General features: G+C 57.5%; 70 protein-coding genes, 1 tRNA gene and 1 pseudogene (2 of these 72 only partly in view). 56 read left to right on the top strand and 16 right to left on the bottom strand.

The window, feature by feature from the left end:
* The 7 genes in view from KGB14_RS00885 to KGB14_RS00855 are tightly spaced (at most 56 nt apart) and all read left to right on the top strand, a layout consistent with a single transcriptional unit that may run on beyond the window.
* On the top strand, window positions 1-218 hold the final stretch of the coding sequence (locus tag KGB14_RS00885; protein ID WP_223483682.1) for a sugar ABC transporter substrate-binding protein. 739 nt of this gene lie to the left of the window's left edge; the window shows 218 of its 957 coding nt (coding positions 740-957); the start codon falls outside the window, past its left edge; it ends in the stop codon at window positions 216-218.
* 56 nt (window positions 219-274) lie between these two features.
* Window positions 275-1,828 (top strand): sugar ABC transporter ATP-binding protein, encoded by a 1,554-nt coding sequence (locus KGB14_RS00880; protein ID WP_223483681.1) that lies wholly within the window; start codon window positions 275-277, stop codon window positions 1,826-1,828.
* Window positions 1,825-2,802, top strand: a complete 978-nt coding sequence (locus KGB14_RS00875) for an ABC transporter permease (protein WP_223483680.1) — start codon at window positions 1,825-1,827, stop codon at window positions 2,800-2,802. The genes KGB14_RS00880 and KGB14_RS00875 overlap by 4 nt, the downstream gene beginning before the upstream one ends.
* A gap of 3 nt (window positions 2,803-2,805) precedes the next feature.
* On the top strand, window positions 2,806-3,825 hold the full coding sequence (locus tag KGB14_RS00870; RefSeq protein ID WP_223483679.1) for a LacI family DNA-binding transcriptional regulator: 1,020 nt from the start codon (window positions 2,806-2,808) through the stop codon (window positions 3,823-3,825).
* Window positions 3,826-3,880: 55 nt separating this feature from the next.
* Window positions 3,881-4,798 carry a ribokinase gene (rbsK, locus tag KGB14_RS00865; RefSeq protein WP_223483678.1) on the top strand — a complete coding sequence of 306 codons (918 nt, stop codon included), beginning with the start codon at window positions 3,881-3,883 and terminating at the stop codon, window positions 4,796-4,798.
* Window positions 4,795-5,199 (top strand): D-ribose pyranase, encoded by a 405-nt coding sequence (gene rbsD, locus KGB14_RS00860; protein WP_223483677.1) that lies wholly within the window; start codon window positions 4,795-4,797, stop codon window positions 5,197-5,199. Before rbsK ends, rbsD begins: the two co-directional genes overlap by 4 nt.
* A 32-nt stretch (window positions 5,200-5,231) precedes the next feature.
* On the top strand, window positions 5,232-6,260 hold the full coding sequence (locus KGB14_RS00855; RefSeq protein ID WP_223483676.1) for a nucleoside hydrolase: 1,029 nt from the start codon (window positions 5,232-5,234) through the stop codon (window positions 6,258-6,260).
* A gap of 39 nt (window positions 6,261-6,299) precedes the next feature.
* Here the strand turns inward: KGB14_RS00855 and KGB14_RS00850 are convergent, their stop codons facing one another.
* Window positions 6,300-6,506, bottom strand: a complete 207-nt coding sequence (locus KGB14_RS00850) for a hypothetical protein (RefSeq protein WP_007905889.1) — start codon at window positions 6,504-6,506, stop codon at window positions 6,300-6,302.
* Between the two features lie 132 nt (window positions 6,507-6,638).
* Between KGB14_RS00850 and KGB14_RS00845 the strand changes: the two genes are divergently transcribed.
* Window positions 6,639-6,944, top strand: coding sequence for a hypothetical protein (locus KGB14_RS00845; RefSeq protein ID WP_223483675.1), 306 nt, complete (start codon window positions 6,639-6,641; stop codon window positions 6,942-6,944).
* Window positions 6,945-7,110: 166 nt separating this feature from the next.
* A complete protein-coding gene (locus tag KGB14_RS00840; RefSeq protein WP_223483674.1) occupies window positions 7,111-7,428 on the top strand; it encodes an I78 family peptidase inhibitor in 318 nt (105 codons plus the stop codon).
* Window positions 7,429-7,500: 72 nt separating this feature from the next.
* Here KGB14_RS00840 and KGB14_RS00835 read toward each other — a convergent pair whose 3' ends face one another.
* Both KGB14_RS00835 and KGB14_RS00830 read right to left on the bottom strand, forming a co-directional pair.
* Window positions 7,501-7,713 (bottom strand): cold-shock protein, encoded by a 213-nt coding sequence (locus tag KGB14_RS00835; RefSeq protein WP_003179963.1) that lies wholly within the window; start codon window positions 7,711-7,713, stop codon window positions 7,501-7,503.
* 292 nt (window positions 7,714-8,005) lie between these two features.
* A complete protein-coding gene (locus KGB14_RS00830) occupies window positions 8,006-8,308 on the bottom strand; it encodes a hypothetical protein (protein ID WP_223483673.1) in 303 nt (100 codons plus the stop codon).
* Between the two features lie 374 nt (window positions 8,309-8,682).
* Here KGB14_RS00830 and thrS point away from each other — a divergent pair, with 374 nt between their 5' ends.
* The 9 genes from thrS to KGB14_RS00785 all read left to right on the top strand — a co-directional run bounded on the left by thrS (window position 8,683) and on the right by KGB14_RS00785 (window position 16,139).
* Window positions 8,683-10,605, top strand: a complete 1,923-nt coding sequence (thrS, locus tag KGB14_RS00825; protein ID WP_010455934.1) for a threonine--tRNA ligase — start codon at window positions 8,683-8,685, stop codon at window positions 10,603-10,605.
* Window positions 10,605-11,156 (top strand): translation initiation factor IF-3, encoded by a 552-nt coding sequence (gene infC, locus KGB14_RS00820; protein WP_172435341.1) that lies wholly within the window; start codon window positions 10,605-10,607, stop codon window positions 11,154-11,156. The genes thrS and infC overlap by 1 nt, the downstream gene beginning before the upstream one ends.
* A gap of 60 nt (window positions 11,157-11,216) precedes the next feature.
* Window positions 11,217-11,411, top strand: a complete 195-nt coding sequence (rpmI, locus tag KGB14_RS00815; protein ID WP_002553160.1) for a 50S ribosomal protein L35 — start codon at window positions 11,217-11,219, stop codon at window positions 11,409-11,411.
* Between the two features lie 28 nt (window positions 11,412-11,439).
* The gene (gene rplT / locus KGB14_RS00810; protein WP_007905879.1) at window positions 11,440-11,796 is read left to right on the top strand and encodes a 50S ribosomal protein L20; all 357 of its coding nucleotides are present in this window, start codon (window positions 11,440-11,442) and stop codon (window positions 11,794-11,796) included.
* A gap of 109 nt (window positions 11,797-11,905) precedes the next feature.
* Complete coding sequence (pheS, locus tag KGB14_RS00805) at window positions 11,906-12,922, top strand: phenylalanine--tRNA ligase subunit alpha (RefSeq protein WP_007905876.1); 1,017 nt, start codon at window positions 11,906-11,908, stop codon at window positions 12,920-12,922.
* Between the two features lie 26 nt (window positions 12,923-12,948).
* A complete protein-coding gene (gene pheT / locus KGB14_RS00800) occupies window positions 12,949-15,330 on the top strand; it encodes a phenylalanine--tRNA ligase subunit beta (protein WP_223483672.1) in 2,382 nt (793 codons plus the stop codon).
* 3 nt (window positions 15,331-15,333) lie between these two features.
* A complete protein-coding gene (gene ihfA, locus KGB14_RS00795) occupies window positions 15,334-15,636 on the top strand; it encodes an integration host factor subunit alpha (RefSeq protein WP_002553164.1) in 303 nt (100 codons plus the stop codon).
* A complete protein-coding gene (locus KGB14_RS00790) occupies window positions 15,617-15,973 on the top strand; it encodes a MerR family transcriptional regulator (RefSeq protein ID WP_003179985.1) in 357 nt (118 codons plus the stop codon). Before ihfA ends, KGB14_RS00790 begins: the two co-directional genes overlap by 20 nt.
* An 89-nt stretch (window positions 15,974-16,062) precedes the next feature.
* Window positions 16,063-16,139: transfer RNA gene (locus tag KGB14_RS00785), tRNA-Pro, on the top strand.
* Window positions 16,140-16,228: 89 nt separating this feature from the next.
* On the opposite strand, the gene KGB14_RS00780 is transcribed toward KGB14_RS00785, so the two are convergent.
* The 3 genes from KGB14_RS00780 to KGB14_RS00770 form a co-directional block, all read right to left on the bottom strand.
* Window positions 16,229-17,341 carry a phage integrase Arm DNA-binding domain-containing protein gene (locus tag KGB14_RS00780; protein ID WP_223483714.1) on the bottom strand — a complete coding sequence of 371 codons (1,113 nt, stop codon included), beginning with the start codon at window positions 17,339-17,341 and terminating at the stop codon, window positions 16,229-16,231.
* On the bottom strand, window positions 17,341-17,553 hold the full coding sequence (locus KGB14_RS00775) for a hypothetical protein (RefSeq protein ID WP_095943640.1): 213 nt from the start codon (window positions 17,551-17,553) through the stop codon (window positions 17,341-17,343). The genes KGB14_RS00780 and KGB14_RS00775 overlap by 1 nt, the downstream gene beginning before the upstream one ends.
* A 206-nt stretch (window positions 17,554-17,759) precedes the next feature.
* Window positions 17,760-17,993, bottom strand: a complete 234-nt coding sequence (locus KGB14_RS00770) for a hypothetical protein (RefSeq protein ID WP_223483671.1) — start codon at window positions 17,991-17,993, stop codon at window positions 17,760-17,762.
* 34 nt (window positions 17,994-18,027) lie between these two features.
* On the opposite strand from KGB14_RS00770, the gene KGB14_RS00765 reads away from it, so the two are divergent.
* The 4 genes from KGB14_RS00765 (at window position 18,028) to KGB14_RS00750 (ending at window position 20,706) form a co-directional block, all read left to right on the top strand.
* The gene (locus KGB14_RS00765; protein ID WP_223483670.1) at window positions 18,028-18,258 is read left to right on the top strand and encodes a hypothetical protein; all 231 of its coding nucleotides are present in this window, start codon (window positions 18,028-18,030) and stop codon (window positions 18,256-18,258) included.
* Window positions 18,259-18,296: 38 nt separating this feature from the next.
* Complete coding sequence (locus KGB14_RS00760) at window positions 18,297-19,052, top strand: hypothetical protein (protein ID WP_223483669.1); 756 nt, start codon at window positions 18,297-18,299, stop codon at window positions 19,050-19,052.
* Window positions 19,053-19,854: 802 nt separating this feature from the next.
* On the top strand, window positions 19,855-20,262 hold the full coding sequence (locus KGB14_RS00755) for a hypothetical protein (protein ID WP_223483668.1): 408 nt from the start codon (window positions 19,855-19,857) through the stop codon (window positions 20,260-20,262).
* 9 nt (window positions 20,263-20,271) lie between these two features.
* A complete protein-coding gene (locus tag KGB14_RS00750) occupies window positions 20,272-20,706 on the top strand; it encodes a hypothetical protein (protein WP_223483667.1) in 435 nt (144 codons plus the stop codon).
* Window positions 20,707-21,097: 391 nt separating this feature from the next.
* On the opposite strand, the gene KGB14_RS00745 is transcribed toward KGB14_RS00750, so the two are convergent.
* The 9 genes from KGB14_RS00745 to KGB14_RS00705 all read right to left on the bottom strand — a co-directional run bounded on the left by KGB14_RS00745 (window position 21,098) and on the right by KGB14_RS00705 (window position 26,193).
* Window positions 21,098-21,292: a hypothetical protein gene (locus tag KGB14_RS00745; protein WP_223483666.1), complete on the bottom strand. Its 195-nt coding sequence runs from the start codon at window positions 21,290-21,292 to the stop codon at window positions 21,098-21,100.
* A gap of 159 nt (window positions 21,293-21,451) precedes the next feature.
* The gene (locus KGB14_RS00740) at window positions 21,452-22,126 is read right to left on the bottom strand and encodes a polysaccharide lyase family 7 protein (protein ID WP_223483665.1); all 675 of its coding nucleotides are present in this window, start codon (window positions 22,124-22,126) and stop codon (window positions 21,452-21,454) included.
* Window positions 22,127-22,831: 705 nt separating this feature from the next.
* Window positions 22,832-23,050, bottom strand: a complete 219-nt coding sequence (locus tag KGB14_RS00735; protein WP_223483664.1) for a hypothetical protein — start codon at window positions 23,048-23,050, stop codon at window positions 22,832-22,834.
* Between the two features lie 87 nt (window positions 23,051-23,137).
* Window positions 23,138-23,359, bottom strand: coding sequence for a hypothetical protein (locus KGB14_RS00730; RefSeq protein WP_223483663.1), 222 nt, complete (start codon window positions 23,357-23,359; stop codon window positions 23,138-23,140).
* Window positions 23,360-23,623: 264 nt separating this feature from the next.
* A complete protein-coding gene (locus KGB14_RS00725) occupies window positions 23,624-24,061 on the bottom strand; it encodes a DUF6941 family protein (RefSeq protein WP_223483662.1) in 438 nt (145 codons plus the stop codon).
* Complete coding sequence (locus KGB14_RS00720) at window positions 24,058-24,501, bottom strand: helix-turn-helix domain-containing protein (RefSeq protein ID WP_223483661.1); 444 nt, start codon at window positions 24,499-24,501, stop codon at window positions 24,058-24,060. The genes KGB14_RS00725 and KGB14_RS00720 overlap by 4 nt, the downstream gene beginning before the upstream one ends.
* Window positions 24,485-24,931, bottom strand: coding sequence for a hypothetical protein (locus KGB14_RS00715; protein WP_223483660.1), 447 nt, complete (start codon window positions 24,929-24,931; stop codon window positions 24,485-24,487). Before KGB14_RS00715 ends, KGB14_RS00720 begins: the two co-directional genes overlap by 17 nt.
* Window positions 24,932-25,144: 213 nt before the next feature.
* Window positions 25,145-25,333 (bottom strand): hypothetical protein, encoded by a 189-nt coding sequence (locus KGB14_RS00710; protein WP_223483659.1) that lies wholly within the window; start codon window positions 25,331-25,333, stop codon window positions 25,145-25,147.
* Between the two features lie 125 nt (window positions 25,334-25,458).
* A complete protein-coding gene (locus KGB14_RS00705; RefSeq protein ID WP_223483658.1) occupies window positions 25,459-26,193 on the bottom strand; it encodes a helix-turn-helix transcriptional regulator in 735 nt (244 codons plus the stop codon).
* A gap of 114 nt (window positions 26,194-26,307) precedes the next feature.
* Here KGB14_RS00705 and KGB14_RS00700 point away from each other — a divergent pair, with 114 nt between their 5' ends.
* The 9 genes from KGB14_RS00700 (at window position 26,308) to KGB14_RS00660 (ending at window position 31,790) form a co-directional block, all read left to right on the top strand.
* Window positions 26,308-26,547, top strand: a complete 240-nt coding sequence (locus KGB14_RS00700) for a hypothetical protein (RefSeq protein WP_223483657.1) — start codon at window positions 26,308-26,310, stop codon at window positions 26,545-26,547.
* Window positions 26,548-26,600: 53 nt separating this feature from the next.
* Window positions 26,601-27,218, top strand: coding sequence for a hypothetical protein (locus KGB14_RS00695; protein WP_223483656.1), 618 nt, complete (start codon window positions 26,601-26,603; stop codon window positions 27,216-27,218).
* A 150-nt stretch (window positions 27,219-27,368) separates the two neighbouring features.
* The gene (locus tag KGB14_RS00690) at window positions 27,369-28,031 is read left to right on the top strand and encodes a Rha family transcriptional regulator (protein WP_223483713.1); all 663 of its coding nucleotides are present in this window, start codon (window positions 27,369-27,371) and stop codon (window positions 28,029-28,031) included.
* Between the two features lie 11 nt (window positions 28,032-28,042).
* Window positions 28,043-28,819, top strand: coding sequence for a helix-turn-helix domain-containing protein (locus tag KGB14_RS00685; protein WP_223483712.1), 777 nt, complete (start codon window positions 28,043-28,045; stop codon window positions 28,817-28,819).
* Window positions 28,819-29,580 carry a replication protein P gene (locus KGB14_RS00680; RefSeq protein WP_223483655.1) on the top strand — a complete coding sequence of 254 codons (762 nt, stop codon included), beginning with the start codon at window positions 28,819-28,821 and terminating at the stop codon, window positions 29,578-29,580. The genes KGB14_RS00685 and KGB14_RS00680 overlap by 1 nt, the downstream gene beginning before the upstream one ends.
* Window positions 29,573-29,779: a hypothetical protein gene (locus KGB14_RS00675; RefSeq protein ID WP_223483654.1), complete on the top strand. Its 207-nt coding sequence runs from the start codon at window positions 29,573-29,575 to the stop codon at window positions 29,777-29,779. Before KGB14_RS00680 ends, KGB14_RS00675 begins: the two co-directional genes overlap by 8 nt.
* The gene (locus tag KGB14_RS00670) at window positions 29,776-31,104 is read left to right on the top strand and encodes a tyrosine-type recombinase/integrase (RefSeq protein ID WP_223483653.1); all 1,329 of its coding nucleotides are present in this window, start codon (window positions 29,776-29,778) and stop codon (window positions 31,102-31,104) included. Before KGB14_RS00675 ends, KGB14_RS00670 begins: the two co-directional genes overlap by 4 nt.
* Window positions 31,076-31,396, top strand: a complete 321-nt coding sequence (locus KGB14_RS00665; protein ID WP_223483652.1) for a hypothetical protein — start codon at window positions 31,076-31,078, stop codon at window positions 31,394-31,396. The genes KGB14_RS00670 and KGB14_RS00665 overlap by 29 nt, the downstream gene beginning before the upstream one ends.
* Before the next feature lie 4 nt (window positions 31,397-31,400).
* The gene (locus tag KGB14_RS00660) at window positions 31,401-31,790 is read left to right on the top strand and encodes an antiterminator Q family protein (RefSeq protein WP_223483651.1); all 390 of its coding nucleotides are present in this window, start codon (window positions 31,401-31,403) and stop codon (window positions 31,788-31,790) included.
* 92 nt (window positions 31,791-31,882) lie between these two features.
* Here KGB14_RS00660 and KGB14_RS00655 read toward each other — a convergent pair whose 3' ends face one another.
* Complete coding sequence (locus KGB14_RS00655; RefSeq protein ID WP_223483650.1) at window positions 31,883-33,193, bottom strand: hypothetical protein; 1,311 nt, start codon at window positions 33,191-33,193, stop codon at window positions 31,883-31,885.
* 327 nt (window positions 33,194-33,520) lie between these two features.
* On the opposite strand from KGB14_RS00655, the gene KGB14_RS00650 reads away from it, so the two are divergent.
* From KGB14_RS00650 to KGB14_RS00535, 25 genes and pseudogenes are all read left to right on the top strand, one after another.
* The gene (locus KGB14_RS00650) at window positions 33,521-33,865 is read left to right on the top strand and encodes a phage holin family protein (protein ID WP_033061569.1); all 345 of its coding nucleotides are present in this window, start codon (window positions 33,521-33,523) and stop codon (window positions 33,863-33,865) included.
* Window positions 33,866-33,892: 27 nt separating this feature from the next.
* Window positions 33,893-34,624, top strand: a complete 732-nt coding sequence (locus KGB14_RS00645; RefSeq protein ID WP_223483649.1) for a hypothetical protein — start codon at window positions 33,893-33,895, stop codon at window positions 34,622-34,624.
* Window positions 34,625-34,804: 180 nt separating this feature from the next.
* Window positions 34,805-35,350, top strand: coding sequence for a terminase small subunit (locus tag KGB14_RS00640; RefSeq protein WP_223483648.1), 546 nt, complete (start codon window positions 34,805-34,807; stop codon window positions 35,348-35,350).
* Window positions 35,313-37,367 (top strand): phage terminase large subunit family protein, encoded by a 2,055-nt coding sequence (locus tag KGB14_RS00635; protein ID WP_223483647.1) that lies wholly within the window; start codon window positions 35,313-35,315, stop codon window positions 37,365-37,367. The genes KGB14_RS00640 and KGB14_RS00635 overlap by 38 nt, the downstream gene beginning before the upstream one ends.
* Window positions 37,355-37,564 carry a primosomal replication protein PriB/PriC domain protein gene (locus tag KGB14_RS00630; RefSeq protein WP_223483646.1) on the top strand — a complete coding sequence of 70 codons (210 nt, stop codon included), beginning with the start codon at window positions 37,355-37,357 and terminating at the stop codon, window positions 37,562-37,564. Before KGB14_RS00635 ends, KGB14_RS00630 begins: the two co-directional genes overlap by 13 nt.
* Window positions 37,561-39,096, top strand: coding sequence for a phage portal protein (locus KGB14_RS00625; RefSeq protein WP_223483645.1), 1,536 nt, complete (start codon window positions 37,561-37,563; stop codon window positions 39,094-39,096). Before KGB14_RS00630 ends, KGB14_RS00625 begins: the two co-directional genes overlap by 4 nt.
* Window positions 39,035-41,095: pseudogene (locus KGB14_RS00620) on the top strand (ClpP-like prohead protease/major capsid protein fusion protein). Before KGB14_RS00625 ends, KGB14_RS00620 begins: the two are co-directional and overlap by 62 nt.
* Before the next feature lie 66 nt (window positions 41,096-41,161).
* Window positions 41,162-41,476, top strand: coding sequence for a hypothetical protein (locus KGB14_RS00615; protein WP_223483644.1), 315 nt, complete (start codon window positions 41,162-41,164; stop codon window positions 41,474-41,476).
* A 23-nt stretch (window positions 41,477-41,499) separates the two neighbouring features.
* Window positions 41,500-41,859, top strand: a complete 360-nt coding sequence (locus KGB14_RS00610) for a hypothetical protein (protein WP_223483643.1) — start codon at window positions 41,500-41,502, stop codon at window positions 41,857-41,859.
* Window positions 41,834-42,346 carry a hypothetical protein gene (locus KGB14_RS00605; RefSeq protein WP_223483642.1) on the top strand — a complete coding sequence of 171 codons (513 nt, stop codon included), beginning with the start codon at window positions 41,834-41,836 and terminating at the stop codon, window positions 42,344-42,346. Before KGB14_RS00610 ends, KGB14_RS00605 begins: the two co-directional genes overlap by 26 nt.
* On the top strand, window positions 42,343-42,900 hold the full coding sequence (locus KGB14_RS00600) for a phage baseplate assembly protein V (RefSeq protein ID WP_223483641.1): 558 nt from the start codon (window positions 42,343-42,345) through the stop codon (window positions 42,898-42,900). The genes KGB14_RS00605 and KGB14_RS00600 overlap by 4 nt, the downstream gene beginning before the upstream one ends.
* A gap of 56 nt (window positions 42,901-42,956) precedes the next feature.
* Complete coding sequence (locus tag KGB14_RS00595; RefSeq protein ID WP_223483640.1) at window positions 42,957-43,172, top strand: hypothetical protein; 216 nt, start codon at window positions 42,957-42,959, stop codon at window positions 43,170-43,172.
* 5 nt (window positions 43,173-43,177) lie between these two features.
* Window positions 43,178-43,504 carry a GPW/gp25 family protein gene (locus KGB14_RS00590; protein WP_223483639.1) on the top strand — a complete coding sequence of 109 codons (327 nt, stop codon included), beginning with the start codon at window positions 43,178-43,180 and terminating at the stop codon, window positions 43,502-43,504.
* Window positions 43,501-44,388, top strand: a complete 888-nt coding sequence (locus tag KGB14_RS00585) for a baseplate J/gp47 family protein (protein WP_223483638.1) — start codon at window positions 43,501-43,503, stop codon at window positions 44,386-44,388. The genes KGB14_RS00590 and KGB14_RS00585 overlap by 4 nt, the downstream gene beginning before the upstream one ends.
* Entirely contained in the window at window positions 44,385-44,993 is a 609-nt protein-coding gene (locus KGB14_RS00580; RefSeq protein ID WP_223483637.1) for a phage tail protein I, read from the top strand. Before KGB14_RS00585 ends, KGB14_RS00580 begins: the two co-directional genes overlap by 4 nt.
* Entirely contained in the window at window positions 44,986-46,770 is a 1,785-nt protein-coding gene (locus KGB14_RS00575; RefSeq protein ID WP_223483636.1) for a phage tail protein, read from the top strand. The genes KGB14_RS00580 and KGB14_RS00575 overlap by 8 nt, the downstream gene beginning before the upstream one ends.
* Window positions 46,767-47,324, top strand: a complete 558-nt coding sequence (locus KGB14_RS00570; protein ID WP_223483635.1) for a DUF4376 domain-containing protein — start codon at window positions 46,767-46,769, stop codon at window positions 47,322-47,324. The genes KGB14_RS00575 and KGB14_RS00570 overlap by 4 nt, the downstream gene beginning before the upstream one ends.
* A 101-nt stretch (window positions 47,325-47,425) precedes the next feature.
* Window positions 47,426-48,589 (top strand): phage tail sheath family protein, encoded by a 1,164-nt coding sequence (locus tag KGB14_RS00565; protein ID WP_223483634.1) that lies wholly within the window; start codon window positions 47,426-47,428, stop codon window positions 48,587-48,589.
* A gap of 12 nt (window positions 48,590-48,601) precedes the next feature.
* Window positions 48,602-49,105 carry a phage major tail tube protein gene (locus KGB14_RS00560; RefSeq protein ID WP_223483633.1) on the top strand — a complete coding sequence of 168 codons (504 nt, stop codon included), beginning with the start codon at window positions 48,602-48,604 and terminating at the stop codon, window positions 49,103-49,105.
* A gap of 11 nt (window positions 49,106-49,116) precedes the next feature.
* Window positions 49,117-49,428 (top strand): phage tail assembly protein, encoded by a 312-nt coding sequence (locus tag KGB14_RS00555; RefSeq protein ID WP_223483632.1) that lies wholly within the window; start codon window positions 49,117-49,119, stop codon window positions 49,426-49,428.
* Window positions 49,418-49,540: a hypothetical protein gene (locus KGB14_RS28430; RefSeq protein ID WP_263294475.1), complete on the top strand. Its 123-nt coding sequence runs from the start codon at window positions 49,418-49,420 to the stop codon at window positions 49,538-49,540. The genes KGB14_RS00555 and KGB14_RS28430 overlap by 11 nt, the downstream gene beginning before the upstream one ends.
* Before the next feature lie 35 nt (window positions 49,541-49,575).
* Entirely contained in the window at window positions 49,576-52,071 is a 2,496-nt protein-coding gene (locus KGB14_RS00550) for a phage tail tape measure protein (RefSeq protein ID WP_223483631.1), read from the top strand.
* A gap of 12 nt (window positions 52,072-52,083) precedes the next feature.
* A complete protein-coding gene (locus KGB14_RS00545; protein ID WP_223483630.1) occupies window positions 52,084-52,929 on the top strand; it encodes a phage tail protein in 846 nt (281 codons plus the stop codon).
* Window positions 52,904-53,110, top strand: a complete 207-nt coding sequence (locus KGB14_RS00540) for a tail protein X (RefSeq protein WP_223483629.1) — start codon at window positions 52,904-52,906, stop codon at window positions 53,108-53,110. The genes KGB14_RS00545 and KGB14_RS00540 overlap by 26 nt, the downstream gene beginning before the upstream one ends.
* A 95-nt stretch (window positions 53,111-53,205) precedes the next feature.
* Window positions 53,206-53,292, top strand: partial view of a phage late control D family protein gene (locus KGB14_RS00535; protein ID WP_223483628.1) — the beginning only. It continues 963 nt past the right edge of the window; only the first 87 of its 1,050 coding nucleotides appear in the window; it begins with the start codon at window positions 53,206-53,208; the stop codon falls past the right edge of the window.

Below are 53,292 nucleotides of genomic sequence, written 5' to 3'. Positions count from 1 at the left end.
CGGGCAAGGCCGGCAAGGTGCAAGTGGTCGGCTACGACAACATCAACGCGATCAAGCCGATGCTCAAGGATGGCCGCGTCCTGGCAACCGCCGACCAGTTTGCTGCCCGGCAAGCGGTGTTCGGCATCGAGACTGCGCTGAAAATCATCAAAGGCGAGACCGTCGATAGCGGCGCCAACGGCGTCATCGAAACTCCGGTAGAGCTGGTTACCAAGTAGTCCTTCTGGCGACACAACGGTGCTCGCCCGTTCGGGCGAGCACATGGAGAGTTTTTATGTCCGTTTGCGCCCCGAACGCTGTCCTCTCGGTCAGCGGTATCGGTAAGACCTACGCCCAACCCGTCCTGACTGGCATCGACCTGACGCTGATGCGCGGCGAAGTGCTGGCGCTGACCGGCGAGAATGGCGCGGGTAAAAGCACGCTGTCGAAAATCATTGGCGGACTGGTCACGCCGACCACCGGCCAGATGCAGTTCCAGGGGCAGGATTATCGTCCCGGCAGCCGGAGCCAGGCCGAAGAGCTGGGCATCCGCATGGTCATGCAGGAGCTCAATCTGTTGCCGACGTTGTCGGTGGCGGAAAACCTGTTTCTCGATAACCTGCCCAGCCACGGTGGCTGGATCAGCCGCAAGCAGCTGCGCAAGGCGGCGATCGAGGCCATGGCCCAGGTCGGCCTTGACGCTATCGACCCGGACACTCTGGTCGGCGAGTTGGGTATCGGCCACCAGCAAATGGTGGAAATCGCCCGCAACCTGATCGGCGATTGCCACGTGCTGATCCTCGACGAGCCGACTGCAATGCTGACGGCCCGTGAAGTCGAAATGCTGTTCGAGCAGATCACTCGCCTGCAAGCTCGCGGCGTATCGATCATCTACATTTCCCACCGTCTTGAAGAATTGGCGCGGGTGGCCCAGCGCATTGCGGTATTGCGCGACGGCAACCTGGTCTGTGTCGAGCCGATGGCCAATTACAACAGCGAGCAACTGGTTACCCTGATGGTCGGCCGTGAATTGGGCGAGCACATCGACATGGGCCCGCGCAACATCGGTGCGCCGGCCTTGACGGTCAAAGGGCTGACTCGTTCCGATAAGGTTCGCGATGTGTCCTTTGAGGTGCGCGCCGGTGAGATTTTCGGGATTTCCGGTTTGATTGGGGCAGGGCGCACCGAATTGCTGCGCCTGATCTTCGGTGCCGATGCAGCCGACAGCGGCACCGTCGCGCTGGGGGCGTCGGCTCAGGTGGTGAGTATTCGTTCGCCGGCCGATGCAGTCGGTCACGGCATCGCCCTGATCACCGAAGATCGCAAGGGCGAAGGCCTTCTGCTGACGCAATCAATCAGCGCCAACATTGCCTTGGGCAATATGCCGGTGATTTCCAGCGGCGGCTTTGTTAATAACAGTGACGAGATGTCGCTGGCTCAGCGTCAGATCAACGCCATGCGCATTCGCAGTTCCAGCCCGACGCAATTGGTCTCGGAACTGTCCGGCGGCAATCAGCAGAAAGTCGTGATCGGCCGCTGGCTGGAGCGCGACTGCACGGTGATGCTGTTCGACGAGCCGACCCGTGGCATCGACGTCGGTGCCAAGTTCGATATCTACGCATTACTCGGTGAATTGACCCGTCAGGGCAAGGCGCTGGTAGTGGTGTCCAGCGACCTGCGCGAACTGATGCTGATCTGCGACCGCATTGGTGTGCTCTCGGCAGGGCGCCTGATCGACACCTTCGAGCGTGACAGCTGGACCCAGGATGATTTGCTTGCCGCCGCTTTCGCCGGCTACCAAAAACGTGATGCGTTGCTCAACGAAGCAGCGCCTAGGAATCTTCCATGAATACTGCATCTTTGGCCGGCAAACGTAGTGGCAATTTTTACGGCCTCGGCACCTACCTGGGTCTGGCCGGTGCCTTGCTGGCGATGGTCGCGCTGTTTTCGATCCTGAGCAGCCATTTCCTGTCTTACGACACCTTCAGCACCCTGGCCAACCAGATACCCGATTTGATGGTGCTGGCGGTTGGCATGACCTTCGTGTTGATCATCGGCGGTATCGACCTGTCGGTGGGGTCGGTGCTGGCGCTCGCGGCGTCGACGGTCAGCGTGGCGATTCTCGGCTGGGGCTGGAGCGTGCTGCCAGCGGCGCTATTGGGAATGGGCGCGGCGGCATTGGCCGGCACCATCACCGGCTCGATCACCGTGGCGTGGCGGATTCCGTCGTTCATCGTGTCCCTCGGCGTGCTGGAAATGGCGCGAGGCCTGGCGTATCAGATGACCGGTTCGCGCACCGCCTACATCGGTGATGCTTTCGCCTGGCTGTCCAACCCGATCGCGTTCGGTATCTCGCCGTCATTCATCATTGCCTTGCTGATTATCTTCATCGCCCAAGCCGTGCTGACGCGTACCGTGTTCGGTCGTTACCTGATCGGCATCGGCACCAACGAAGAAGCGGTGCGTCTGGCGGGGATCAATCCCAAGCCCTACAAGATCCTGGTCTTCAGTCTGATGGGGCTGCTGGCCGGTATCGCTGCGTTGTTTCAGATATCTCGCCTGGAAGCAGCGGACCCGAATGCCGGCTCCGGTCTGGAGCTGCAAGTGATCGCCGCGGTCGTGATCGGCGGCACCAGCCTGATGGGCGGGCGCGGCTCGGTCATCAGCACGTTCTTCGGCGTCCTGATCATTTCGGTACTGGCGGCCGGTCTGGCGCAGATCGGCGCGACCGAGCCCACCAAACGCATCATCACCGGTGCGGTTATCGTGGTGGCGGTGGTGCTCGATACTTATCGCAGTCAGCGCGCAAGCCGGCGGACCTGAGTCATGGCAACAATCAAGGATGTAGCGGCACTCGCGGGCATTTCCTACACCACGGTTTCCCACGTGGTGAACAAGACGCGGCCGGTCAGTGAGGAAGTACGGGTCAAGGTCGAGGCGGCGATCAAAAGTCTCGACTACGTGCCCAGTGCCGTGGCCCGGTCATTGAAAGCGAAAACCACCGCGACCATCGGCCTGCTGGTGCCCAACAGTCTCAACCCGTACTTCGCCGAGTTGGCCCGTGGCATCGAGGACTACTGCGAGCGCAACGGCTATTGCGTCATCCTCTGCAACTCCGACGACAACCCGGACAAGCAGCGAAGCTACCTTCGTGTGCTGCTGGAAAAACGCATCGACGGCTTGATCGTTGCATCGGCCGGTGGTGACAGTGGGCTGGCGGAAGGGCTGGCAGGCGTGCGCACGCCGATGGTGATTGTCGACCGCGGGCTAGAAGGCGTCGATGCCGATCTGGTACGCATCGATCATGAGTACGGCGCTTATCTGGCGACCCGGCATCTGCTGGAGTTGGGGCACCGGGACATCGCCACGATTGGCGGGCCGGCAAGCACCAGCGTGGCGCAGATGCGTCTGGCCGGTTATTGCCGCGCCTTGAAAGAGGCGGGCGTCGAAGTGCCACGCGAGCGCATGCTGGAAAGCGACTTTACCAGCACCGGCGGTTACAACGCCGCCGCGATCCTGCTGGAAAAGAACCCGCCCAGCGCGATCTTCGCCGGCAACGACATGATCGGTATCGGTGTGTTACGTGCCGCTGCCGAGCGCAATATTCGCGTACCCACCGAACTGTCGGTGATTGGATTCGACGATATCCAGATGAGCCGTTACGTCTATCCGGCGCTGACCACCGTGGGCCAGTCGATCCTGCAGCTTGGCGAGATGGCGGCCGAGGTGCTGTTGCGCAGGATTGCCGCACCGGATCTGGCGACCGATCAGCGAATCGTGACACCCAGTATTGTCCTGCGAGAATCGACTGCGCCGCTGGCCAGTGTGTTCGCTGAGTATCGCTGAACAAAAAGCACTGCTGAACCGAAAGCGCCGCAGAAACAGAATTGACGAGTGATGTATGCCAGCAAAAGTAGTGGTAATAGGCAGCCTTAACATGGACCTGGTAACCCGGGCGCCACGGCTGCCCCGTGGTGGTGAAACGCTGATCGGCAAATCGTTTACCACGGTCGCGGGTGGCAAGGGCGCCAACCAGGCCGTGGCCGCATCGAGGCTGGGCGCACAAGTGTCGATGGTCGGTTGTGTAGGCAGCGACGCCTATGGCGAAGTGCTGCGCGATGGGTTGTTGGCCGAGCAGATCGATTGCCAGGCAGTCAGCACTGTCGAAGATTCCAGCGGTGTGGCGTTGATCGTGGTCGATGACAGCAGTCAGAACGCCATCGTCATCGTGGCGGGTGCAAACGGTGCGCTGACGCCCGAGGTGATTGACCGTTTCGACGCGGTATTGCAGGCGGCGGATGTCATCATCTGTCAGCTGGAAGTGCCGGATGCCACGGTCGGCCATGCCCTGAAGCGTGGTCGTAAGCTGGGTAAAACCGTGATCCTCAATCCGGCACCGGCCAGTCACCCGCTGCCTGCGGATTGGTATGCGGCCATCGATTACCTGATCCCCAATGAAAGCGAAGCCTCGGCCCTGAGTGGTTTGCCGGTGGATTCCCTGAGCACCGCCGAAACTGCCGCGACCCGCTTGATCGGCATGGGGGCCGGCAAAGTGATCATCACCCTGGGTGCCCAAGGATCACTGTTCGCCGATGGCAAACGCTTCGAGCATTTCCCGGCGCCGAAAGTGAAGGCGGTCGATACCACGGCGGCCGGCGATACCTTCGTTGGCGGTTTCGCCGCGGCCCTGGCGGCAGGCAAAAGCGAGGCCGAAGCCATCCGTTTCGGCCAGGTCGCCGCGGCGCTGTCGGTTACCCGTGCTGGCGCGCAGCCTTCGATTCCCACCTTGTCTGACGTACAGGCCTTTAAAACACCATGAAAAAGACCCCTTTGCTTAATGTCGCACTGTCACGGCTGATCGCGTCCCTGGGCCACGGCGACACCGTCGTGATCGGCGATGCCGGCCTGCCGGTGCCGCCCGGTGTCGAACTGATCGACTTGGCCTTGACCCACGGTATTCCGGATTTCGTCAGTACCTTGAAGGTCGTACTCAGTGAAATGCAGGTCGAAAGCCATGTGCTGGCCCATGAGATTCTGGACAAGAAACCCTCGGCCTTGCGCACGCTGGATGAACTGAATACCGAAGGTGCGCTGGGCCGGCGCGAACTGCTCAGTCATGACCAATTCAAAGTGCTCAGCCGACAGGCTCGGGCGATTATTCGTACAGGCGAATGTCAGCCGTACTGCAACATCGTCCTGGTGGCTGGCGTAACGTTCTAACTTCCGTTCTTCCCACGCACAAGGAGTGCGCTATGCACCGCTATGCCCAGAAACTGCACCACCTGCTCCGGAGTTTGCTGCTTTTGTCCCTGATTACCGCAACAAGCGCCCAAGCGGCGGAAAAGATCGATTTGATCATCGACACCGACCCGGGTGCCGATGATGTGGTCGCCTTGCTGTTTGCCCTGGCATCGCCGGAAGAACTGAATATTCGTGCGTTGACCACCGTCGCAGGCAATGTGCGTCTGGACAAGACCTCGCGTAATGCGCGCCTGGCTCGCGAATGGGCGGGGCGCGAAGAGGTGCCGGTGTATGCCGGTGCACCGAAACCGCTGATGCGCACGCCGATCTATGCCGAGAATATCCATGGCAAGGAAGGCCTGTCGGGTGTCACCGTGCATGAGCCGAAAAAAGGCCTGGCCAAAGGCAATGCGGTCAATTATCTGATCGATACCCTGAAGACCGCCAAACCCCACAGCATTACCATCGCCATGCTCGGTCCACAGACCAACCTGGCCCTGGCGCTGATTCAGGAGCCCGAAATCGTTCAGGGCATCAAGGAAGTGGTGATCATGGGTGGTGCGCACTTCAACGGCGGCAATATCACCCCGGTAGCTGAATTCAACCTGTTCGCCGACCCTCAGGCCGCGCAAGTGGTGCTGAGCAGTGGCGTCAAACTGACCTACCTGCCGCTGGACGTGACCCACAAGATCCTGACCAGTGAAGCGCGCCTGAAGCAGATCGCGGGTCTGAACAACAATGCCAGCAAGCTGGTGGGCGATATTCTCAATGAATACGTCAAAGGCGACATGGAGCACTACGGCATTCCGGGTGGCCCGGTGCATGACGCCACAGTCATCGCTTATCTGCTCAAGCCAGAGCTGTTCACCGGGCGTTCGGTCAACGTCGTGGTTGATAGCCGCGAAGGCCCGACCTTCGGCCAGACCATCGTCGACTGGTATGACGGCCTGAAGGCGCCGAAAAATGCCTTCTGGGTCGAAAATGGTGACGCTCAGGGCTTCTTCGACCTGCTGACCCAGCGTCTGGCGCGTCTGAAGTAAACCCTGCACCCGCAGGTGCCAACCTGCGGGTTTTTACACTCACTCGCTATCTGTCAGGCCCATATAGTCTGCGGGGTATTTCTCGAGTATCTGGGCGATGAATGTTTGGGCGGCTTGTGTCCCCAGTTCCTTGACCAGCAAATCGATACCAATGATTGCCAACTCTTCCGGGCTACCCGGGCTGTAAGAGCTGTGGCCCTGTGGCCACTTGATTGTGATGTTGGCGTCGATGCTTACGGTGGTCATGATGGCGCTCGTGAAGTCGGGAAAGGCTGAGTGTCGAGTTAACCATTTTGCGGAACGTTTGGCACTCCGACTTAGGCATGAGGGGAGGGCTATGCGACACTTGGTCTTTGACGATTTCTCAAGGACCGTGCTGTGCAGATCGATTTGAACACCCCTGACGGCTTGACCCTCGAAGCAGTGCGTCAGCTACTGGCCTCTGCCAGCGACGATGAACACACTCAGTTGCGGGTCACCAAGGGCGGCATCGCCTACATTTCGTCGGGCGTTGTGGGCGGCACAGACATCGACGGGCTGCGGTTTCGCCTGGAAACATGGGCCAAGGGTTCGGGTTATGTCGGGCGGGTCGCAGCCAGCGACGAGGTCTGGGTCATGCAGATTTTCAATGCGCTGAAAGAGAACTGGCCGAATCCGCCGTTCGACTACATCGACGTCTATTGAACGCTGTTCATATTCAGTCACGATTGCGGGATGAATGGTAGGGCGATGCTCAGGCAAACTCGCCGCTTGTCCGGACCGTGGGCAGGGTGATAGCGCCCGCCGTGAAACCAAACGCCAAAATGGCGGTCGCACGATCTCAGCTTAACTATTGAAAAAAGGAGGCTTCATGCCTTGGAAGCTCGCGTCATTGGGTACTTTGTTGGCCGCCACTCTGCTGGCTGGTTGCAGCAGTACGTCCACCGAGTCGGCAAAGGACCCTGTGGCGACCGATACCGGCCACAGCCGTTGTGAAGCAAAGGCTGCCGAATTCACCATTGGCAAAAAGGCTTCGCCCGAATTACTGGAGCAGGCACGTACCCGCGCAGGCGCGCAGAATGCCCGGTTCCTCAAGCCTGACGACATGGTGACCCTGGAGTACCGTTCCGATCGCCTGAACCTGAACACCGATAACAACCTGGTGGTCACCCGCGTCAATTGCGGCTGATTGCTTCAGGCTTTTGTTTCGCCCATAAAAAACCCCGTCACATGGACGGGGTTTTTTTAGTGCGCCAGAAAATTACTCTGGGCGGACTTGTGCAGCTTGCATACCCTTTTGGCCTTTCTCAGCCACGAAGGAAACGGTCTGGCCTTCTTTCAGGCTTTTGAAACCGTCGCTTTCGATAGCTTTGAAGTGTACGAACAGGTCGTCACCGCCACCTTGAGGAGTGATGAAGCCGAAGCCTTTTTCATCGTTGAACCATTTAACGGTGCCGGTTTGGCGATTAGACATGGTGTATCTCCAAGAAACATATATTTTCAGTAGTACTGTGCTGCTCAGGCCAACTGGGCACACCCGAGTATCATAGTCGAAATGTTCGGTTTGGGAGCCCCCCGGGTGTGCTGTTTGCCCTACAGTCGCGTTTGCTTTGTTGCTTCGTGTGGCTGAAAGCCCCGGTTTAAAAGGCTTACAGCCGAAAGTAAAGACAATAAAAAAAGCTGAAAAACCTGCAAAATTTGTACGAAAAAGCTGTTTTCAGACACTTTTCATCGGCTTTGAAGGCCTTCGAGGCGCTTCGTCGAGCTTATTTTTTTGCCTTGTTATCGACCTTGCAGGCGGCGATCTGGCCCAGTGCCTTCTGTTGCAACTCTGGTGTGGCCTTGTTATCCATCAGGGCCTGAATGTCGCTGGCCGGATACGATTTGATCGCGTCGGCACCACAGGCGCAGTGGGACTTCGCTGCCGCAGCACCGATCTGTGGAGTAGCGGCCTGGGTGCACTGAGCCATGTATTTCTCGCGCTCGCCCTTTGGCCAATCGGCGTGGGCAGCCAGCGGCAGCAACAGGACGACGGGTGCGACGATGGCGAATAAACGATTCAGACGCATGCTGAGATGCTCCTTTTGGGTCAATGTCTTGTTATCTGAGGGTTAAAGCGGGGTTCAAGTTCATCACTTTGGCATAAAAATGCCTGATTTGCCCCAGCAGAAAACCTCTGTGCGTCGACGACCGTTCATCTGTGCTAGCATGCCTCGCTCGGGCGTTTGCGGGCTCCGGATGACCTTCAGTCCCGGCAGCGGTAGATGTTCGAATAACCCTGATTTGAATCCCAGTCACTCTGGTTCGGTTTTCCGGTTGGCCGCAAGGCTCCTGCCGCTGTAAGGCAGGCGTTCGTCATTGAATGGCCTGGATCGGATCTTGTACTGGCTCATCCCAACCCACGTGACCTTTGGTAGGGGTCACCACTAGGAGAGGAGGCGCCATGCCAACTATTACTCTTCCCGACGGCAGTCAACGTTCATTCGATCACCCGGTTTCCGTAGCCGAGGTCGCCGCATCCATTGGTGCCGGTCTGGCCAAGGCCACCGTGGCCGGTAAGGTCAATGGCAAGCTGGTCGACGCCAGCGACATCATCGACAGCGATTCCACGCTGCAAATCATTACGCCAAAGGATGAAGAGGGGCTGGAGATCATTCGCCACTCTTGCGCCCACCTGGTTGGCCACGCGGTCAAGCAGTTGTACCCGACGGCCAAGATGGTCATCGGCCCGGTCATCGACGAAGGTTTCTATTACGACATCGCCTTCGAGCGTCCTTTCACGCCGGACGACCTGGCCGCTATCGAACAGCGCATGCAACAGCTGATCGAGAAAGATTACGACGTGATCAAGAAAGTCACTCCGCGCGCCGAAGTGATCGAAGTGTTCAAGGCCCGTGGCGAAGACTACAAGCTGCGTCTGGTCGAAGACATGCCGAACGAGCAGGCCATGGGCTTGTACTATCACGAAGAATACGTCGACATGTGCCGCGGTCCGCACGTGCCGAACACGCGCTTCCTGAAATCCTTCAAGCTGACCAAGCTGTCCGGCGCCTACTGGCGTGGCGATGCCAAGAACGAGCAATTGCAGCGCGTTTACGGCACCGCTTGGGCAGACAAGAAGCAACTGGCGGCTTACATCCAGCGCATCGAAGAAGCTGAAAAGCGCGATCATCGCAAGATCGGCAAGCGTCTGGGCCTGTTCCACACTCAGGAAGAGTCGCCGGGCATGGTGTTCTGGCACCCGAACGGCTGGACTTTGTACCAGGTGCTCGAGCAGTACATGCGCAAGGTTCAGCGCGACAACGGTTACCTGGAGATCAAAACTCCTCAGGTCGTTGACCGCAGCCTGTGGGAGAAATCCGGGCACTGGGCCAACTACGCCGACAACATGTTCACCACTCAGTCGGAAAACCGCGACTACGCCATCAAGCCGATGAACTGCCCTTGCCACGTGCAGGTGTTCAACCAGGGCCTGAAGAGCTACCGCGAGTTGCCGATGCGTCTGGCCGAGTTCGGCGCGTGCCACCGCAACGAGCCGTCGGGTGCACTGCACGGCATCATGCGTGTTCGCGCCTTCACTCAGGACGATGCTCACATCTTCTGTACTGAAGAGCAGATGCAGGCTGAATCCGCGGCGTTCATCAAGCTGACCATGGACGTCTATGCCGACTTCGGCTTTAAAGACGTCGAAATGAAGCTGTCCACTCGTCCGGAAAAACGCGTCGGTTCCGACGAGTTGTGGGATCGCGCAGAAGCGGCATTGGCTGCAGCCCTTGATAGCGCGGGCCTGCCGTACGATCTGCAGCCGGGTGAGGGTGCGTTCTACGGTCCGAAGATCGAGTTCTCGCTGAAAGATTGCCTCGGCCGCGTCTGGCAGTGTGGTACTCTGCAGCTCGATTTTAACCTGCCTGTCCGTCTGGGAGCCGAATACGTTTCCGAAGACAACAGTCGCAAGCACCCGGTGATGTTGCACCGGGCGATCCTCGGTTCCTTCGAACGTTTCGTCGGAATACTGATCGAGCACTACGAGGGTGCATTCCCCGCGTGGCTGGCGCCGACCCAGGCAGTGATCATGAACATCACTGACAAACAGGCCGATTTTGCCGCTGAGGTTGAAAAAACTCTCAATGAAAGCGGATTTCGTGCCAAGTCTGACTTGAGAAATGAAAAGATCGGCTTTAAAATCCGCGAGCATACTTTGCTCAAGGTTCCCTATCTCTTGGTTATCGGAGATCGGGAAGTCGAGATGCAGACTGTCGCTGTGCGTACTCGTGAAGGTGCTGACCTGGGCTCGATGCCCGTCGCCCAGTTCGCTGAGTTTCTCGCGCAAGCGGTTTCCCGGCGTGGTCGCCCAGATTCGGAGTAATTATTATTAAGCGTGAAATGAGACAAGATAAACGAGCTGCACCGAAAGCCCCGATCAACGAGAATATCTCGGCACGCGAGGTTCGGTTAATTGGGGCTGAAGGTGAACAGCTTGGGATTGTGTCAATTGAAGACGCGCTTCTTAAGGCTGAAGAGGCCAAACTGGATTTGGTGGAAATTTCCGCCGATGCAGTACCCCCTGTTTGCAAACTGATGGACTACGGCAAATCGATCTTCGAGAAGAAGAAGCAGATTGCCGCGGCCAAGAAGAACCAGAAGCAGATTCAGGTTAAAGAAATCAAGTTTCGTCCAGGGACGGAGGAAGGGGATTACCAGGTAAAACTGCGCAACCTGGTACGTTTCCTGAGTGATGGGGACAGGGCCAAGGTATCCTTGCGATTCCGCGGCCGTGAGATGGCCCACCAGGAGCTGGGGATGGAACTCCTCAAGCGAGTTGAAGGTGACTTGCTCGAGTACGGTTCGGTCGAACAGCATCCTAAGATGGAAGGACGCCAGCTGATCATGGTCATCGCCCCGAAAAAGAAGAAGTAATCAATAGGGCACGGCAGGCCTTCTGATTATGTTTATCAACTGAATGCGGAGTATCCGAACATGCCAAAAATGAAAACTAAAAGTGGTGCTGCTAAGCGGTTTCTGAAAACTGCTAACGGTATCAAGCACAAGCACGCTTTCAAGAGCCACATCCTGACTAAAATGTCGACCAAGCGTAAGCGTCAACTGCGCGGTAGCAGCTTGCTGCATCCGTCTGACGTGGCAAAAGTCGAGCGCATGCTGCGCCTTCGTTAATTTTAGTTAAGAATAGAGGAAGTAACTCATGGCTCGTGTAAAGCGTGGCGTCATTGCCCGTAAACGTCACAAAAAAATTCTGAAACTTGCTAAAGGCTACTACGGCGCTCGCTCGCGCGTATTCCGTGTTGCCAAGCAAGCGGTAATCAAGGCAGGCCAATACGCCTACCGTGACCGTCGTCAGAAAAAACGTCAGTTCCGCGCTCTGTGGATCGCTCGTATCAACGCTGGTGCACGTATCAACGGTCTGTCCTACAGCCGTTTCATCGCCGGCCTGAAAAAAGCGTCCATCGAGATCGACCGTAAGGTTCTGGCTGATCTGGCAGTGAACGAAAAAGCGGCGTTTGCTGCGATTGTCGAGAAAGCTAAAGCCACCTTGGCTTAAGTACCCCCGACAGTCACCCGGCCTCACCTCTGTGGGGCCAGGTGTTAAACGTCATAAATAGGGGAAGAGCCTTCAAGCTCTTCCCCTATTTTGTATCTGGAGTCTGTACATGGAAAACCTGGATGCGCTCGTCTCTCAAGCACTAGAGGCTGTGCAAAGCGCTGAAGATATCAATGCCCTGGAGCAAATCCGGGTTCACTACCTTGGCAAAAAGGGTGAATTGACTCAGGTGATGAAGACCCTGGGGAATTTGCCGGCAGAAGAGCGTCCGCAAGTCGGCGCGCTGATCAACGTTGCCAAGGAGCGTGTCACAGAGGTTCTCAATGCGCGCAAGGCACTGTTTGAAGAGGCCGATCTGGCCGCCAAACTGTCCGCCGAGTCCATTGACGTGACCCTGCCTGGCCGCGGTCAGACCTCCGGTGGTCTGCATCCGGTTACTCGCACTCTGGAACGTATCGAACAGTTCTTCACCCACATCGGCTACGGCATCGCCGAAGGCCCTGAGGTTGAAGACGATTATCACAACTTCGAAGCTCTCAACATCCCAGGCCATCACCCGGCCCGGTCGATGCATGACACCTTCTATTTCAATGCCAACATGTTGCTGCGCACTCATACCTCGCCGGTACAGGTCCGCACCATGGAATCGAAACAGCCGCCGATCCGCATCGTCTGCCCAGGCCGTGTGTACCGTAGCGACTCCGATATCACTCACTCCCCGATGTTCCACCAGGTCGAAGGCCTGCTGGTCGATCGCGATATCAACTTCGCCGACCTGAAAGGGACCATCGAGGAATTCCTGCGCGTGTTCTTCGAAAAAGAACTGGCCGTGCGTTTCCGTCCTTCGTACTTCCCGTTCACCGAGCCATCCGCTGAAGTCGACATGGAATGCGTGATGTGCAGCGGTAAAGGCTGCCGCGTCTGCAAACAGACTGGCTGGCTGGAAGTCATGGGCTGCGGCATGGTTCACCCGAACGTGCTGCGTATGTCCGGGATCGACCCGGAAGAGTTTTCGGGCTTTGCCTTCGGCATGGGCGTTGAGCGTCTGGCCATGCTGCGTTACGGCGTGAACGACTTGCGTCTGTTCTTCGACAACGACTTGCGGTTCCTCGCGCAATTTCGCTAGTCGTAACGAATTCTTAGGAGAGCAGGATGAAATTCAGTGAACAATGGCTGCGTGGCTGGGTAAACCCGCAGGTAAATCGCGACGAGCTGGTTGCTCGTCTGTCGATGGCCGGTCTTGAGGTCGATAGCGTTACGCCGGCCGCCGGTGAATTCAGTGGCGTGGTCGTGGGCGAGGTGCTCAGCACCGAGCAACACCCGGACGCCGACAAGCTGCGCGTTTGCCAGGTCAGCAATGGCTCGGAAACCTTTCAGGTGGTATGCGGTGCGCCAAACGTGCGCCCGGGCCTGAAGATCCCGTTTGCCATGATCGGTGCCGAACTGCCAGGCGACTTCAAAATCAAGAAAGCCAAGCTGCGTGGCGTTGAATCCAACGGCATGCTGTGCTCTCAGGCTGAGCTGCAAATTGGCGAAGGCAACGATGGTCTGATGGAGTTGCCGGCCGATGCGCCGGTCGGTCAGGACATTCGTGAGTACCTGAGCCTGGACGACGCGAGCATCGAGGTCGACCTGACCCCGAACCGCGGTGATTGCCTGTCGCTGGCCGGTCTGGCCCGCGAAGTCGGCGCGCTGTACGCCGCCCAAGTCACCCGCCCGGCAATTGCTACCGTTCCGGCCGCGCATGATGAAGTGCGTTCGATTGAAGTGCTGGCGCCGGCCGCTTGCCCACGTTACCTGGGTCGTGTGATCCGTAACGTCGATCTGTCCAAGCCTACGCCACTGTGGATGGTCGAGCGTCTGCGTCGTGCCGACGTACGCAGCATTGACGCTGCGGTCGACATCACCAACTACGTGATGCTGGAGCTGGGTCAACCGCTGCACGCGTTTGACCTCGCCGAGATCAATGGCGGCATCCGCGTGCGCATGGCCGAAGAAGGCGAGAAGCTGGTGCTGCTCGACGGTCAGGAAGTCAGCCTGCGTAGCGATACGCTGGTGATTGCAGACCACACCCGTGCCTTGGCTATCGCCGGCGTCATGGGTGGTGAGCACAGCGGCGTCAATACTGCGACCACTCGCGATATTTTCCTGGAAAGCGCGTTCTTCGATCAGATTGCCGTCGCTGGCAAGGCTCGTTCTTACGGCCTGCACACCGATGCCTCGCACCGCTACGAGCGTGGCGTGGACTGGCAACTGGCCCGTGAAGCCATGGAGCGGGCCACTGGCCTGCTGCTGGAAATCACCGGCGGCGAAGCGGGTCCGATCACCGAAACCGTCAGCGAACAGCACCTGCCGTCGATCGCACCGATCACCCTGCGGGCCCAGCGCATCACCCAGATGCTGGGCATGGAAATGGATTCGGCCGAAGTCGAGCGTCTGCTCAGCGCCTTGGGCCTGATCATTTCTGCCGATGGGGCAGGGCAGTGGCGCGTTGAAGTGCCAAGCTTCCGTTTCGATATCAGCCTGGAAGTCGACCTGATCGAAGAGCTGGCCCGTCTGTATGGTTACAACCGTCTGCCGGTTCGTTACCCGCAAGCGCGTCTGGCACCGCAAGCCAAGGCTGAAGCGCGTAGTGATCTGCCTGAACTGCGCCGTCTGCTGGTGGCTCGTGGTTATCAGGAAGCAATCACATACAGCTTCATCGATCCGAAACAGTTCGAGTTGTTTAATCCGGGTGTCGAGCCGCTGCTGCTGGCCAACCCGATTTCCAACGACATGGCGGCCATGCGTTCGTCCCTGTGGCCGGGTCTGGTCAAGGCGCTTCAGCACAACCTGAACCGTCAACAGGATCGCGTCCGTCTGTTCGAAAGCGGTCTGCGTTTCGTCGGTCAGCTGGAAGGCCTGAAGCAAGAGCCGATGCTGGCGGGTGTGGTGTGCGGTAGCCGTCTGCCGGAAGGCTGGGCACAAGGTCGCGATGTCGTGGATTTCTTCGACGTCAAAGCCGATGTGGAGGCAGTACTGGGTTTCGCCGGTGCACTGGATTCGTTTACGTTCGTGCCGGGTAAACACCCAGCATTGCACCCGGGTCAGACCGCGCGCATCGAACGTGAAGGCCGTTTGGTAGGTTTTGTTGGCGCGATTCACCCTGAATTGTCGAAAACCCTCGGTCTCGACCGTCCGGTCTTCGTATTCGAGCTGGTTCTGGCCGAAGTGGCGTTGGGCAAAATGCCTAAATTCCAAGAGTTATCGCGCTTTCCTGAAGTGCGTCGTGACCTTGCGCTGCTGGCGGATAAAGACGTTGCGGCCAGTGCCGTACTGGACGTAATCCGTGAAAATGCAGGTGAATGGCTGACGGACCTCAGGCTATTTGACGTGTATCAGGGTAAAGGTATTGATCCGCATAGAAAAAGCCTTGCAGTTGGCTTGACCTGGCAGCATCCATCGCGCACTCTTAATGACGATGAGGTGAATACCACGACGCAAAACATCCTCACCTCGCTCGAACAAAGGTTGAACGCCACGTTAAGGAAGTGACGTATGGGGGCTTTGACGAAAGCTGAGATGGCGGAACGTCTGTATGAAGAGCTGGGCCTGAACAAGCGGGAGGCCAAGGAATTGGTCGAACTGTTTTTTGAAGAAATCAGGCACGCTCTTGAAGACAACGAACAAGTCAAATTGTCCGGTTTCGGCAATTTCGACCTTCGGGACAAACGCCAGCGGCCTGGCCGCAATCCGAAAACGGGAGAAGAAATCCCGATCACGGCTCGCCGTGTGGTCACCTTTCGTCCAGGGCAGAAGTTGAAGGCCCGAGTTGAGGCTTATGCTGGAACCAAGTCATAACGACGAACTACCCGTCATCCCGGGCAAACGCTACTTCACCATTGGTGAAGTCAGCGAGCTGTGTGCCGTAAAACCGCACGTGCTGCGCTACTGGGAGCAGGAGTTTCCTCAACTCAACCCCGTCAAACGCCGCGGAAACCGCCGGTATTATCAGCGCCAGGACGTGCTGATGATCCGGCAGATCCGCGCGCTTCTTTACGATCAGGGGTTCACCATCGGCGGTGCACGCTTGCGTTTGTCCGGCGATGAAGCCAAAGACGACACCACCCAATACAAACAAATGATCCGCCAGATGATCGCCGAGCTGGAAGATGTTCTGGTGGTGCTAAAGAAATAAATTCCTGCTTTTAAATACTTCCAGTTTTCAAAAGCTTGCGATATATTCTTGAGCGTTCCTCGAGATGAGGAACAGATTTAACGCCTAGTCGGGGCGTAGCGCAGTCCGGTAGCGCACTAGCATGGGGTGCTAGGGGTCGAGTGTTCGAATCACTCCGTCCCGACCATATTTACTGAGTAAAATCAGGTACTTAAGCCGATCGGGTAGATCGGCTTTTTTGTGTCTGCGCAAAACCCGCGCAAAACTGGCGCAAAACTACCCGGTGATTTCGCTGATATTGAGGTCTGGAATTGCCTCTGACCAGACGATTTCTGCGTGGTCCTTCTGGTAGTTTTTGGTCATGCCCTCGCTCGCGTGCCCCGCGATTTTCTGCCCATCCTTTCCGGCTTTCTTGTACAGGTGCAGTGACAACGCTCGCACTTCGTGGAAGCCCGGCATCTCTTCTTCCTTCCATCCCGCGTAGCAGTTCGCCGCCTCCCTGGCCTCCTTGAATGCTCGCGTCAAATACCGCTCTTCAACCTTCGTCCAGTGATCTTTGGTCTGCGCCTGTTTCTGTTTCCGGCGATCGGGCTTCCGGTGCACCAGGTAGGGCGATACGACATCGTCACGGCACCGGCTGATGACCGCCTGCAACTCCGGCGTTATCAGAAATCGTATCCATGCCGCGTCACTGGCCTTGGCCGTCTTCTTCTGCACCACGTACAGGTAACCCTCCCGGCTGCCATCGAAGCGCATATCGAGGATGTCTGTCCGGCGTTGAGCCGTGATCAAGGCCAGGTCGATTGCGTTCTGCAGCCAGGCCGGCGACTTCTCCCGAATGGCTTTCAGTCCTTCAATCGTGTGGCGTTTGCGCTGTTTCTTCTCGATCCGGTTGATGGTGCTGGCCGCCGGGTTGTCCGGGCACAGGCCTTTGGCGGCGGCATGGTTGAAAATGTCGATCAGTAGCGCCCGGCACTGGTTCGCCGTGCGTGGTGTGAGCGCATCCAGCATTTCCGCGACCATGCGAATGGATATCTGGTCGACGGCCTTGCCATCGAACTGCTTACGGAAGCGTCTGAAGTGCACCGCGTACAAGCCAAGCGTGCCTTTGGCCAATTCGCGTGGCGGTAGGACGTCTCGTTCGTAGGTGTCGAGGAAAGTGGCGAACGACTCCGATGATGCGCTCATCACGACTCCGACCAGGTCAGCGCCGCGCATGAACTCCAGGTTCAACTGTTTCGCAGCGTCGATCGCTTTGATGCGGTCGGTGCCGAACTGAAACCACTTCCCGTCGGTTGGTCGCCGGTAGCGATAGGTCGAGCGCCGCGCATCGAAGTAAAGGTTCTGCGGAAGGCTTTTGTTCGCAGTGTTGCGCGGCCGTGGCGCCATCATGCAGCTCCTTTCAATACCATCGCCACAAGGTCGTTGCCGTCCGAGCGGGTGAATGCGGTCCAGTCAACGTACCAGAGTTTCCCTATCTGCTCGCCGGGGACAATACCGTTGCGGATGTGGTTGCGAATCGCCTGGGGGCATTGCGGGGTTCCGTTCTCGCCCCAGCGTCGGCGCTGAAACTCGCTGATCTTGATGAGTTCTTTTTTCATTGGATGCTCCATGCCGCGCTTGGCGGCAGAAGGTGTTTAGTCGGTGATGGGTACTGCCTGGGTAGAGCCATCAAGGTTGCGATAGGGGGCGTAGTTTTTGAGACGCGGCACATCTCGAACTTGGCGATACCCCTCAATATGCTTTCGAAGCCGCTGATTCTCGGTCGTCAGTCTGTTGATTTCGTCTGCTGACTGCTGGTGAAGCGTCACATCTGTGGCAAGCGGGTTGCTCCGAGGCGCCTGGTCGTTACCCCGCAGCCACTGTTCCAGATGCCGGTGTCGTCTTCCTGGCTCCACTCACAAGATCCATCGCGGTCATCAATCCGCTGATCCGCAGCGTTCAGGCGCTGTTGCAGGGCGTCACGCTCGGCTGTCACACGGTCGAAGTTGACGGCATAGACGTACTCGCCTGCTGCACCTTTGAATTGGTAACGCTTCACTACGAGGATGCAGTCACCTCAAAAGGATCACCACATGACCAAGCACGATATTTATGACGAGCACGAAGGATTTCGGCTCTGGAACTACATGGAGTACGAAACACTAGCGAGCGGCCAGGAGGTCTGGCGGATCAACATCGAGGTGAAACGCGTTGATGAGGTATTGATACCGGTTGTTGCAGGTGACCAGACTTACCCTGACCATGGGCTGGCGCAGGTTGCCGGCCGGGAGCTTGGGGTGAAGCTGGCGGAAGCGAAACGATAATGTGGAAAGGGCATACTTAGGTGCACCTGGGAGAAATAATGGAAGTTGTTTATGCGTTTGTTAATGATAATAGGGTTTTTGGAGCGTTTTGGGAGAGGGATGGAAAGGCATATATGTTTCTACCCCATTTAAAACGGTCTGCCATTGAAATGGACTGGCAGCACTGGTATGGCACAGGTGCGGAGAACAGTGAAGAGCTAAATGATAAAAAGTACTCAAGGCTTATTAATTTTGCTTGTATGTACTTTTCAATGAGTGGGATATATTTTGAAAGATCTTCTGTTTGTCAAATGACTACTCCAATGGGGTGCTATTATCCAAGAGTTTGGAGGGGTGTTCCATCGCTAGGCGTACTTGCCGGGTATCGCGCCATACCTCCCTCTCTAACCGAATTTTCAGCAGGGAAACAAGCTGTTGTGGCTGCCACAAGTTTGTTTGGTGGGCTGGTTGATCTATTTAGGTATGTCGAGCCAAATAAACTTAACGATAATGTATACGGTCATAGGATTCGTGAGCTTTTGATTCTTGCCTGTACAGAGGTAGAGTCTCACTGGAAGAGTGTTTTGTTGTTGAATATGAAAGTCGTGCCAAATAACTTTCACCCAAAGACTAGGGACTATGTAAAGCTGTGCCCCGTTCTGAAGCTTAAAGAGTGGAGTGTCACTCTTAATGACTATTTTGGGAGCGATCTAATATCACCATTTGATTCGTGGGATGAAAGTAAATCTACTCAGAGCCTTACGTGGTATGACGCTTACAATTTAGTAAAGCACGATAGGGAGGGAAAATTTTAGCAGGCCAAGCTGAGACACGTAATTGATGCTATGGCTGCAGTTCATATACTACTGGCCGCCCAATGGGGGCCGGAAATACATACCAATTCTTACGACGGCGGATTCTCACCTTTTCGAGTGGTCTCTACTCCGGTTCATACAGCTGCTGAGCAATACCTTTGCCCGACTCATGAGAGCATGACAGTTCTCAATAAGGCCATCCCATATGGTATCGGTTAGCCTGAGTTATGAATTATCAGGTTGGCCTGCTCTTGCTGCTTCGGCTTCTTGGCTTCGGGTTGATCATTGGCTCGCCCTTGGCGTGGACCAACACTGCTTTGCCCTGATGTGCATGTCCCGACACTTCAGGGTCTTGCGGGCCAGCTCAATGAACTGCTCGGCTTACTGCGCTGCGTCGAACATGGGAGATATCTGGTGAACCGTTCTCTCATGATCTTCTCGGTGCGCTTTTCGAAAAGGGCCAGCCACTCCGCTGTCGGGATCGGCTCGATGCCACCGGGGGGGCTTTGGATTCTTCCTGCTACCGATGGCTTTCTTGTTCGCCTCCACAACTGGGTGTTGAGGGGCTTTTTGGAGCAATGAAAATGAGATTGAATGGAGTCACTCACATCGTATATCGTTGCCAGTGTATATTTGGCCTAGGAAAAAATTATCTAAAAATTAAGCAGTTTTTGCGTCTTTGGTGATTTTTTTGAGGCGTGAGGATTACGTTGCTTTTTCTAGAGTTTAGCATTTTAGTATTGTGCGGGATTTTCGTCTGCATTTTACTATGTGTGATTAATTTATAATTGGAGTGTTTGCTGTGGCGGAACAAGTCGATGTTCGAATGTCCTCGAAGTATGAAGGGTTGCTTCGGGAGTTAGGTTACGAAATCACTGGGGTTCATGATGACCTTATATACTTCGGTCATGATGAAGGTTTTATTTATATTCTTTCGTTTGATGAGAAAACACCGAAATATCTCTCGGTAGGGTTTGGCATATCTGGGCCTTATGCGGATATTGACTTGAAAACGAAATATGATGCCATTCAGTACGTGAATGGAAATATTAAGTTTGTAAAGGTTTACATGGAAGAAAATTCGGCCCAGTTTTCATGTGAGCAAATAATCTATGATGTGAGTTATTTGGGTGATTTTATTGAGACTTCAATTGACTCTATGTATATTGCATATAAAGAGTTGAGTAAGAAGCTCCGGGAAGAGGAGTGAGGTGGTATCATGGAAGAGTTAGAAAAAAGCAAGAAGCCGGCACTTGCTCTATCGGATGCATCAGCGGGGTTTATAGCGGCAGTTTTGCTGTTTTTGGTTCAAAAGCTGCCAGATGGCAGCGATGCTAAGCAACTCTATATGTATGCCTCTCCGGTGCTGGCCATTGCTTTCAATAATATTATATCCATTTTTATACAGTATGGTAAGTATCTCTATCGTAGAAAGCTTCTCAGCTCCCGCTATAAGGATCTTTCATCTCAGCGTAGTGAGTATATGAAGGTTGGTCATGCAGATGCTGAAGTTGTAAATGAATATAATCAGGCTATTAAGAAAACGCAGATCGCTATTATTAATACTAGCTTAGTAGATTTGGGTAAGGATGCTGCTGCACAAAAGCCGAAAAGGACAGTCCCTCCGAGAAACAATTTGCCACCTTCGAAGTAGGAAGTGTGACTTTGCACCGCGTGCGACGTTTCGCATTCGGCATTAAAGTCGGTCTATCTCAGTAGGTTGCTTTAGTGTCGATGCGATTAAGTCTGATTAGGGGGGGCGGTGACTTATCCACGAGTCTTCGCGGACTTGTAATAGTGGGGATGCGGAGTTGCCAAGCGTCTATCAACTAAATATAAATTATACGTCGACATATTTAGCACCTTCGTTGCAGAATTAGGGACGCCATGACCCCGTTGCGCATCAGTCCCGCTTCGCCTTCTCTTCCTTTGTCTATCTCGTCGATTTCACCGGTGCCAAATCAGCCTGTCGGTACTGTTGGTGTGCCTGGTGGCTGATGCGCCTCATACGGTGTGGGCGACCCTGAACTTGTTTTCCTTGGTAGTCATTGAGCGCCTGTCGTAGATCTGTTTGCCTTTTCTTCGAGCTGAACAGCAAGGTTGACCGCTTCCTGGTAGTTGAATCGAAATCCCCTGGTCTTGCCGGTGGACTGATCCACGATGTGGTAGGCCTTCGGTCCGACCGTATTCACCTGGAAGCGAATTTTCTGCACCAAGCGCTGCTGCAGTAGTGTTTGCATGGCTGATCCCTCGGTGTGGGTTGCGTGTATTCGTCAGCACTCGGGGCACCTGCTGGTTGCCGTTGGGCGCAGGGGAGAGTGCAGACGGATAAAGGCAGGCGAAAAAAGCCCGATCGGAACCGGGCTATTGTTGGTTTCAATCGTCCAATGTGGGCGATATCAGACGTGGGTGATGGAAAGGTCGCTGATAATGCACACTGAACCGTCTTCCGGGTCGGTGGTGTCGGTGTAATCGATCTGGTTGTATACGCCGCCGTGGAAGGCGAGAGTCTTCGTATCCCAGGTGTTGTCGAGGCGCATGATTTCGGAAGTAGATCTGACGCCGTTACAGCTCGCCGATACGGAAACGGCACCGCTGGAGTTGGCGTGAATGTTGATTTTGAAAAGCGCACCGAGCGGTACGTTTTCCAGCACCGTCGAATTCACGGGATCGTCTTGCAGGTAGCTCGATCGGAACCCCATAGTGATTTTTCCCTTGTTCCAGAACACCTTCACAGGCGGTCGTTCTGAGTCCTTTACATGAATTTGAGCGATCACAACTTTCTGCAGCGAGTTGACCTTCGTTACTCGCATCTCTTGTCGGTTCCAGTGGTCTGCGGCGCTGGAGAACAACCAGTAACCTGGCTCCTTCCATTCGCAGCGAGTTCGCTTCGTACTCTTACTTGAAGCTCCGAGCGTTGGCGCCGTCATCTGCAGCGAACCATCGGGAAGCATCGCGATTATGTCTGGGCACTCGAGTAGTGCACGCCAACCGATCAATTCCAGCGCGATCGGGTTGGTCTCGGAAATTGGAAGCGGGGTGGCGATGGTGTAGTTGCTGATGTCTACGGTCATGGTCATTTCCCTATTTCATTTGATGTCACCCTTTGCTCAGTTGAGCCTTACGTTTGATGTAGGCCTACATCCCACTGCCCACTCAGTGAATGGGCAGAAGTGATGCTTTGTTGTTGCTCGCGCCGCTTACCGGGTCATTCGCCAGTTCGGTCAACACCTCGACAGCCGTATGGGGTATCCATCGTGGGCAGGCTTTCGTGCCTGTCTGTCGCCGGTCGCCAGTAGTGGCAGCGCGATTTTGTTCACCTGACTTTCTCTCGCCCCACAGGTGTGGCCGGGGCTGACCTCCCAGTGAATCGCCGGGTAATCGTGTATGGCGCAGGTTGTTAAAGAGCGGCGCGGCTTTCGCTGCTGGGCCGGTGATGTCTTGGCTTGAACATAATTTAGCTTCATGCTAAGCATTTCGTCAATAGCTTTATGCTAAATAATTTAGCTTGTGCATATTTGCGTTTAGCGCTTTGTTTCGGTTGGGGGTGAGGGTGCAGAATTTCAGGTGCAAAAAAGCCCGCAGTTGGCGGGCTTTCGAATTGGAGTCTGGCTAACTGATAGAATCGCGCGACTGGACCATGGAGGTATGGATGCGCGGATTAATGGTGGGTACCCTGGCTTTAGCCTTGGCTGGATGCGGGGTCAATGATATTGACCGGGCTCGAACGGCGGTCGCTGATCAATTTTATTGCGTGTACTAGGAGGAGGTTACCTCGATCAGTCCGGTCCCTGAGCCTTCAACCTAGCCAGCCCCTGATTGATATGCCCGGCATTCTCACGGATCGTATCCAGCGCTCCGCGGACATTACCGCCGATCTCGATCGCACCTTGGCTCTCAACCAGCAGCGTCAGCTCCATAATGGCAGCCTCTAGGGCGTTTTGATTTTCATGCATGCGCTCAAGGACATCGGGGAGAGAGTATTCGGTGGTGGGCATCGCTTCGACTCCGTTCGAGGGAGCTGAAAGCGTAGCAGCAGAGGAGGGGAATGAGAAAGCTCAGCGTGGCTCGGGCTCATGTAACTTTCAGTGCAAGCTCTCATCCGTCTTGAACAGCTCAATAATCGCTCTATCCATGGTTTCCGCATTGAATCTCAGATCGCCAACACGAACCCTCAGCTTCTGCGCAGTCTCAGTCGCGCCTTCCTTTTCCAGCCAGGCCGCTATCTCCTCGAAGGCTTCGCCGATCATCATCTGATTCAATTGAAGGCTGGCCAGCACAGCTGGAAATAGTTTTGGGTGGGCCATGGCTCATTCCTCTATCTAGGCATTGGGCGCAGACGACAAAAAGCCCACACGGGGCGGGCTCTTTGTCGAAGGAGTGCTGATCCGTCAGCTGGCCAGAGTGTAGGTGTGGTTCTGGTAGATCGCCAGAAACGAAAAACCCGGCATCAGGCCGGGTTCTTTGTAGGCGGGGCCAAATCCCTTTGGCCTGATAGATTCTGCTCGGAAGGTGTGACGGAGGCATGACAGGGCAGGTATGAAAAAGCTCGGCGTTAGGCCGAGCTAGAGTTAGGAGATAATCTGCATGCCAGATGGAGCTTCCATGATCTCTAAGCCAGCACAGTCTATAGGTTCGCCATCCGCCTCGATCAGGATTTTTAGGCTGCACGGCTTTTCAAATGTGATCGGAGTTAAAAGGCCAATCGCTTGAATTTGCTTTGTCTGAATATTTGGCAAGTCGACAGCCATTTCGGCTCCTGCTTGGAGCTGCGCCTCATCCAAAGTTATGGCGAATATCTCTGAATCGTCAAGAATGCCCTTGAACGTGATGTTCTTGACTAGGTTATCTCGGTGAGAGACCACATGCATGACAACACACAACTTTGGAAGCATTGCTGGAAATTCTTGGAGCAGCAAGCTCCCTTGGTAGACACCCATCAGAGAGGTCTTACCATTGACCTCATGTCTGATGTCATCGCAAAAAATGCTGTAAGCAAAGCGGCTCATTTTCTCTCCTTTTGTGCCTGAATCTCACGCTGGCGTTCAATCATTTTGGGCAGGTCGCCAAATTGAATATCAAGCGCTTCGCAAAGTTTTTGAGCGGTGGAGAGCATCACGTCTCCGCCTCCTTTCTCAAGGTTAGCTATATGAGGCTGGCTAGTACCCAGGCGCTCAGCGAGCTGCTTTTGAGAGTATCCCTTGCGTAAGCGAGCTGTGCGCAAGGTCTCGCCATCTTCCTTGAAAAAGGTATCTGCAACCCAGGCTCCAGCTTCCGCCAATTCGACAGCATTGTTCGGATCGCTCTCCAATTCGGCCATCAAAACATCAAAGTCCTGATGCTTGCTTGCCAGGGCTGAAGCAGATGGACTGAATTGAGCCGTGACTACCGCACCAGAGCTTGATCCGGCGGTAGCCGGAGCGGCGATCTGATCACCATGATTGGTCAACCAGATCTCTGTAAGATTTGACAATACGGATCGCGATTGGGTGGGAGAGCTCATAATTGAACCTGTCATCATTGATTGCGTTGAATTCTGCTTTTTCTACTATAGCAAGCAGTTGGTACTGGTTCTCTTTAGGGAAGAAGGCATAGATCAGTCTATAGCCAAGCAGGTCCTCATCAAAAAAGCGCACCCGCCATAAATTCATCCGAACCACCTGCGCTGCTCCCCAGGGGCCGGTATTGAACTTCGCAGTCTTTGGCCTTGGCCATGCGGGACTGCCGCCAAAATCCGATGAAGTAAGCCTATCAAGCATGTCTTGGTCAGCTCTTAGCTGCCCAATTGCCTGGTACAGCTTGAGGCCTACAGGCCTGTTTGCTGCGATGATTGCCCTTAGGTCAGCAGAGGCGTCATCGTGGATGATGAATTCGTACAATATATCTTCCTAAGTATATTTCTTCAAGGTCGCCTGAGCCATTCAGGCTCACATCCACGTCAAAATATCTTTCCTATTCCTACAGCTTCGGCACATTAAGCACAAGGAGGCGCAGCACTACAAATCCCCGGCGTGCCATCTAATCAGCTTTGCCGCGCACAATCCCTCCAGCCTTTACCTCATCAGCGTAAGCAGTCAGTCGATCCCACCGCTTCAACCTGCCATCGCAATTCTCAGCGCTACCGCAGCCTCAAGAAGCTTATTCGCCTGGTTCGAGACAGCCCTCGCCAAGACATCATTTCCAGCGTCTTTCAGCATTGCTGCCAAATCGAGCAGCTTTCCCACCTCGACCTCAACGACGCGTACGGATTCGGTAATCTGGTATTGAAGCGAGTGCGCCATGCCATCAACCCTCGGTCCAGATCGGCTAGGGACTCCCTATGTGTCAGGTGGTCCGCTGCACCTCTAATGGTTCTCCGGAGAACAGTTAACTGGGATATCAATGAATGACAAATATTGGCTGAGGACTATCTGGCGTACATGCCCCACCAGAAGACGTGCCCGAGGATGCTGATCTGCTCCTCCTGAATATCCTGGAACGTGTAGTCCTCATCCGGGTGCTCTTCACGGTTGAAACTGCGCAGGCGAACACCTGACGGGAGTCTATAGAGCTGCTTCACGCGAAGCTGGCCATTGTGAATTAACGCGTACAGGTCGCCATCAGTGACATCGGAAATCGAGGTGATACCGGTGTTGATTCCCACCGTAGCCCCATCCCTCAAAATGGGAAGCATGCTGTTTCCACGAATGGTCACGCATTTTGCGTTCGAGAACTGAACACCATTCTGGCGAAGGCTTCGCTTTCCGAACCGCAGGAACGAATTCGAGCTTTCCTCAATGACGAAGCGACCTGAGCCAGCGGCAAGCTCAACTTCGCGAAGGAAGGGCACAGAAACTTCGTCGTCATCGATGGGCGTCGAGTCATCCCAGAGGGCGATGTCCTTTAGTTCGGTGTGCTGAGATTCAGGCGCCAGCTCTGCGGTCAATGACATATCCCGGACATTGTCCAAGTAGCCCTTCGGCAGATCTTCGGCCGCCTCAATTCTGCGCGCGAGCTCGTCCCCCAAGTTCCTGACCGGGTTTTTGGAGAGGATCTGGCTCAACACCGAAGGCGATGTTCCCCATTTCTCTGCACATTCTTTTCGCTTTCTGTTGCCTGCAAGGGCTTCCAGGTTGCGCTTTCTGATCGCGTAAATATCCATGCGCTAATGATTGCAGCTCTTAGCTAAATGATAAATATTCTCCGAGCTAAACTCATTCTTGCTAAATAATTTATCTAGAAGCTAAACTATGTGCGAGACAAACGGAGAATACCCATGACCACGCAAATGCAAGAGTGGCTCAAGAAGGCGACCGCACCTGAGCGCGATCGAGTTGCGGCAGCGGCAGGCACCAGCGTTGGCTATCTCTACCAAATTGCGGGCGGTCATCGGAAGCCTTCCCTGGAGCTTTCGAAAAAGCTTCAAGCCGCAACAAGTGGAGATCTGACCATGTCCGGCCTTCGGCCTGATCTGTACGAGCTTCTCACTGAATCAAAACCCCAAGAAGCCGCCTGACAGTCAGCGCCGTCGCTGATCCGTTGAAGCCAGATTAGAAGAGAGCAGTCCCCATGGAAACGTCCAGTTCCAGACACAGCGCGCAAACCCGTGACCAGGTGCTGGTTGCGCACACGGCAAACCAGATTGCTCGCACCAGCCTGAGTCAGGACGACTTTGCTCAGGCGCTAAGCCGTGAACTGCATCTGTCGTGCCCAGAAAAAGCGGCGGCCAAAGAGGTGCCGGACTTCGCTGCGCTCACTAAGCAGAGCGATGTTGGTGAGTTTGTGAAGGCGACCGGCCGCTGGCTGAAGCGGGTACAGCGCTGGCTATCTGGCGATCAAGACATGCCGTCGTGGCTGGAAGAGGCATGGGTGAAGGCGCTGGAGCCAGAGTTCCGTGATCACTGCATCAACGAACTGGCCAGCCGTCACGGTTTGATCGGAGCACGCCAAATGGCGACCGAGCAGTGCGCGAACAAAAGCTTTGGCGCACTGATCCGTGCCTTGGGTGATGTGATTGACACCGGTAGCGAAGTATTCGACGACCAAGTGATGAGTGAAGAGGACATGCCGCATCTACCGGCGTTCGCAAAGCAATGCCGGCAGGTTGAAGCGAGGGCAGGGGAGCTTGGCCGGAAAGCTGAAGAGCTGATCGAAAAATCTCGCCCGGTACTGAAGTCGATCGCTTGAATCGCGGGCACAAAAAAGCCGGGCTGCAACCCGGCTCTTTCAACAACGATAAAACACTGAGTGGCCATTATGAACACGATCGCTACCCCCGGCAATACCCACCATGTCGCGACACTTTTGGGTCAATCGAAAAACGTGTCGTGTCATACCATGTCGTCACGCGAAGTTGCCGAGCTGATTGGCAGTAAGCATGACAATGTTCTGAAGACGGTGCGGGCGCTGGTGGCCAAGGGTGTCGTTTCTGCAAACGACACCGCCTACATCCACCCACAAAACGGCCAGGTCTATCGCGAGTTCCTGTTGTCTCAGCGTGACACCCTAGTGGTGGTCTCGGGGTACAGCGTCGAGTTGCGTGCGCGGATCATTGATCGCTGGCAGGAGCTAGAAGCTCAGGTAGGACAGTTCCAGATTCCAGCGACCTACGCTGAAGCATTGCAGGCTGCCGCCGATCAGGCCAAGGACAACCAGTCGCTACGTCTGGTCATTCTCGATCAGGCGCCAAAAGTGGCGGCCATCAAGCGCCTGGCAGCAGCAAGCGGTGCGATATGCATTACCGGCGCGGCCAAGCATCTGCAACTCCAACCATCCAAGCTGTTCAATTGGATGGAACAGCACCGCTGGATTTTTCGGCGCCAAGGATCGGGCCGCTGGACCGCCTATCAGCCGCGCATTACGTCCGGCTACATGATCCACAAAGTCACTTCCTTGAAGGCTGATCCTGCAACCGGCGCTGAGCGCGCGGCCTTCGATCCGTTGGTCACCCCGAAGGGGCTTGTCCGTTTGGCTGAATTCAATATCGGAGCCTCGCTGTGAGTGTTCAAGCAATGTCCTGGGCACTCTCTCTGCCCACCGAATCCCTGAAAGACTCAAGCGCGCGTCACGTGCTGTTGTGTCTTGCCAACTACGCCGGTTCCAATGGTGCAGGCGCCTTTCCATCTGCATTAACTCTGGCGCAGGACACTGGCCTGTCCGAGCGTACCGTTCGCTACAAGTTGGACGACCTGGAAAAGACCGGTTTGATCCAGAAGGGCAATCAAGCCATTGCCGCCGTGCACATTGATCGCCATGACCGCCGTCCAGTCGTCTACGACCTTCAACTATCGCGGGGTGCAAATCCTGCACCCCGTACAAAACGGGGTGCAGATGACGCAACGGGGTGCAACTCACAACAGAGCGGGGTGCAGTCTGAGACAGAACGGGGTGCAGCAGCTGCACCCAATACGTCAATTAACCATCAAGGAACCGAACAGCAGCTGCAGCGCGAGATTTCCGATGTGATCGCCGAGCAGGACCAAGCCGCCATCGATGCGCTGGATGAACGCGAACGCTTCGCCATGTTCGCCACCTGGGTACCGAGCGAGAAGGGATTGGCTGATCAACTCGTAATCGCCGGGCTGCCGGCTGAGTCGGTGACTGATGAGTGTTTCGCTGATTTCAAGGGCTTCTTCGTTGCCAAGCCTGTGACCGTCGACAGCCCGTCTGGCTGGTGCTTTCGACTGGTCAAGTGGATCAAGCGTGAGCAGGTGAAGCGTGCCGGAGGCCAATCTGCGCCGCCTGACTTCGACGACTCCAGCTGGGCTGATGATCTGGGGGATTTGTGATGGAGATGAAAGCGCCGCGTAGTGCTACTCAACTGCTCAGCAAGATGGGAAACCTGCCACCCGTTGCGCTGGTTCAACCGAAGCAACTGCCGCCCGGCACCACCGATGTCGTTAACGCATTGTTCAAAGAGCTACAGGCGATTTTTCCGGCCTGGAAACAGGCCTGGCCCGACGACGATGCCTTACGAGCTGCCAAGCGCAGTTGGATCAAGGCGTTCATCGTCGCCGGAATCAATACCCTTGAGCAGATCCGGTACGGGCTGCAGAACTGCCGACAGTACGGCGGCGATTTCGCGCCGAGCGTTGGTAAGTTCGTGAAGTGGTGCCAGCCAACGTCTGAGATGTTGGGCGTCCCTTCACACGATAAGGCTTTCCGCGAAGCCCTGGTCAATTTGGACCCGAGCCGCGCCTCTTCCCGTGTGTGGTCGCACCCAGCGGTGCGTCATGCCGCGCTCCAGTGCGAGATGCATAACCTGAACAGCTTGGTCTCGGAGAAAGCCAGCAAGGTTTTCGATCGGGCCTACGACATCACGATCCGGATGCTGGTCCAGGGCAAGCCCCTTGAGGATATCGCTGTCGGCATCGGCCACGACTCCCAGAAGCCCGAAGTGCAGTTGGCCCAGGAATACGGTGAGGCACGACTGCTGGCAACCATGGCTCGCCAATCAATTCCACTCGACGGCCAGACCGCCCGTGCCCTGTTGCTGTCTCGTTTCGGTACCCGAAAACACACAAACATCGAGGGCTGCTCCAATGCCTGATCGCCTGCTGGCTGTTCCTGACTCGAAGAACTACCGATTCGCCGTGTTCTGCTGCTCTTTCAAGTGGGATCTGGGGAGCACTCCCGATCACGCATTGGCGTTGTTCGTTGATCAGGCGATGGCCGAGCGTTATGGCGCATCGATGTGGCCGAACACCTTTCAAGTCGTCGATCTTCTGGCTCTAGGTAACCCGCAATGACCGCCCAAGTGAAAACCCTGGCCGTGAAGCTGTCGGATGCCGAAATCGAGCGCAACGCCAAGAAGCCGCATGTCCGCGATCTGCGCGATGCGAGTCACCCCGCGTTGCACTTTCGCTTTTCGAAGAATCGAGCCCGCGGTTCTTGGTATTTGCTCAGCAAGCGCACCTGGCATCGGATCGGCGGATTTCCAGACCTGAGCACAAAACAGGTGGTCGCGGCGCTGCCGGCGGTCCGTCTGCGGGTCGCTGCTGATGAAGGGGCGAACCTTTCCAAATGGAGTACCACTGGCGAGCTGCTGGCCTGGTATGCCGAGCGGATGGCACGTGATCGCAACCTATCCGAGAAGCGCAAGAAGACTGGCGCCTCGATGATCAAATGTCACCTGTTGCCGCGTCTCGGCGATTTGCCGCTGACCGGCATCGACAAGGCCGTTCTCGACAGCCAACTGATGTGGCCATTGCAGGAAAGCATTTCCATCGACTACGTGCGCTCGGTGTTCCAACTGTTGGCCTTGGCTTTCCGTCAGGCGTTCAAGTTGGGCCTGATTTCGTCCAACCCGATGGCGAGCATCAAGTTCAACGATTTCTCCAAGGCGAAGGTTGGCATCAAGCCTTCTCGGCTGCGCGGCACTCAGGTGCAAGACCTTATCTCGCGTTTGCTCGGCGCCATGGCGAACAATCCTTCGGACGGCCTGTTGGCTCTGCTGATGCTTTGCCATGGCACGCGCATCGGTGAAACCCGGCAGGCGCGCTGGTCGCACATCAGCCTGGCCGAACGTGAGTGGTTCATTCCGGCCGAGCACACCAAGACCGGTGTCGAGCATCGCCTGCCGCTGACCGATCAGGTGCGCAAGGTATTGATCAGCTATCGCGAGATTCAGCAGTCCAAAGGGTATGACGGTCAATTCCTGTTCCCGTCCCGTAACGGCAAGGCACTCAGCGAAGGGCAGGCGAGCGCCGTGTTCGTACGGCTGGGGGAGGGCGAGTGGACCAGTCACGACCTGCGCAAGTTGGCGCGTACCGGCTGGGCCGACCTCGGCATTGACCACCTGATTGGTGAACTGCTGATTAATCACGCGATGGGTCACAACGTGAAGGTTTACATCCAGTCGGACGTCATGAGCCGTAAACGCGATGCCCTGCAGCAGTGGCACGCGCATCTAGATAAGAAGGGTTTTGATCAGATTCACATGTTGACCGGCGTTAGATTCGGAGATTCCGGTAATGCGCTGGAAGTCACGGAACATAAGGCCTGCGAGGCTAATCAAGAATCAACCATAGGCGAGGTTTCAAAACATGCAGAAAGGGCTAGTGCCTGGCTTTAAACGGGAACGGATCGAGCTGGAGCCTTGCCCGATCTGCAAGGGGAAAGCGGTAGTAAAAGGGCTGTTTTATGAGCTGGTTTGTACTGATTGCAACGGCTCAGGTTGGGTTGTTAGGGGTAGCAAGTTGGTGCTTTCTTCTGACGAGTTAGTCACCCAGTTGAGTTTCAAATTGCAGCACGCTCAGCGTGAAATTACGGCGCTGAAAGGTTCGCCACTGACGAGCGGACCACAGAGCCAATACGAACGATCGAACCGCCTGGGGGCGGGCGGCACAAATTACACAGGGGATTGAAGGAATGATGATTCGCAAGCCGGCAGGCCGGCCATTGGGAGACACCGAATATCTGCTTGAGCAGTGGGGCTGGTGGAGAATGGATGGAGTGGCGGTGCCTGGTTACACGTCACCAACGTTAGCGCTTATGCGTCAAGCAGTGGCTCAACCAGCAGCAAGTAAGAGTTACTGCATTACTGATGACTGGGCTATTGCTATCGACAACGCGGTAGCCAAGCTCGCACTTCGAGACCAACAGATGGGCGACATTATCTGGCTTTATTACGGTTGCAAGTGGCCCATGGTGAGAGTCGGCAAGCATTACGGAGTCAGTGAAGGGAAGACTAGGGAGTTGGCTAGAGCGGGCGCTGCTTGGATCGATTGTGTAGTTTGCCCTTTATACGATGCAGCATAAACTTGGTGTTAATTCGGTTTAGCGTTCCAGCCATATCTGCCGAAAAAAAAGCACGGCAGATATTTGGCTGTAGTGCTGAATTTGTATTATTGTCAATAGCCGGCAAAGGCTGGGTAAGAAAATCGTAGACCTGATCTAGCATCATCGAGCCAGCGGAGCGAGTTTTCCAGTTCGTGCTTTTTAATAATGGCTTCTGCTAGATTAGCGTGCCCTAAAGCATAGAGTGAGATGAGAATATTATGTAGTGCGCTGGTTTTTTTGAATATGTGCATGAAGTAGATTTTAAGGTTGTCATTGAACTTCAAAGCGTTGTTTGCCTCTCTGGTATGGATTTCATAAATTGTATTGTAGTATTCTGCGAAGGTTGTATCTCTAGCGAAGTAGAATAAAGATTTGATGCCGGAAATGTAAGTCGCACAGGCTTCGTCAGCTACGACGTCCCATATGTTTTCTTTTTGATTTGCTCTAGAAAGAATTCTGGCAAGCATACTCTCTTTGTCGAATTTTATTTCCGTATAATCATCGTCAGGTGCTTTTTTAAAGTCCGGATTTTTTTTGATCCACTCATCGATAAAGAATAAAAGCTGCTGCTCGGTTATTCCCTTTAGCGGGAGAGGGGTACTTATAATTGGAGCTAGGCTGTAATGGCATTTAATTACATCAATCGCTTTTGAAAAATCTCTGTTTCCTAAGTTGTATTCAGCTTTAATCTGCTCTTTGATTTCTGTAAATTCCGCTTCTCGCCACTTTTCTGTGCGAGGTAATTTCTTTGCAATCTTAAAAATTTGTGGTCTTGAAAGTTTGGTGGTGAAAGTTCCTTGGTGATATTCAGTGCGCAGCCATCTACTTAGGTCGTGCAGCGTTTCTAGATTTTTTTCAAGCTCGTTGAATTTTTGCTTTAGAACTACAAAGTTTATAAGCGCTACGTCGGTCAGATGCTTTTGTGATGTGTTGCTAAATGGGTAGCGGAAAGTTTGGCCGGTTGGATCGACTTGTGCAATATCTAAGATTGTGGGTTCGATTTTTTTGTTGATGTCTGAGTACCTGCTGTCAACGATTTCGGACTGCGTTTGGAAGAAACTCCATATTATGCCGATGTCGTGTGAGCCAGACGAGTTGAATTGCAATGTCGTATTTTTTAATCCGGCAATTTCTATCAGCTCGTCTATTGCTCCTTTTAGTCTTAGTTCGACAGAGTGTCGCATGTTGAAGCAGACTGGGTATACAAACTCATCTACACTTAAAACGTTGCTCTCATCATTAAGTACTAGGTCTATCAAAATATTTGCAGCTTTGGAAAAGCCGATTGAATATTCTACGTAACTAGGGTTTCCGTTATCCCCTACGCAAGCGTTTGCCCAAATTGGGTCTGCTCCGCGAAAGGTCGGGTTTGTCTCAGTCATTAGCCTAGGGGTGTCCATTTTTAGGGAAGGGGGTCGAATCTCGACGTTATTCTAGTGTAGTGGCGTTAGGGTGGCATTTCTTGCGTTTGAGCGATTCAGGATGAAAAAAGCCTTTTCCGCGCGGAATAGATTTGTTTTTATACCAGCGTGAACTGCTGTGAACGCAGCGAGACGCTTTCAAAAAACCCGGCCATCGAGTCGGGTTTTTTGTACTTACTTACAAGCCCTGCCATTGAGCGGGGCTTTTTCGTTTTCGGCCCCATGCCTGGCTCTTTGCTCTGCGCGGATGACAGTGACATGGAGGCCGAACCTATTTGAGGACTACAGATGAGTACGGAGCATCAAGCTCTCGCCGATGTACCCCTTTGGCTGTTGATACTGTTAAGCATGGCGGGTTTGTCTGGGGAGATGCTGAGGGCATCAGGTAGCGATCTTGGACTGCGTCAGATCCTGCAGCGCGTGGCTTTGCGCTTTCTGGCATCTGGTCTTTTGGGTATGGCCACTTTGCTGCTCGCAATGGCCCTTTGGAACAACCTGTACCTGGCAGCCGGACTCGGCATAGTCATCGCGGTTATTGGTGCTGATGTTGCGGGCGGCCTCTACACGCAGTTTTTGGCAAGGAAGGCAGGTGTTAGCAGCCCATCGACAACGAACAATGTGCGCGATCAGTAAGGCCTTGAATGAGGGGAGGGCGATCCAGTGTTCAAAGTAGGCTTTGGATTGGATTCAGCTCCGCTTCTTTGGGAACTGGATGATATCGAGCAGCGACAGTTGCCGTATGTGCAGATGCTTGCAGCGACCCGACTGGCTCAGCGCGTCAAGAAAGGCATGCTGCCGGTGATGAAAGCTCGGCTTGATCGGCCGACCCCGACCACGATGAATAGCCTGTTTGTGAAGATGGCTCGCAAGGGCAAACCTGCCGAGGTGTACTTCAAGGACTCTTGGGCTTCAGGTGTTCCGGCGGACGCCTACCTGCAACAGGCCGTCAGTGGAGGCCTCCGCCCCCACAAGCGTTTCGAAAAGGCATTGATCGCTCGCGGCATCATGCAGGCCACCGAGTACGCGGTGCCCACTGCACCATTCATGAATCAATACGGCAACGTGTCACGCGGCACCATGACCAAGATCCTGTCGGGCTTGGGCGCGGCCGAGACGCGATCGGGCTATCAGGCCAATGCCAGTGGCAGCGCCCGAAGTAAGCGCAAGGGCAATGCTCATCGGTTCTTCTCCAGTGAGGTCGACGGCACGCGTGCGGTGTGGGAGCGCAAAACCAAGGGCGATGAAGTCCGTCCGGTCTTTGTCTTCAGTGCCTCGGCACCTCGTTACCGCACCATTTTCCCGTTCTTCAAGATCGCCGAGAACATCGTAAAGGCCCATCACTCGGCCGAGGTTGCGCAGGCATTCGCCGATGCTCGGGCGACGGCGCGGTGACTGGACGTCGAGGCCGCGAAATGTAGAAAAAAGGACCGCTTTTCGTGCGATTTCCGCTTGACAGGGGGGCCGGGGGGTAAACACAAAGGTACTCCCAGACCCCACCCCCATAGGGGGTAATTCGGGCCCCGCTTCTTCGCTATGTATGACCCATTTTCAGAGGTTGGTTGTTGTGTAGTTATGGCTAATCCATCGATCACTCGTAAGCCTGAATGGCTAAACAAATCCCGCATGGCTGAAAGCCTGGGTATCACGACTCAAGCCTTCGATAAATGGGGGGTCGTGGCGGTTGCCAAGATCGGTCGAGAGTCCTTTTATGACGTCCGGTCAGTGGTCGACAACCGCCTTCAACACCAAACCGGAAAGCAACAACCTGGCTCCGAAGAAGTCGATCCGCTGATTGGTTACAAGATCGATTGCGAGCGACTGCGGCTGACCCGTGAGCAGGCCGACGCCCAAGCACGCAAAAACAAGGTCGGCGACAAGGAGCTTGTCCCGGTCGGTTTCATGATCTTTGCACTGTCCAGCCTGTCGGCGCAGTTGGCATCAACCCTTAACACCATCCCCAAAAGCGTAAAGCGCAAGCACCCCGATATCGCCGTGCGTCACCTTGATGCTGTCGAGAACGAGATTGCCGTTACGCGTAACGCTGCTGTCGGGTTGGCTGACCGCATACCGGAGCTTTTGGATGAGTACATCGCCTCCTTGGATGAGGCCACTGGTTGACGCTGTCCGGCGCGGGCTGAAAAGCCTTCACAAAGATGCCCCGATGACGGCGGTCGAGTGGGCGGACGAATATTTTTACATGTCGTCGGAGTCCTCCTACGGGGAGGGCAAGTGGACGACCGAGGCCTTTCAGGTGCCCTTGCTTAACGCCATGGGCAATGACCTGATCGAAGAACTGAACCTGCTGAAGTCGGCGCGGGTTGGCTACACCAAGATGTTGGTGGCGAACATCGCCTACAAGATCGAACACAAGAAACGCAGCGTCTGCATGTGGAGTCCGACCGACGACGACGCCAAAGACATCATGAAAAAGCACGTCGACCCGATGATTCGCGACGTGCCGGTGATCAAGGCTCTGGCGCCCTGGTGCGGAAAGAAACACGGCGACAACACCCAAGAATCCAAGGTCTTTGAAAACCGCAAGGTGCTGTGGTGGCTGGGCGGTACCGCCGGCGGTAACTACCGGGAGAAAAGCCCGGATGAAGTCGGCTATGACGAACTGTCGAACTTTGATGAGGATATCGACGGCGAGGGGTCGCCGACCTTCTTGGGTGACAAACGTTTAGAGGGGGCGACTTACCCGAAGTCAATTCGCGGTTCCACGCCTAAGCTGGCTGGCACCTGCCAGATCACCCGGGCGGCCGAGGAATCGGCCTACCTGATGCGCTTTCACATTCGCTGTCCGCACTGCCGCACTGAGCAGACGCTGAAGTGGGGCGGGCCGGATGAGCCGTTAGGCATCAAGTGGCTGAAGGATGAGCGCGGCGAGGTCGTCAAGGCCTGGTATCTGTGCGAGTCCGGTCACGGCTGCACATTCGAACATCACGAGATGATCGAGGCGTCACGGTCAGGTCGTTACATCTGCGAGAAAACCGGTATCTGGACGCGCGACAGCATGGAGTGGTTCGAGGCGGACGACACGCCGATGCGCACCCCGCGCCGTCTCACGTTCCATATCTGGACGGTGTATTCGACCTTCACCACTTGGGTAAAGATCGCCGACGAGCGGGTCAAGGCCGGCAAGGATCGGGGCAAGCTCAAGACGTTTACCAACACCACGCTGGGCGAGACGTGGGAAGAAGACCAGACCGAGAAAGTCGATTGGGAATTGCTGCACGCCCGGCGTGAGGTTTACGCCGCCCAGGTGCCGCCGCGTGTTGTCGTGCTGACTGGCTCGATTGACACCCAAGACGACCGTTACGAATTGCGTGTATGGGGCTGGGGTGCTGGCGAAGAAGCGTGGCTGATTTATCGCAAGATTCTGTACGGCGATCCGTCGAGCGCGGTTCTCAAGCGCAAGGTTGGGCTTGAGCTGCACCGAATGTTCACCCGTGTTGACGGTGCCGTGATGCGGGTTGAGCGTTGGTGCTGGGACTCCGGCGGCCACCACTCGGACGCTGTGCGGGCCGAAAGCCGCAAGCATGGCGTTCATTGGGTGATCCCGATTTTCGGGGCAAGCACCTACGGCAAGGCGATTGCGAGCTTCCCGCGTCGCAAGGAAAAAAAGTCGAAAACCTACCTTACGGAAATTGGTACCGACAACGCCAAAGAGGTGATCTACAACCGCCTCAAGCTACAGCCGGACGGCAATCGACCGGTGCCGGGTCTGGTGCATTTTCCTGCCGACGACCAGATCTGCGACGGCGACGAGCTGAAGCAGCTCACCAGTGAAACCAAGAAATGGATCATGGCCCGAGGGCGCCGCGTGCTTCGCTGGGATGCCAGCAAGAAGCGCAACGAGGCGCTCGACTGCTTTGTGTACGCCTTGGCGGCGCTGCGGATCAGTCAGGAGAAATTCGGCCTCGATCTGGAGTATCTGGCGCGGCAGAACTCGGCAGCGAGTGATGAGGGCGAGCTGGACGAACCAGACGAGCCAGACGAATCGATCGACCTTGACGAGCCACAAGCACCGGCCCCCGCGCCGGAGCCTGAGCCAGCCCCGATCAAATCTCAACCAGACCACCAGCCTGCCGCCGGCGGCTGGATTGATACAGGAGCGAGCGCATGGCTGCGTTAACACCTCAGGAAATGCTTGATAAGTACATGCAAGCCGAGGCGGACGTGCTGGCCGGCAAGGACGTGCAGTTCAACGGCCGGCGTGTCGTCATGGCGGATCTGCCGCAAATCAGACAGGGCAGGGCGGAATGGGAACGCCGCGTGGCCCAGGCACAGCGCGGAGGCCGCCCGGCGTATTCCCTGGCGTCGTTTGAATGAACCTGCTGGATAAGGCCCTTGCGCCGCTGTTCCCGGGTTTTGTCGCTGAGCGGTTGCGTGCGCGTAACGTGATCATGGCGTTTGAAGCCGCCACGGTGACACGCACGCACAGGGCCAAGAAGCAAACCAAAAGCGCTGATGCCTCACTGAACAAAACGCTGAAATCGTTGCGTGAGCAGTGCCGCAAGCTTGACGAAGACCACGACATTGTCACGGGGCTTTTTGATCGTCTGGAAGAACGGGTGGTGGGTGGTCCGGGTATTGCGGTGGAGCCGATTCCGCTGGGGTACGACGGCACGATCCACGCCGCGTTTGCGGCGGCGATCAAGGCGCTGTGGGGGGAATGGTCGCTCACGCCTGAGACGTCCGGGGAGCTGACCCGGCCGCAAATGGAACGGCTGATGTGTCGCACCTGGCTGCGTGATGGCGAGGGATTGGCCCAGATGCTGATGGGCAAGGTGCCCGGTTACGACCATCTGCACGGCGTGCCGTTTGCGCTGGAGCTGCTGGAGCCGGATTACCTGCCGATTGACTACACCGACCTGTCCAAGGGCATCGTCCAAGGCGTCGAGCGCAATGCATGGCGTCGCAAGCGGGCTTACCACCTGTTTAAGGGCCATCCCGGGGATCAGCGCGGCATCTTCGCGCAGAACACCAAGCGCGTACCGGCCGAGCAGATGATTCACATTGCGCACCGTAAACGCATTGGTCAGAACCGTGGCCAGCCGCTGCTCCACGCGGTGTTGATCCGCTTGGCGGATATCAAGGATTACGAGGAAAGCGAGCGGGTCGCGGCGCGGATCAGCGCGGCGTTGGCCATGTACATCAAGAAGGGGCTTCCTGACGATTACATTCCGCCGGCCGAAGGTCAGGTGCGCGCAGAGCGAACCTTTCCGATCGCGCCGGGCATCGTGATCGACACGCTGCTGCCCGGCGAAGACGTCGGGATGATCGAGAGCAACCGCCCAAATCCCTTCCTTGAAGGATTCCGCAATGGCCAGCTCAAGGCCGTCGCGGCGGGTACTCGCGGTACGTATTCCAGTGTGGCGCGCAGCTACGACGGCACTTACTCGGCTCAGCGTCAGGAACTGGTCGAGGGCCAGCTGGGTTACGACCTGCTGCAGCACGAATTCATCGACTACTGGTGCCGTCCGGTTTATCGCAAATGGCTCGAAATGGCGATTCTGAGCGGTCAACTGGTTGTGCCTGTCGATGTTGATCCGCGCACGATTTACGGCGCGTTTTATCAAGGCCCGGTAATGCCCTGGATCAATCCGGTGCATGAGGCTACGGCGTGGAAACTTCTGGTTGAGGCCGGCTTTGCAGATGAGGCCGAGGTGGCCCGATCGCGGCAGCGCAACCCTTCAGAACTCAAGGCGTCGCGCAAGGCGGAAATCGCCGCGAACCGCGAGAGCGGGCTGGTGTTTAGCTCGGACTACTACCACCAAATCTACGGGAAGAATCAGCCCAATGATGACGAAAAACAACGGGCCGCTGATGCGGCCACGGGCATCGATAAGCCCGACGAATAAGCCAGAGGAAAGCTGGTACTCCATTCGCGCCGCGTCGCGGGGCGTGGCGGAAGTCATGCTCTATGACGATATCGGCGCCTGGGGAATCTCGGCTCGCCAGTTCGCTCGCGATCTGGCAGCGCTCGGTGACGTGTCACAGATCAACCTGCGGATTCATTCCGGCGGCGGTGACGTGATGGATGGCACGGCCATGTACAACATTTTGCGCGGCCATTCGGCCCGCGTAGAGGTGTACATCGACGGTATGGCTGCTTCGATGGCCAGCGTGGTCGCGATGGCGGGTGATGTGATCTACATGCCGGCCAACTCCATGATGATGATCCACAAGCCCTGGGGTGGGCAGATTGGGGATGCCGATGACCTGCGCGAATACGCCGATTTGCTCGACAAGGTCGAGGGCACGTTGGTGCAGGCGTATGCGCGCAAGACGGGCAAGTCTGCCGAGGAAATCGCAGCAATGCTCAAGGTAACAACGTGGATGGACGGAAACGAAGCGGTGGCGGCCGGCTTCGCGGATCAGGTGTTAGAGCCTATCAAGGCCGCCGCACAACTCAATTCGAAACGCCTGGAGGAATACACCAGCATGCCTCAACAAATGCACACCTTGATGAATCCGCGCGGTTCGATTCCTGCACCTGCACCTGCACCTGCACCTGCACCTGCACCTGCACCTGCCCCGGCGCCCGTTAACCTGACGGCTGACCAGATCCGCGCTCAGGCGCTGGCGGATGATGTGGCCCGTCGTGGCAGCATCGTGGCGGCCTTCGGCGCTTTCGGCGAGGCCCATGCGCAGTTGCTGCGCACTTGCCAGGATGACGTCAGTTGCACGGTCGCACAGGCTCGCGAGCAACTGCTGGCCGCCATGGGCGCGGCTACCACTCCGACCGCCGGCATTCGTCACCCGGGCCACGTCGGCAACGGCAATCTGGTGGGTGATTCGGTGCGGGCTTCCCTGCTGGGCCGCCTCGGCATCGAAGAAAACCAAGCGGATAACGCTTACAACCACATGACCCTACGCGAGCTGGCCCGTGCATCCTTGGCCGATCGCGGCATTGGTGTCGCGAGCCTGCGCCCGATGGACATGGTCGGTCTGGCGTTTACCCACGATACCAGCGACTTCGGCAATATCCTGCTGGATGCCTCGCACCGCTCGTTGCTGGCAGGCTGGGAAGATGCCGAGGAAACCTATCACCTTTGGACTCGCCAAGGCCGTTTGAGCGACTTTAAGGTGGCCAACCGCGTCGGCCTCGGTTCCATGTCGACTCTGCGTGAAGTTCGCCCAGGTGCTGAATACAAGTACATCACCCTCGGCGACACCGGCGAGACGATCCGTCTGGCCACCTACGGCGAGATTTTCAGCATCAACCGTCAGGCCATCATCAACGACGACCTCGACGCCCTGAGCGCAATCCCGCGTCTGATGGGGGCCGCGGCTCGCGCAACGATCGGTGATCTGGTGTATGACACCCTGATCAACAACGGCAAGATGAAGGACGGCAAGCCGCTGTTCGACGCCTCGCGCAAAAACCTGTTCACCGGTGCCGGTTCGGCGCTGTCGATCGCGGCGATGAGCGCGGCAAAAACCGCCATGGCGTTGTAGAAGGGCAAGCCCGCCAAAGAAGGCGAGAAGACCCGCACGCTGAATGTGCGTCCCGCCTATCTGCTGTGCCCGGTCGCGCTGGAAGATCAGGCCAATCAGTTGATCCGCTCGACGTCGGTACCGACCGCGCAAGTCAACGCCGGTGTGGTCAACCCGATTCAGAACTTTGCCCAGGTAATCGGCGAGCCGCGTCTGGACGACAATTCGTCGTCGGCCTGGTATCTGGCTGCGAAGCAAGGCAGCGACACCATCGAAGTGGCCTATCTGGATGGCGTTGATACGCCGTACATCGACCAGATGGAAGGCTTCACCAGCGACGGTATCGCGACCAAGGTGCGCATCGATGCCGGCGTGTCCGCGCTCGATGCGCGCGGCCTGAACAAGTCTGCCGGCGCGTAATTTGCGACCACCCCATGACCCCGCCCAGTGCGGGGTTTGTTGTTTCTGGACAGGAGAAAATAGGCTATGGCCACGAACTATGTAAGTACCGGTGAAACCACTACGTTGCCGGCTCCCACCGGTGGCTCTGCCGCCGGCGTACCGCAGGTGATCAATGATCTGGCGGTGATGCCGATGGGCACCGGCCCCAAGGGCACCATGATTGTGTACCGCACTTCTGGCAACTGGAGTGTTCCGGCGGATGCCGCGCTGAAAGCCGGCATGAATGCCAGCGTCAAGGCGGGTGCCCTGGTGCCGGCCGGCACTGCTGATTCGGCGCCCTACGGCAAGCTGTTGGCCGATACGGTCGGCGGCTATGCCGAAGTGCTGATTGTTCAGTAATGCCGGGCGCTCGTTTTCGGGCCTTGGCTGATCGTACCGATGCGCTGTTGGTGGCGCGTCTGGGCGATCCGGCGATTCTGGCCGACGGTCGCACGGTTTACGGCGACTTCACCTCGCCTTTTGTCGGCGCCGAAATCGGCGGCGGCAAGGCCGGATCTGCGCGCTTGGGCTCGGCCATCAACGCCGATGCGGTGCTTGAGCCGAATCTGAATGCGCGGACGGTCGACGTGCAGGACGTCAAAAAGGGCGACTTTCTTACCATCGACTTGCCGGCCCATTTGGGCGGTGGCCGCTACAAGGTCAGCCGCGTGAAGCCTGACGGTACGGGCATGGTCGATCTGGTGTTGAGTGTGGGCAATGAGCGAACTGACGACATTACATGAGGCCATCACCCGCACGATCAGCGCGGCCATGCCGAGGTTCCTGCACGTCGAGCAATTCCCCGAGCTGGGTTCCGAGGTACGGACCCCGGCGCTGTTGTACGGGCTGACGGACATGACCCTTGGTACCGATCGCGGCGAAGGTAAAACGGCGCTGATCGGCCGTTTTCAGTCGTGCATTCTGGTCGATGCGACGCGCAAAAAGGCCTCGCTACAGGCGGCCATTCTGGCGTCTCAAATGGCCGCGATTCTGAATTACCAGATGTGGGATCTGGATTTTGTCACCGGCCCGCCGGAGAACATCCACGCCCAGCCCGAGGCGCCGACGCAAGACCTTGAACAGTTCGTCATGTGGTCGGTGCAGTGGACGCAAAACTTCGAAGTCGGAGAGCTTGAGTGGCCGTGGCCGGACGAGCCGCCGGGATCGATGATGTTTGGCCTCAGTGGCGATTCGGAAGGCGAGTTTTTCCCGCCGGAGACGCCGCCATGAGTTTCGCCCTAGGTGAGCATGACCGCATGATCGCGGCCATGTTGATGCCGTGCGTGGTAGTGGGGGTGGATCTGGCGGCGGGGGCTGTGCGGGTGTCGAATGGTGAGTGGACCAGTGCCTGGGTGCGCTGGCACAGCCTCGCGGCTGGTAAGGCGCGGCACTGGCGATCGCCGAGCCTGAGCGAGCAGGGGGTGCTGTTCAACCCCAGCGGTCAGGCTGGCATGGGCACCTTCATTCCGGGGCTGTACGGGAACGCCGGCGCCCAGCCGGACAACCGCGACCACGTTGAGGTCTGGCGTTTTGATGATGGTGGTTCGCTGGTCTACGACTGGCAGGCCAAGAGTTACACCATCACCCTGCCGACCGGCACGGTGACGATCAAGGTAGGTAGCACGGAGGTCGTCGTTACGGATAACGCGGTGACGGTGAAGTCTGGAACGATCGACCTTGAGGGGGCAGTGAACATCAAAGGCCCGTTACGCGTAACAGGCAACATCGACGGAGCTGCGAACATCCTGGCCGCCGGCAATAGCGACAACCACCACACGCATTAATCAATCATTCATCCGGCCCGCCAAGTGCGGGCTTTTTTTGTGCCCGGAGGAAACCCATGGCCAAGACCGCTGCAACACCCGTCGACGATCAAGCGCCGGCGGCGGATCTGCTGCTGAAGTTCCGCGACAAGCTCTTTACCTCGCGCACCCTGTGCATCCCCGGAACAGAGCGCACGCTGCCGGTGGCCAAGACCATTGTCGAGGTGTCGGCATCCGATGAGCAGGCTGTCAGCTACCTGAAAACCCATCCCGAACTTGAAGCCCTGGAGTGACATAGATGATCGGAATGGATCGCCACACCGGCCAACCCATTTCCGGCATCGCGCATGTGCTTCAGGCCATCCCCGACATTCTCGGCACGCCGCTGGGTAGTCGTCGGGAGCGCCCGGACTACGGCAGCAAGCTGCGCACCTACGTGGATTTGCCGGTAAACGCCGGCTGGAAAAGCTCGGTGCAGGCAGAGGCGGCGCGCGCGATCGGCATGTGGGAGCCGCGTGTGAAGCTGGAAAGTGTCCGCGTGGTGGCCGTGCTGGGCGGGAGAATTGATTTGGTTGTTGCCGGCGAGTACCTGGGCGACAGCTTTATGGTCGAGGTGAGCGCATGAGTATCTTGGATCTGTCAGCGCTGCCGGCGCCGGACGTGCTGGAGCCGCTGGATTATGAGCTGACCTATGACGACTGCCTGAGCATCTTTCGCGGGCACATGGGCGACAACTGGACGGCCAACCTGGAGTCCGATCCGGTGGTCAAGCTGCTGGAGGTCGGAGCCTATATCAAGCTCGGCAACCGTGCCCGGGTCAACGACGCGGCCAAGGCGCAACTGTTGGCCTATGCGACCGGGAGTGACCTCGATCAGCTTGGGGCCAACGTCAATCTGCCGCGCCTGGTGATTCAGGCCGAGGATCTGACGGCTGTGCCGCCAGTGCCCGAGGTCATGGAAGAACATGACCCCTACCGCGAGCGCATCCAGTTGGCCTACGAGGGGCTGACCACGGCCGGGCCGCGTAACAGCTACATCCTGCACACGCGCAACGCCTCGGGGTTGGTGGCCGACGCCACCGCCGAAAGTCCGGCGCCGTGCAACGTTACGGTAACGGTGCTGAGTACCGAGGGTAAGGGTGAGGCCAGCGCCGAGCTGCTGGCCATCGTCGCGGCGGCATTGGACGACGAAGACACCCGCCCGGTCGGTGATCGGGTCAAGGTGCAAAGTGCGGAAATCCTCGACTACCGCATTGACGCGATTCTGCATATGAGCAGCGCCGGCCCGGAAGGTGATGCCAGTCTGGCGGAAGCCACCCGGCGCCTCGCGGCGTGGATCAATCCGCGTAAACGGCTGGGGGTCGAGGTGGCGCGGTCGGCCGTGGACGCCCAGTTGCACGTTGCCGGCGTTTCGCGGGTCGAGCTGCCCGGATGGGTTGATCTGGCACCTACGAAGGCGCAGGCGGCTTATTGCACGGGTTACGGCGTGACGATGGCGGGGGCGACATGAGAAGCCTGCTGCCGAGCAATAGCACGCCACTGGAGCGGGCAATTGAGGCGGCTTTCTATGAGCGCACCATTGTCCCGCTGCGCACGCTGTACAACCCCGACACCTGTCCGGTTCATCTACTGCCGCATCTGGCGTGGGCCTGGTCGGTCGACCGCTGGGATTACCGGTGGTCTGAGGTGACCAAGCGCGCCGCGATCAAGGCATCGTTCTACATCCACAAGCACAAGGGCACGATCGGCGCGCTGCGTCGGGTGGTCGAGCCGCTGGGTTATCTGATCGAGATTGTCGAGTGGTTCAAGACCGTGCCCGAAGGCGTGCCGGGCACCTTCGCGCTGAAGGTCGGGGTTCTGGACACCGGGATTACCGAAGAAATGTATCAGGAGCTGGAGCGCCTGATTGACGACGCCAAGCCGGTCACCCGGCACCTGACCGGGCTGGCAATCAGCCTCGAAACTCAAGGCAATCTGAACATCAGTGTTGCCCTGTACGAAGGCGACGAAATCGACGTCTACCCGCCGGTGATGCGTGACATCGAGGTCACGGGCCGCTTTGGCGTGGTGGGGCGCGAACACTCCATAGACACCCTGGACGTTTACCATGATTGATGCGAACTCGCAGTTTTTCGCCATCCTCACGAACCTGGGCATGGCCAAACAGGCGAACGCCGATGCGCTCGGCATTCCCTGGAAGATCACCGAAATGGGCGTGGGCGATGCCAATAACACCGACCCGATCCCCAATGCCTCGCAAACCACGCTGATCAACGAATGGCGACGCCGGCCGCTGAATCAACTCAAGATCGACCCAATCAACCCGGCAGTACTGATCGCCGAGCAGATTATCCCGGCGGATGAGGGCGGGAAGTGGATTCGCGAAATCGGCCTGTACGACGCGGACGGCGATCTGGTGGCGGTGGCCAACTGCGCGCCGAGCTTCAAACCGATCCTGTCGCAAGGCTCGGGCCGCACGCAGATTGTGCGGATGAACTTCATCGTCACCAGCACCGGCAACATCACGCTCAAGATCGATCCGGCGATTGTGCTGGCCTCGCGGGCCTACGTCGACGCGGCCATTCTGGAGGTGCTGCCGAAAAACAAGACTCCCGGGGAATGGACTCGGGTCAAGACCAACGATCGCGGGATTGTGGTGTCGGGTGACAACCCGAGCACGTTGGCCGGGATGGGGATCACGGACAGCTACACCAAGGCCCAAATCGAGGCGATGATTGCGCAGGCTTCGGCGCTGCCGGTGGGCAACATTACCGCGTTTCCGTTGAACAAGATCGCGCCCGGGTTTCTTGAGCTGGATGGCAGCGTCAAAAGCATTGCGGTTTATCCCGATCTGGCGGCCTATCTCGGGACGGCCTTCAACAAGGGTGACGAGGGCGCCGGTAACTTCCGCCTGCCGGAATCGCGTGGTGAGTTCCTGCGCGGCTGGGATCATGGTCGCGGTGTTGATGTGGGGCGTGTGTTGGGCAGTTGGCAGGCCGATGAAAACAAGGCGCATGCTCATGCCACCGATTACGAGTTGGTGAATGACACATTCGCACCGGGAGCGACTTCAAGGTTTTTTGTTCAAGACTTTAACGCCTTGAATAACGTTCAAACAAAAGCCTCTGGCGGTGTCGAGTCGCGCCCGCGCAACTTGGCAGTCATGTGGTGCATCAAGGCCTGGAACGCGCCAATCAATCAGGGAAACATTGATATCGCTGCGCTGGAGCAGTTGGTTATCAGCAATGCCCCCGGTCGCTTACTCGGTATTCGTCGCATCCGCACTACTCAGGTTTATAACGCGACGCTCGGCACCAACAAGATCCGGGTTCGCGGCGAGGGTGCTGGCGGCGCGGGCGGTGGAGCCTACTCGACGGCGGCGGGGCAACTTTCGGCAGGCACTGGTGGGGGCGCTGGGGCTTATTTCGATACTTGGATCACCGGCGGTTTCGACGGTGCGCTGGTGACGATTGGTAAGGGCGGAGTAGGCGCCTTGCTTAGCAGGGGCGGCAATGGTGGCGCTACATCATTCGGTTCCTTCGCGACTGCGCCCGGCGGATATGGGGGCGGCTTGACCACCAACACGGCGCCGCCCATCTACTTGGGGCGCTCGCCAAACTCTGAGTTCGCGACCGGGGGCACACTTTCAAACGCCTGGGGGCAGGGTGGCGGCGGCGTTATTGGCCCTAGCCTTAGCTTTGCGGTGTCCGGGGAGGGTGGCGCCAGTCGTTGGGGGGCTGGTGGGAACTCTATCGGTGCGAGCTCCAGTGGTGTTCCTGCGGGTATGCCGGGCGCTGGCGGCGGCGGTGCGCTCGCGCTGCAATCCTATCCGGCGCATTTGAAAGGCGGTGACGGTGGCGATGGTTGGGTAGAAATTGAGGAGTGGACATGAGTGCTTATGTACTGCTGATAGGCGGCGAAGTGTTCGAGCAGATTGAGACGGACGGGGATATCTCGAAAATGTATCACTCGTCCATGGTCTGGGTATGTACCGACGGCATTGAGCCGCCACCTTCGGTTGGCTGGAAGACTGAAAAGGTCGACGGAGAGTGGCAATTCTCGGCACCTGATGCAGTTAACGTGACACCTGAGCAGCTGGCCGAAACTGTCGCCGCCGAGCGCTTCGCGCGCGAGGGGACCGGCGTGACCGTCAGGGGATTGGCTGTCGAAACAACTCGCGACAGCCAGGCGCTAATCGCAAGTACCGGACTATCTGCTGTCCTTGATCCTGAATACCGCTGCAACTTCAAGACGATGACGGGCTTTGTCGAGATTGGATCTGCGCAAATCATCGCGATCGCCAAGGCGGTTCGGGCGCACGTCCAGGCCTGCTTTGATCGCGAGCTGACATTGCTGCGTGCGATCGAGGCGGGCGAGTATCACGAAGACATGCTATCCGAAGGCTGGCCGAATTCATCGCCGCCAGATCCTGCGGATCTGCAATAAGCGCCCTGCACTGACGGGGCGTTTTCTTTTCCGTTACGCGTAACACGAACACCCTCACAGCCTCGCTTATGCGGGGCTTTTTCGTTTCTGGAGATTGCCTTATGAGTTTCTTTCACGGCGTTACGACCACGCTGCTCGACACCGGGACGCGGACTATCTCGCTGCCGTCGTCGTCGATCATCGGTCTGTGCGACACCTTCACCCCGGGCCTCCTTGGCGGCGGTACGGCCAAGGCTGGCGAGCTGAAGTTGATCACCTCCGAGCGCGAAGCCATCGCGGCGTTCGGCGCGGGGTCGGCCATCGCCAAGGCGGCGGCCGCGATCTATGTGCGGGCCAAGGCGGTGATCGTCGCTGTCGGCGTGCCCAAGCTCGAGGACGCTGCGCTGCAAACGTCCGCCATCATTGGTGGCGTGCTTGCCGATGGTCAGCGTACCGGCCTGCAGGCGCTGCTGGACGGCAAGAGCAAGCACAATGCCCAGCCCAAGCTGCTGATTGCCCCGGGGCATTCGGCGACGCAGGCCGTGGCCACCGCCATGGATGCCTTGGCCGGCAAGTTGCGCGCGATCGCCATCATCGACGGGCCGAACACCACCGATGAGGCCGCCATGGCCTATGCCTTGAACTTCGGCAGCAAGCGGCTGTTTCTGGTCGATCCGGGTGTGCAGTTCTGGGACACGATCGAGAGCGCGACGATCGATGCCCCAGGCTCGGCCTGGACGGCGGGCCTGTTTGCCTGGACGGATGCGACTTACGGCTATTGGGCGTCGCCTTCGAACAAGGAGTTTGTCGGCATCACCGGTACGAGTCGCCCGGTCGAGTACCTGGACGGCGACGCCACCTGCCGGGCCAACCTGCTGAACAACGCGAATATCACCACGATCATTCGCGACGGCGGTTTCCGTCTGTGGGGCAACCGCACGCTGTCCAGCGATCCGAAATGGGCGTTCGTCACCCGCGTGCGCACCTGCGACATCCTCATGGATGCGATTCAGGCGGGCCACAAGTGGGCGGTCGACCGTTCGATCACCAAGACCTACGTCAAGGACGTGACCGAGGGTCTACAGGCGTTCATGCGCGACCAGAAGAACGCCGGCGCGATCATCAACTTCGAAGTCTACCCAGACACCGAAATGAACACGGCCAGCCAGATCGAGCAGGGCAAGGTGTATTGGCGTATCCGCTTCACCGATGTGCCGCCGGCCGAAAACCCGAATTTCCTGATCGAGGTCACCAACGAGTGGCTGACCGAAGTGCTTGAGGCCTAAGGGGGCTAACCGATGATTCCTCAAGTTCTTAAGAACATGAACCTGTTTGTGGACGGCGTCAGTTTCTCCGGCGACGTGCCGACCCTGTCGCTGCCCAAGCTGACTCAAAAAGTCGAGGACTATCAGGGCGGCGGCATGTTCGCCCCGATCGAATTCGCCGTGGGAATGGAAAAGCTGGAGTCAGCATTTACCACCAACGGCGTGCGCCGCGAGTCGCTGAAGTTCTTTGGTCTGGCTGACCAGACGGCGACCAGTCTGGTGTTCCGTGGCGCGTTTGCGGATCTGAAAGGCCGCGTGGTGCCGGTGATTGTCACCCTGCACGGTGGCGTGAAAGAGGTGGACATGGGCGACTGGAAGCCGTCCACCGTGGGTGAAATCAAGCATGGCGTGAAGATCACCTACTACAAGCTCGAAATCGATGGTCGCCTGATGTTCGAGATCGATCCGCTCAACATGATCATGGTTGTCGATGGCGTTGACCAGTTGGCCGCCGAACGTTCGGCCCTCGGCCTGTAAGGACTTAGAAAATGACTCAAGCAAGTGCAAACAAAGTGGTGCCGTCGTGGCTGAAAGTGAGCGATGACAGCGTGATCGTCACCATGAAAGGCGCTGTCAATATCGGCGGCCTTCTGGTGGACAAGCTGACCATGCGCGCGCCGACGGTGCGCGATCAGCGCGCCGCCACGGCGACCGCAAACAACGATTACGAACAGATCGAAATCAACATGCTGTGCAGCCTGTTGACGGCCACCGAGCCGGAGATTGCGGCCCTCAGTGTGCGCAACTACAACCGCTTGCAGGCAGGCTATTTTCGCCTGGTCGAAGAGGATGAACTTTAACGCCGAGACCCAAAGGATCGCGGCCAAGCGCTTGGCGAGAGAGACCGGTTTCTCTGCCGCCGAGATCGAGGCCATGACTTTTGACCGGATGCTGTGGTGGCTCACGGATTGAGCCGCTTTCGACTCGACGACGAATAGGGCACGCACATGAGCAATAAACTCGCGCTCGGCTTGGTCATTGGCGGCGCCGTCAGCTCCACGGTGGGGGCGGCGTTCAAGGACGTCACCAGTCGCATCAAGAAGCTGGAGGACACCGGCAAAAAAGCCCGGGTGCTGGAAAAGACCATTGGCGACACCATGCGTCTGCGTGACGAATGGACTAAGGCGCACAGGGCAGGCGAGAAGGGCGCCGATGCGCTGCGCAAGAAGCTGGAAAACAACCTCGCGGCCCTGAAGAAACAGGGCGTCGAGGTTCGCAATCTGGGCAAGGCTTACACCCAGATGGGCAAAACGGCGCGGGCCGCCGAGATGAAGGCCAAGGGACACGCCCAGCTCGATGCCGGCAAGCAGCAGATGAAGAGCAGCATCGGGCAAGCCACGGCGGCCTCGGCCGCGATGATCATTCCGGCGAAGATCAGTGCGGACTATGGCGCGATCATTCGTGACATTGCGATCAAGGCCAACATTGCCAACACGCCCGAAGAGGCGACGCTCTCCAAGACCGTGATCGACACGTCACGCGACACCGGCATGGCGCGCAATCAGGTGGCCGAGGTGGTCAACGCCCTGGTGGGCGCCGGCATGGAGCTGGACAAGGCACTGGCGTATGCCCCGACGGCGGCCAAGTTCTCCGTGGGCCAGGGCTCGGATGGCGGCGAAACCGCACGCATGATCAACGCCCTGGGGCAGAACGCCAAGATCACCGACCCCGAGGTGATGCAAAAGGCGCTGGAGGCGATCGCCTACCAAGGGCAGGCGGGCAGCTTTGAGGCGGCCGACATGGCGCGCTGGTTCCCTGAATTGCTCGCGGGTATGGGCAAGCTGGGCATTACCGGGATGGACTCGGTGACGCAACTGGGCTCGATGCTTCAGGTGCAGATGAAGACGGCCGGCGGTTCGGACGAAGCGGCCAACAACCTCAAGAACTGGATGGAGAAAATCGGCTCCGGTGACACCGTCGAGGCGTACAAGAAGGCCGGCATCGACTATCAGGGGTCGATGAACACCGGCCTGCAGAATGGCAAGTCCACCTTGGAATCCAGCTTTGCGCTGGCCCAAAAGTACATCGAGGCGACCGACCCGAAGAAGGCCGCCGAAATGGCGAAAGCCACGGCCGCGATCAGCAAGGAGTCTGATCCCGAGAAAGCCAAGGCCATGATCGCCTCCCTTGAGTCGGCACTGCGTACCGGCGACCTGTTCGCCGACATGCAGGTCAAGGGCGCCTTGACCGCGTACATGCAGAACAAGGATCTGTACGACAAGCTGAAAAAGGAGTCGGCCAGCGCGACCGGGATTCTGGACAAGAACCTGGCTGAGCGTCGGGAATCGTCGGCGCAGAAACAGGCCGAGATGGTGCAAGGGCTCGATGAGTCCATGCGTGCCATTGGCGATGCCATGCGCCCGGTGACGGATGCGGTGGTTGGCGGCATCACGTCCGTGGCTGGCGGGTTGGCCAAGCTGGCGGACGAATCCCCCCGGCTGGTGACAGGCATCGGTCTGGCCACTGCCGGCTTGATCGGTCTGTCGGCGGCGGTGAGCGGCTTCAAGATGGCCAAGGGGCTGATGAACATCGGCCGCGGCTCACTGATGGGCAATCCGAACATTCCGCAAAAAGTGATTGTGACCAACCTGCCGGCCGGTGGTGTCGGTGATGGGCTGGACGTTGGCGACGTAGATGCCGGCGACGACAAGAAGGGCAGGAAAGGCAAGGGTGGTGGCAAGGGAGGTCGGGGTGGCGGCATGGGTCGCGGGGTCGGCAACGTCGTGAAGGGTGCGGCGGTGCTCGCTGTCGCTGACGCCGGGTTCAAGGCCTATGACACCTATCAGAACGCCGAAACGCAGGACGAGAAGGCCGTGGGTTACGGCGCGGCCGCCGGTGGTTTGGCCGGGTCGCTCTCCGGTGCAGCGGCAGGTGCGGCCCTGGGTACGCTGATCCTGCCGGTGATCGGTACGGCGATCGGCGGGCTGATCGGGGGGGTGATCGGCAACATGGGCGGCGACGCCCTGGGCGGCTACGTGGGCAAAGCGCTGTTCGGCGCGGACGATGCCACGAAGAAGATGCCCGACGCCGGTCCGCTGATTATGACCAACGCCGGCAAGGACATTGCGCCGGTGATGGGCGACATCGCCAAATCGTTCACCAAGCCGCCGGGGTCGGCACCGCTGATGATGGCGCCGCCGGGTCATTCGCCAGCACCGGCCGTGTCGGCGCAGATCGGCGATGCCGGGCGTTCGATGATGCTGCCGGAGGCCAGTGCCGACGCCAAGGCCGGGCCGTTGGCCAAGCCAGCGCCGACCGCTACGCCGCCGGCCAACATCGAAGCCCGGGTGGACATTCAGGCGCCGTTTTCGTTGACCGTGCAGGGCGACGTGCAGGACGCCAATGCGCTCTACAACAAGCTCAAGCCGATGCTCGATCAGCACTACCGCGACCTCGCCAAGCAGCAGGAAAACCGCAAGCTGTTCGATGCGCCGCACGTTTAATCAGGGGGACTCATGGAAGCATTGGGGCAGTTGCAGTCGGGGATGAAGTACTTGGCCACGGCCGGCGAGACGGGCCGGCGCAGCCTTGACGGGATGATGGCGCCGGTGAATGGCGCGATCGGAGAAATCACCGGCGCCGCGTCCGAACTGGAGGGGTTGCCCTTTGTCGGGCCGGCGATCGGGGCCAAGCTTCAGCGCGTCATGCGTGGGGTCAATGCGGCACAGGCGCAGGTCGGGCGGGTGGTGGCCATGTACGGCACGGCCACCCGCGCGGCCGCACAGATTGACGAGCGCCTGGGGGTGCTGAAGGAGCAGGCCGGCCGGGCTGCCACGGCCATCAACAAGATTGCCGGCAAGGCCAGCCCGGCGCTGGCCAACATCGTGCCCACCGGGGCCTTTGCCACGGATCAGACGCCGGCGCCGGAAGCGGTGAAGCCGTTCCCGCACCTGCTGATCATCCAGCCGCAAGACCCGAAGGCGTCGCAGTACACCTTCAATCTGGACACGGCCGCCTTTGACGAACTGCGCCGGTCAACCGAATTCCGCTGGGCCTCGCAGGAGCGCCTGTCGCGGCGTCCGGCGCAGCAGGCAGTGGGCATAGGCGACGAAAAAATCACCCTCAAGGGGGCGATCTTCCCGGGCTTCAAGGGCGGGCTAAAGCAGCTCGACACCCTGCGCGCACTCGGCGCCCAGCTTCAGCCGCTGACCCTGACCACGGGTTATGGCGACGTGCTGGGAACGTGGTGCCTGAAGAGCGTGGACGAGGAACAGAGTTCGTTGATGGCCGGCGGCATTCCGCGCAAGCAGGCCTTTACCTTGGAGTTTGTGCGCTATGGCGATGACATGCAGAACGTCTGACGGGGATCTGCTGGATACCATCTGTCACAACTTTTACGGGCACCTGAATGGCTGCGTCGAGGCGGTGCTAGATGCCAATCAGGGGCTGGCGGACGAGGAACAGCCCTACCGTGCCGGCGTGGTGATCGTCCTGCCGGATCTGGCGCACCCGGTGGCCGAGGCGATTACCTTGTGGGACTGATCCCGTCCGCCGGCGGCGCCGGCGACTTCTCGCGTTACGCGTAACGCTCCGCTTACTTGGCCCGCCCTGCGCGGGCTTTCTTTTGGAAAAAATCCATGACCCCCCGATTCTGTATTGTTGCCGACGGCAACGACATCACGGCGCTGTTGAATGACCGGCTGATTCAGTTGAGTGTCACCGAC

Source organism: Pseudomonas sp. A-RE-19, assembly GCF_019956555.1.
Lineage (GTDB): Bacteria > Pseudomonadota > Gammaproteobacteria > Pseudomonadales > Pseudomonadaceae > Aquipseudomonas.
The sequence above is the reverse complement of the archived record's forward strand: the minus strand, read 5'-3'. Positions and strand labels throughout refer to the sequence as shown.

Bases quoted from the DNA above. Each gene is read 5' to 3' on its own strand.
- KGB14_RS00880 (WP_223483681.1), top strand. From the start codon at position 275: ATGTCCGTTTGCGCCCCGAACGCTGTCCTCTCGGTCAGCGGTATCGGT.
- KGB14_RS00875 (WP_223483680.1), top strand. From the start codon at position 1,825: ATGAATACTGCATCTTTGGCCGGCAAACGTAGTGGCAATTTTTACGGC.
- KGB14_RS00870 (WP_223483679.1), top strand. From the start codon at position 2,806: ATGGCAACAATCAAGGATGTAGCGGCACTCGCGGGCATTTCCTACACC.
- rbsK (WP_223483678.1), top strand. From the start codon at position 3,881: ATGCCAGCAAAAGTAGTGGTAATAGGCAGCCTTAACATGGACCTGGTA.
- rbsD (WP_223483677.1), top strand. From the start codon at position 4,795: ATGAAAAAGACCCCTTTGCTTAATGTCGCACTGTCACGGCTGATCGCG.
- KGB14_RS00855 (WP_223483676.1), top strand. From the start codon at position 5,232: ATGCACCGCTATGCCCAGAAACTGCACCACCTGCTCCGGAGTTTGCTG.
- KGB14_RS00850 (WP_007905889.1), bottom strand. From the start codon at position 6,506: ATGACCACCGTAAGCATCGACGCCAACATCACAATCAAGTGGCCACAG.
- KGB14_RS00840 (WP_223483674.1), top strand. From the start codon at position 7,111: ATGCCTTGGAAGCTCGCGTCATTGGGTACTTTGTTGGCCGCCACTCTG.
- KGB14_RS00835 (WP_003179963.1), bottom strand. From the start codon at position 7,713: ATGTCTAATCGCCAAACCGGCACCGTTAAATGGTTCAACGATGAAAAA.
- KGB14_RS00830 (WP_223483673.1), bottom strand. From the start codon at position 8,308: ATGCGTCTGAATCGTTTATTCGCCATCGTCGCACCCGTCGTCCTGTTG.
- thrS (WP_010455934.1), top strand. From the start codon at position 8,683: ATGCCAACTATTACTCTTCCCGACGGCAGTCAACGTTCATTCGATCAC.
- rpmI (WP_002553160.1), top strand. From the start codon at position 11,217: ATGCCAAAAATGAAAACTAAAAGTGGTGCTGCTAAGCGGTTTCTGAAA.
- rplT (WP_007905879.1), top strand. From the start codon at position 11,440: ATGGCTCGTGTAAAGCGTGGCGTCATTGCCCGTAAACGTCACAAAAAA.
- pheS (WP_007905876.1), top strand. From the start codon at position 11,906: ATGGAAAACCTGGATGCGCTCGTCTCTCAAGCACTAGAGGCTGTGCAA.
- pheT (WP_223483672.1), top strand. From the start codon at position 12,949: ATGAAATTCAGTGAACAATGGCTGCGTGGCTGGGTAAACCCGCAGGTA.
- ihfA (WP_002553164.1), top strand. From the start codon at position 15,334: ATGGGGGCTTTGACGAAAGCTGAGATGGCGGAACGTCTGTATGAAGAG.
- KGB14_RS00790 (WP_003179985.1), top strand. From the start codon at position 15,617: ATGCTGGAACCAAGTCATAACGACGAACTACCCGTCATCCCGGGCAAA.
- KGB14_RS00780 (WP_223483714.1), bottom strand. From the start codon at position 17,341: ATGGCGCCACGGCCGCGCAACACTGCGAACAAAAGCCTTCCGCAGAAC.
- KGB14_RS00775 (WP_095943640.1), bottom strand. From the start codon at position 17,553: ATGAAAAAAGAACTCATCAAGATCAGCGAGTTTCAGCGCCGACGCTGG.
- KGB14_RS00765 (WP_223483670.1), top strand. From the start codon at position 18,028: ATGACCAAGCACGATATTTATGACGAGCACGAAGGATTTCGGCTCTGG.
- KGB14_RS00760 (WP_223483669.1), top strand. From the start codon at position 18,297: ATGGAAGTTGTTTATGCGTTTGTTAATGATAATAGGGTTTTTGGAGCG.
- KGB14_RS00750 (WP_223483667.1), top strand. From the start codon at position 20,272: ATGGAAGAGTTAGAAAAAAGCAAGAAGCCGGCACTTGCTCTATCGGAT.
- KGB14_RS00745 (WP_223483666.1), bottom strand. From the start codon at position 21,292: ATGCAAACACTACTGCAGCAGCGCTTGGTGCAGAAAATTCGCTTCCAG.
- KGB14_RS00740 (WP_223483665.1), bottom strand. From the start codon at position 22,126: ATGACCGTAGACATCAGCAACTACACCATCGCCACCCCGCTTCCAATT.
- KGB14_RS00735 (WP_223483664.1), bottom strand. From the start codon at position 23,050: ATGCCCACCACCGAATACTCTCTCCCCGATGTCCTTGAGCGCATGCAT.
- KGB14_RS00730 (WP_223483663.1), bottom strand. From the start codon at position 23,359: ATGGCCCACCCAAAACTATTTCCAGCTGTGCTGGCCAGCCTTCAATTG.
- KGB14_RS00725 (WP_223483662.1), bottom strand. From the start codon at position 24,061: ATGAGCCGCTTTGCTTACAGCATTTTTTGCGATGACATCAGACATGAG.
- KGB14_RS00710 (WP_223483659.1), bottom strand. From the start codon at position 25,333: ATGGCGCACTCGCTTCAATACCAGATTACCGAATCCGTACGCGTCGTT.
- KGB14_RS00705 (WP_223483658.1), bottom strand. From the start codon at position 26,193: ATGGATATTTACGCGATCAGAAAGCGCAACCTGGAAGCCCTTGCAGGC.
- KGB14_RS00700 (WP_223483657.1), top strand. From the start codon at position 26,308: ATGACCACGCAAATGCAAGAGTGGCTCAAGAAGGCGACCGCACCTGAG.
- KGB14_RS00695 (WP_223483656.1), top strand. From the start codon at position 26,601: ATGGAAACGTCCAGTTCCAGACACAGCGCGCAAACCCGTGACCAGGTG.
- KGB14_RS00690 (WP_223483713.1), top strand. From the start codon at position 27,369: ATGTCGTCACGCGAAGTTGCCGAGCTGATTGGCAGTAAGCATGACAAT.
- KGB14_RS00685 (WP_223483712.1), top strand. From the start codon at position 28,043: ATGTCCTGGGCACTCTCTCTGCCCACCGAATCCCTGAAAGACTCAAGC.
- KGB14_RS00680 (WP_223483655.1), top strand. From the start codon at position 28,819: ATGGAGATGAAAGCGCCGCGTAGTGCTACTCAACTGCTCAGCAAGATG.
- KGB14_RS00675 (WP_223483654.1), top strand. From the start codon at position 29,573: ATGCCTGATCGCCTGCTGGCTGTTCCTGACTCGAAGAACTACCGATTC.
- KGB14_RS00670 (WP_223483653.1), top strand. From the start codon at position 29,776: ATGACCGCCCAAGTGAAAACCCTGGCCGTGAAGCTGTCGGATGCCGAA.
- KGB14_RS00665 (WP_223483652.1), top strand. From the start codon at position 31,076: ATGCAGAAAGGGCTAGTGCCTGGCTTTAAACGGGAACGGATCGAGCTG.
- KGB14_RS00660 (WP_223483651.1), top strand. From the start codon at position 31,401: ATGATGATTCGCAAGCCGGCAGGCCGGCCATTGGGAGACACCGAATAT.
- KGB14_RS00655 (WP_223483650.1), bottom strand. From the start codon at position 33,193: ATGACTGAGACAAACCCGACCTTTCGCGGAGCAGACCCAATTTGGGCA.
- KGB14_RS00650 (WP_033061569.1), top strand. From the start codon at position 33,521: ATGAGTACGGAGCATCAAGCTCTCGCCGATGTACCCCTTTGGCTGTTG.
- KGB14_RS00640 (WP_223483648.1), top strand. From the start codon at position 34,805: ATGGCTAATCCATCGATCACTCGTAAGCCTGAATGGCTAAACAAATCC.
- KGB14_RS00635 (WP_223483647.1), top strand. From the start codon at position 35,313: ATGAGTACATCGCCTCCTTGGATGAGGCCACTGGTTGACGCTGTCCGG.
- KGB14_RS00630 (WP_223483646.1), top strand. From the start codon at position 37,355: ATGGCTGCGTTAACACCTCAGGAAATGCTTGATAAGTACATGCAAGCC.
- KGB14_RS00625 (WP_223483645.1), top strand. From the start codon at position 37,561: ATGAACCTGCTGGATAAGGCCCTTGCGCCGCTGTTCCCGGGTTTTGTC.
- KGB14_RS00615 (WP_223483644.1), top strand. From the start codon at position 41,162: ATGGCCACGAACTATGTAAGTACCGGTGAAACCACTACGTTGCCGGCT.
- KGB14_RS00605 (WP_223483642.1), top strand. From the start codon at position 41,834: ATGAGCGAACTGACGACATTACATGAGGCCATCACCCGCACGATCAGC.
- KGB14_RS00600 (WP_223483641.1), top strand. From the start codon at position 42,343: ATGAGTTTCGCCCTAGGTGAGCATGACCGCATGATCGCGGCCATGTTG.
- KGB14_RS00595 (WP_223483640.1), top strand. From the start codon at position 42,957: ATGGCCAAGACCGCTGCAACACCCGTCGACGATCAAGCGCCGGCGGCG.
- KGB14_RS00590 (WP_223483639.1), top strand. From the start codon at position 43,178: ATGATCGGAATGGATCGCCACACCGGCCAACCCATTTCCGGCATCGCG.
- KGB14_RS00585 (WP_223483638.1), top strand. From the start codon at position 43,501: ATGAGTATCTTGGATCTGTCAGCGCTGCCGGCGCCGGACGTGCTGGAG.
- KGB14_RS00580 (WP_223483637.1), top strand. From the start codon at position 44,385: ATGAGAAGCCTGCTGCCGAGCAATAGCACGCCACTGGAGCGGGCAATT.
- KGB14_RS00575 (WP_223483636.1), top strand. From the start codon at position 44,986: ATGATTGATGCGAACTCGCAGTTTTTCGCCATCCTCACGAACCTGGGC.
- KGB14_RS00570 (WP_223483635.1), top strand. From the start codon at position 46,767: ATGAGTGCTTATGTACTGCTGATAGGCGGCGAAGTGTTCGAGCAGATT.
- KGB14_RS00565 (WP_223483634.1), top strand. From the start codon at position 47,426: ATGAGTTTCTTTCACGGCGTTACGACCACGCTGCTCGACACCGGGACG.
- KGB14_RS00560 (WP_223483633.1), top strand. From the start codon at position 48,602: ATGATTCCTCAAGTTCTTAAGAACATGAACCTGTTTGTGGACGGCGTC.
- KGB14_RS00555 (WP_223483632.1), top strand. From the start codon at position 49,117: ATGACTCAAGCAAGTGCAAACAAAGTGGTGCCGTCGTGGCTGAAAGTG.
- KGB14_RS28430 (WP_263294475.1), top strand. From the start codon at position 49,418: ATGAACTTTAACGCCGAGACCCAAAGGATCGCGGCCAAGCGCTTGGCG.
- KGB14_RS00550 (WP_223483631.1), top strand. From the start codon at position 49,576: ATGAGCAATAAACTCGCGCTCGGCTTGGTCATTGGCGGCGCCGTCAGC.
- KGB14_RS00545 (WP_223483630.1), top strand. From the start codon at position 52,084: ATGGAAGCATTGGGGCAGTTGCAGTCGGGGATGAAGTACTTGGCCACG.
- KGB14_RS00540 (WP_223483629.1), top strand. From the start codon at position 52,904: ATGGCGATGACATGCAGAACGTCTGACGGGGATCTGCTGGATACCATC.